We start from the raw sequence: 41,535 nt of genomic DNA, 5'->3' as shown, positions 1-41,535 counted from the left end.
TTCAGAATAAGAATATTACAGTGAATTCGACAGTTGAGAATATTGAGAAGGTGTTTATTTATGACATAACCGGAAAACAATTATACCAGAAAGAGGATGTAAATAATCTTCAGCTGTTGATTGAGAATCTTCCATTTGCTCATCAGGTTTTACTGGTAAAAGTAGTTTTGGACAATGGTTACCAGACAACCAAAAAAGTAATCTTTAAATAGCAACTAAAACAACATAGATTTAAAAATCCGATAGCGAAAGTTATCGGATTTTTTGTTTAAGGAATTATTAAAATCACTAAATATGGGTATTGCAACAAGCACGGTATAATTATAAATTGCATGTAAATTCTTATTAATACATTCTTTGATAAAATTACAATTCTAACTTAACCTTTTTATTTTGACATTGAAACTACAATTTTTACTCGTAATTTTTTTCTCGCTAATAACGAATATAAATGCCCAACAGGGGAAATTAGATACCACTTTTAATACTTATGATAATGGTCTAAGCGGTGATGGTTTTAATAATACCGTCAGGACTCTGGCAATGCAAACAGATGGAAATTTAATTGTAGGAGGGGATTTTTTGAGCTTTAACGGAAAACCTCTTTCATATTTAACAAGATTAAAGACAGATGGGACTATAGATGAAGATTTTAATACAGGTTCTGGTTTTAATGGAAAGGTATATTCATCCCATATCCAGGAAGATGGTAAAATTATTGTTGGGGGTAATTTTACGAGTTATAACGGAGTCGTCTCAGGAAGATTAATTCGCTTAAATACTGATGGTTCGCAGGATATTACTTTTAATACATCAATAGCTGCAGGGACAGGAATTGTAAATCAAATTACGCAGCAACCAGATGGGAAAATAATACTTGTTGGAAGCTTTACAAAGTATAATGGGATTACAGTAAACAGGATTGCCAGAATTTTGCCTGATGGAAATTTAGATCCTGATTTTTTAACAGGTTCAGGAGCTCTTACAAATATAAACTGTGTTCAAATTCAGTCCGATGGAAAAATTATTGTTGCAGGTAGTTTTATAAAATTTAACGGTGTCGATATCAATCGAATCATTCGATTAAATCCTGATGGGAGTTTAGATCTGACTTTTCATGTTGGGTCAGCTTTTAATGAGGAAATCCATACAATGGTTTTACAGCCAGATGGCAAAATTATACTGGGTGGGGAATTTACAGATTATAATGGAAGTGTTGCAAACAGAATTATTCGGTTAAATCCAGACGGGACAATGGATTCCGGGTTTTTATCGGGAACAGGTTTTAATAATGGTAGTGTATATATCTTAAAAATAGATGCCTTTGGCAATATTATGGTAGGGGGTTCATTTACAGATTTGTATAATGAAATGGAGGTCAACAGATTAATACTTTTAAATTCAGACGGAACAGTTAAACCGGACTTTGATACGGGTGCGGGACCAGGTTCTGCATCGGTATACAGTTTAGAAAATTCAACAGATGGCGCTTGGTATATTGGCGGTTCATTTTCAGTTTTTGATTCCCAAAATCAGGGAAAACTAGCGAAAACTGATGCCAATGGAATTCATGATATGAGTTATTTATCAGCAGGAGTTGGGTTTGATAATTCAGTTTTAAAAATAGTACCATTATCTGATGATAAAATAATGGTTTTTGGTAATTTTTCAAAATTTAACGGGATGCCTTCAGCAAAGATTGCCCGTATTTTGCCAAATGGAGATTTAGATAATACTTTCAATTCAGCACAGTCAGGAGCTAATAATGCTATAAAAACGGCAACCCAACAATTAGATGGAAAAATGATTATAGCAGGGAGTTTTACCAGTTATAACAATACAATTTGTAATCGCATTGCCCGAATTTTAGCTGATGGAAGTATAGACAACAGTTTTATTTCCGGAAGTGGCTTTAATGGTCAGGTTTTTTCAGTAGCGATTCAATCGGATCAAAAGATATTGGCTGTAGGTAACTTTACGAAATATAATAGTATTACGTCAGGTCGTATTGTACGACTAATGCCAGACGGAACAATTGATTTGAGTTTTAACACGGCTACAGGTGCAAACGGAATTATTGATGCAATTGTAGTTCAGTCTGACGGTAAAATCATCTTAGGAGGACGATTTGATACATTTAACGGAATACCATATTCCAGATTAATACGCTTAAATGCTGACGGTAGCGTAGATAATAGTTTTTCTGTAGGTATTGGATTTGATAAAAACGTATATGCACTTGATCTGCAATCTGACGGAAAAATTATTGTGGGCGGTTCTTTTTTAAATTATAATGGAGTTTCTAAAAAACGAATCTTACGACTTAATTCAGATGGGTCATTAGACGAAACTTTTAATTCAGGGACTGGTTTTAGTAATGGTGATGTCCGAAATGTTTTGGTTCAGCCAGACGACAGGATTTTAATTGGGGGTTCGTTTTCAGGAAATTATAATGGTATAGCTTCTTTACGCCTATTGCGTTTGTCCTCTGGTGGGGTTTTAGATTCTTCATTTTCGGTTAATTTAAACAGCACTTTATATACAATGGCGTTTATGGCTGATGATAAACTGATCATTGGTGGTAATTTTAATTCGGTTTCAGGGATAACTAAGCACAGGATTGCACGTTTAAAATTATGCAATAATAGTTCAAAATGGAATGGTTCAGATTGGTCTAATGGACTTCCTTCCGCTGGAAAAGAGTTAACTTTTGAAGAAGATTATGTGTTTTCAAACTCAGTAAATGCATGTAGTTGTAGCATCAATTCAGCAAAGACAGTAACAATTTCAAGCGGGAAAACCCTGGGATTGAGTTTTAATTATTCAGGATCCGGAATTTTGGTTTTAGAAGATACAGCCTCTTTGTATCAATCAGATGATGAAATGGTCAATACAGGCATTATTTATCTTAAACGAAAAACAACCCCTATTCGAAAATTTGATTACACCTATTGGTCTTCTCCTGTTGAAAATCAAAAACTGATAGATGTTTCTCCAACAACTTTGCCGGATAAGTTTTTTTCTTTTAATCCTGATGTAAATTATTGGGCAGAAGAAATTTCAGCAGCACCAATGACAATTGCAAGGGGATATATTATTCGCGGACCACAGGAGTTTTCGACTACTGCTCCTGAAAAGTATGAAGCGGTTTTTAAAGGAATTCCGAATAACGGAAAAATTAAAACCCCTATTGGTATTGCAGATAGTTTCAATTTAATAGGCAATCCCTATCCTTCAGCTCTTGATGCAGATGTTTTTTTAGAAGCCAATTCGGATAGTATCAAAGGGACTCTTTATTTCTGGACCCATAATACGCCATTGACTAACAATAAATATGCCTCGGCCGATTATGCCGTTTATAATCTTTTAGGAGGCGTAGGAACAACGCAGGCTCAGGCTTCGGGTGAAAATAAAACGTTACCTGACGGTAAAATTGCTTCGGCACAATCTTTTTTTATTCAGAGTGCAATTGCCGGGGAGGTAAAGTTTGAAAACAGTATGCGCATTATAGAACAAAATTCATCTTTCTTTAAACCGGCTAAGTCTACGAAAAAAAATAAAACAGTAGAAAAAAGCAGAATATGGCTTAATCTTACAAATGAGGAAAATGCGTTCAAACAGCTTTTAATAGGTTATATTGAAGGGGCAACCAATGGTTACGACTTGGCTTTTGACGGAGAGTCATTCAATGGAAATAAGTATATTGATTTTTATAGTTTTAATGAAGAAAAAAATTGGGCTATACAAGGCAGAGAATTTCCTTTTAAAGACTCAGACGAAGTTGCACTTGGATACAAAACAGAAATTAATGGAAAGTTCACAATAAGTATTGATCATTTAGATAAAATTTTAGCAGGCCAATCTGTTTATATTGAAGATAAAGACAAAATGATTCTACATGATTTAAAAAAAGAGCCCTATATTTTTTCAACTGAAAAAGGAATTTTTAATAATCGTTTTGTTTTAAAATTCAGCCATAAAACGCTGAACACTATTGAGGTTTTTAAAAACAGTAAAGATATCATGATTTATCAGGAGAAAGGGAATCTTATTATTGAATCTGATGATTCAACTATACAAAAAATTCAGGTTTATGATAGTTCGGGTAAATTGATTCTAGAACAAAATACCAATCAAAATTCAATAACAATTTCTAATCTGAAACAAAAAAATCAACTTCTCATACTTAAAATTAAAACTGAAAATGCCCTGAACACAGAAAAAATAATATATTAACAGGTTTCTTTTAGTAAAGTTTCATGCGTATTCGGAATTGCCTTTTCATTTTGATCATCAATCCATTTCTGATCTCTAAATTTTCGCATCAAAATATCAAATGGGCGATGATTAAAACAGTATAAACCGCTTTGGATAAGTTGGTAATGTTTTGAGTAAAAGAGCGTAAACTCATAGAAAAATTCGGGTGTTAAATATTTTATATAATGCCAGTAACCTTCGGGCATATACAGCATTTCGCCAAGTTTTAAATTGGTTATATAACCTTTGGCATTTTTAAGGCAGGAAATTTTTCATAATGAAGGATTGTCAAAATCAATGTCTTCTCTCGAAATTAAGGCTTGAGGTACCTTATACATGTATTTTGACTGATCAGAAGCGAAAATCATGCATTGTTTTTCTTCGTGAAAATGAAGAATATTTGAGTAGTCAATTTCATAATGTATAAACACTTTTGAATTTTCCCCGCCAAAAAAAGCATGCGGTAATTAGTTGGTTTTCTTCACGTAAATTAATGTAATCACTCATTTTCATTGGAGTATGGATTCATTAAAACGATCTTCAAAAACATCTTTATGATTTACAGGCCTGCTATTGTATAAAGGAACTGTTTAATCACCCGCTATTTCTTTGATATGGGATAATTTCCATTTTTGATAGGCAGGCCGGTTCTCAGTCAGATCTTCTACAATAACCGGAATTTGATTTTTTAGATATTGGGAAATAAACTCAGACTTTGATGTTTTTTACCCGATTCGTTTTTTTTAACTTCATCTTTAAATAAAAAAAATGCTTATAGTGTTTTATATAAGCATTTTATAAATATTTAGTAACTCTATTGATTAATTTTTTGATTTAATCGAAGCTTCAAGATTTCTTTCAATAGTGTGTCCAGGTCTTGACCATTTTGGTTTTTCGCCTAATGGGGCAAATTGAGAATCTGCCGCTTCTACTGTTTGTGGCTGTGAAATTTTTGTAAATGGTTTTTGCGGATTTAAGCCCAATAATTCAAACATTTTCATGTCTTCATGTACATCGGGATTAGGAGTAGTCAGTAATTTATCACCGGCAAAAATAGAATTGGCACCTGCAAAGAAACACATCGCCTGACCTTCTCGGCTCATATTGGTTCTTCCTGCTGACAGACGTACCTGTGTGTCCGGCATCACAATTCTGGTAGTGGCTACCATACGGATCATTTCCCAGATTTCTACCGGTTTTTCATCTTCCATTGGAGTTCCTTCCACGGCTACCAGGGCATTAATGGGCACAGATTCCGGTTGCGGGTTCAATGTAGAAAGAGCAACAAGCATTCCTGCCCTGTCTTCGATACTTTCCCCCATGCCGATAATGCCACCGCTACAAACTGTAACATTGGTTTTACGAACATTTTCAATGGTCTCTAAACGGTCTTCAAAAGCACGTGTCGAAATAACATCTTTATAATAATCTTCAGAAGTATCTAAATTGTGGTTGTAGGCGTATAATCCTGCTTCAGCCAGACGTTGTGCCTGATTTTCGGTAATCATCCCCAGAGTACAGCAAACCTCCATATCCAGTTTGTTGATGGTACGTACCATCTCTAATACCTGATCAAATTCGTCACCGTCTTTTACGTTTCTCCAGGCAGCTCCCATGCAGACACGGGATGATCCGCTGGATTTGGCACGCAAGGCCTGAGCTTTTACCTGACTTACACTCATTAAGTCATTTCCTTCTACTCCTGTGTTGTAACGAGCCGCCTGTGGACAGTAACCGCAATCTTCAGGACATCCACCGGTTTTTATAGAAAGTAAGGTAGATACCTGTACTACGTTCGGATCGTGTTTTTGTCTGTGGATTGTTGCTGCTTCATACAGCAGATCCATCATAGGTTTATTATATATGGCGATTATTTCGTCTTTTGTCCAGTTGTGTTTTGTAATGCTCATTGATACATTGTTTTTGAAGTTTCAAAAGTAGTTAAATTGTTCTAATCAACCAATGATGTATCTCGTAAATGAATATTTGATAGTTTTTTTCAAAAAAGAAACACTCTAAAATCATAGAATTGTATTTTTTTATGATTTTAGAGTGCTAAAATGTTTGAATTATTTTGAAAAATTAATCGGCGATATATTTATTGTTCCAATACAGCATCATCATTAAAGTCACGATTACCGAGGAAGCAAGTCCTTCAAACAGTAAACAGATGCAATATGTTGGTACTGATGGGTTTCCTCCAAACATAAAAGTCCTGGATAAAGTTTCGACATAAGCATCTCCGCCTTGTACATAACTGTAAACCAATAATCCGAAAACGCTCATAGATACACCCACAACTGAGGTCGCCATGGCAGAAACAGCGTTTGATACAAAATTGGTCTCTCCTTCATGCAGGTTCATCTGCATAGTCCTGTTTACGCCATAAAAAATGAAAAAGACATTTAGGGTTCGTAAATAGAATAAATCGGCTAAACCTAATGCATTCATCAATAAAAAATAAATGCCTATGCCAAGGAATATTAGGGATCCGTTGACAATTTCTTTTGGTAATTTCATGATGGTTATTTTTAAATAGGTTAATAGTAAATATTTGATAAACAGTAAAGTGTATTAAATTTACTAAAAAAACAAATACGATGATTTAAAAATAACGAAAAGGATATTGTTGGGATTTTTCAGGGTTTACTTAAAAAATCCAATGCAGTTTTTTTGTCCAGATTTAATTGTTCTTTCAACAAATCTACTGAACCAAATTTTTGCTCTTCACGAAGGTATTTTAGAAGGGAAATTTCAAGTTTTTGTCCATAAATGTTAGCATCAAAATCGAAAAGATTTACTTCGATAGTTTGTTTTTGCCCATCTACAGTTGGATTGAAACCAATGTTCATCATTCCAAAAACCTCTATTTGTTCAATAAAAGTCTTTATAATGTAAACACCATTTTTAGGAATTAATTTATATTCTTCTTCGATATGGATATTTGCTGTTGGAAAACCAATGGTTCTACCCAGTTGTTTTCCTTTTACGACTTCACCCTTTAGAAAAAAGGCATAGCCCAAATATTGATTTGCCAGAGCCATATTGCCTTCCTGCAAAGCTTTTCTGATTTTGGTAGAACTTACTGAAACATCCTGGATTTCCTGAGCTGAAATTTGCTCGACTTCAAAACCGTATTCAGCACCAAAGGCAATTAAATTATCAATATTGGCAGTTCTGTTTCTTCCAAAACGATGGTCGTGACCAATAATTATTTTATGGATATGAAACTGATCTACTAAAATATTGTGAACAAATTCTTCGGCCGTTAATCTTGAAAAACTTTCGTTAAACGGATGGATAACAAGGTTTTCGATGCCTGTTGCTTCCAGAAGTTTGGATTTTTCCTGAATGGTATTGAGAAGTTTTATTTCTGATTTTTCCTGTAATACCATTCTGGGATGTGGAAAAAAAGTTAGAACCAGACTTTCATATTTGCCATTTTCAGTATTTTGATTAAGCCTTTCAAGAATTTTTTTATGACCAATATGAACGCCATCAAAGGTTCCAAGAGTCAGAATAGTTTTCTTGTTGGAATGAAATTCATTAATAGATTCGAAAAGCTTCAAAGCAAATAGTTTAAGATGCTGCAAATTTATACTATCTATTTTAAATCTGATACTAACCTGAATTGATTTTTTAAATGGATTCGTTTAGTTTTTGTGAAAATGGAGTAATTTGTCGATGAGAAATAAATATCTGTCGATAATAGAAAAGAATTCAACTTAATTAATTTATTTTTGATTTTCTAAATAACCTCTTGATTATGAAAAAACAGCTAATTGTCCTGCTTTTTATTTTTTGTTGTATTTCGGTTCATGCTCAAACAAATGTACTTTGGGAGAAAGTTAATTCGGTTACGGCAAAAAAAAGCGGAAACGTTAATGATCAGAATACGTTATATTACAAGCTGAATGAAAATCTTTTAATTCAGAAAATTGCAGTTTCAGGTAAAACATCAAAAAGTGCTGTATCAGAAATCACAATTCCAAATGCAGCTGGTGTTTTAGAACGTTTTATGGTTTGGGAGTCATCTAATTTTGATCCTGAATTACAAGCTAAATATCCTGAAATCAGAGCTTATGAAGGAACAGGGTTAGATGATAAAACAGCAAAAATCCATTTTAGCGTAGCACCAATTGGAGTACAGACTATGGTACTTCGTTCTGATAAGCCAACTGAGTTTATCGAACAGAATCTGGAGAATAAAGCGGAGTATGTATTGTTTACATCGAAAAACAAGGATGCTTCAAAATCAATGATTTGCAAAACAAAAGATGCTAATGTCAGCAACTATTCCGCAAAAACAGCAAAAACAGCATCTAATAATAAAGTATTTAAAACCCTTCGACTGGCGTTGTCGTGTACATGGGAGTATGCCGCATTTTTTGGAGGGACCAAAGCAGGAGCGTTAGCCGGTATGAATGCTACAATGGCAAGGGTTAATGGTATATTTAACAGAGATTTGGCCTTAAAATTAATTATAATTGCAAACAATGAAGATGTTATTTACATAGATGCAGCGGATCCCTATTCTGATGCAGGACAAGGTGTTGATGGAGCCTGGAATCTTGAGGTTCAAAAAACATTAACTAACGTGATTGGAAATGGTAATTATGATATTGGGCATTTATTTGGGCGTTCGGGAGGAGGAGGAGACGCAGGCTGCATAGGTTGTGTATGCGATAATCCTGTTTCTGCATCAGATGATCAGGCAAAAGGAAGTGCTTTCACATCTCCTTCAAACAGAATTCCTCAAGGAGATACATTTGATATTGATTACGTAGCACACGAAATGGGGCATCAGTTAGGAGGAACACATACTTTTTCGTATGAAATTGAAGGAACCGGTACAAACGTAGAGCCAGGCAGTGGTTCTACAATCATGGCGTATGCAGGAGTAACAGGGGATTATGATGTTCAAAGCAATTCTGATGATTATTTTGCTTATGCCAGTATTTTACAAATCCAGAATAATCTGGCTACCAAAACATGCCCTGTAAGTACATCTGTAATTGATAATAATCCTCCGGTTATAAGTGCAGGTTCAAATTATATTATTCCGATTAATACTCCGTTTATTTTAACAGGAACGGGATCTGATCCGGATGGTGATACTGTTACATACTGCTGGGAGCAAAATGATACTGCCACTACAGCATCGGGTGATAATAGTATTGCTAAACCTTCAAAACCTGATGGACCATTGTTTCGTTCTCTTCTGCCGGGTAGTTCACCTGTTCGATATATGCCAAGTTTGAGTACTGTAGTGCAAAATAGATTAACGACAACGTGGGAGTCGGTTCCTTCAGTAGCAAGAAGTTTACATTTTTCGCTTACAGCAAGGGATAATGCTGTTTTAGGAACTCCTCAGACCAATACTGCTAATATGACTGTTACAGTAGATGCTGCGGCTGGTCCTTTTGCAGTAACTTCGCAAAAGGCGAATGATATAGGGTGGCAAAAAGGTTCTTTTCAGGCCATAACCTGGAATGTAAATAAAACCAATACTTTGCCTGGTTCTGATAATGTAAATATCAAATTATCTACAGATGGAGGCTTGACTTTTCCTGTTATCCTGATATCAAATACACCAAACGATGGTTCTCAGACTATAACTGTTCCTTCTGATATAACGGCTAAAAATTGCAGAATTTTAATTGAGCCTACCGCTAATATTTATTACGCCTTAAACTCAAATCCTTTTGCTGTAGGATACACCTCGGCAACGACTTGTGATACTTATAGTTTTGACAGTGCATTTAACATACCATTTGGATCTTCTTTTACAACAAAATCAGTAACTGTGCCAGCTTCAACAGGAATCGTATCTGATGTAAATGTGACTTTAAGTGTAACACATGCCAGGTTCTCAGATTTAGAAATTCAAATCGTAAATCCTCAGGGAACAGTTGTGAAATTGTTTGATAAAAACTGCGACAGTACTAATTCAACTTTAATGTTGGAGTATGATGATTCAGGAGTTGCTTTAGATTGTTCTAAAACAACAAGCCAACTTGTTGTACCGGCAGAATTTTTAAGCGTTTTTAATGGTCAAAATCCTCAGGGAACCTGGGGCTTTATGGTGCGTGATGCGGTTTCAGGAAGTTTTGGGACCATAAATTCGGCATCTGTAACTATTTGCAGCCAAACTTTTACTTTAGATGAATCTGAATTTGAAGAAATAGATTTTGCAGTATATAGTAATCCGAATCAGGGAAATTTTACAATTCAGTTCACTTGTGATGCTACTAAAGATGTACAAGTAACTATTCACGACCTATCTGGTAAAAAAGTGTATGACAAAACATTTGACAAAGCCCCTTATTTCTATCAGGATATACAAATGCAAAATCCGATTGCCGGATTATACTTGGTAACAGTAACAAATGGAGATAAAAAGATTGTTAAAAAGATAATCGTAAATTAAAATTTACGAGTTTGCCATCGCCATACAAACAATACTAATTTTTGCTCCCGGAATTTTGAGTAAGGCGCGGGAGCAGGCTTCTAACGTAGCTCCAGTTGTGAGAACATCGTCAACAAGTAAAAAATGCCTGTGATGATTTTCTTTTGAAATATGTACATCAAATACATTTTCTATACCTTCTAATCTGCCCAAAAGATTCTTTTTGGATTGGGTTTTAGAATATTTTTTCCGAAATAAAATCGCATCATTGTAGCCAATGTTCAGCCCTTTTGCTAAAGCGTTTCCAAAAGTGGTGATCTGATTATAGCCACGTTCCTTGAGTTTCTTTTGATGCAGCGGAACAGGAATTATAACATCAAAAGGAGTCTCAGGCTTTATACTTTTTAAATCCTCAACATACCAGTTTCCCAACAATGTTCCAATTTCTTCGTATCCTTTGTATTTCAAATTATGAATCAGTTCCTGAACGATTCCTTTTTTATTAAAATACAAAAACGCAGAAGCATGATCAATTTCAATTTTACCATAAAACTTTTTGACCGCTTCATTGTTAGGGTCTAAATGGTATTGGGTAAGTGGCATTTCATGGCGACAATTGGTACATAGAACGCTTTCATTCGTCATTAAAAGAGAATGACATCCTGCACAAACTTTGGGGAAAAAGAGATTAATAAGGTAATTAAGCACAGTTGGATGATTTAGTTAAAAAATAGGAATAATATCATTTAAAGAGAGCGTATTATTATGGCGATAAAATACTATTGCCTTTTGAATAAATATAATTAAAATATTAATTTTAATCAAAATATTTTTACAAAAAAAAATAACTTTTTAGTTTTTAAACTTAACTAATAACTTTTCAAGCCACTGAATCAATCTTTTTTATATGAAAAATAGCTACCATAGGATCTGTGTAATTTTAGCAGTAATCATTTTTTTAGTTTTTGAAAATCAAATAACCGCTCAAAAGGGTGGAAGCGTAAATAGATCGTTTTTTAAAAATGGACTCGTTGCCAGAGAATTTTATTTGGGAGCTGATCAAAAGTTAGATAGTATTAAAACTTATCATATTGTTGGAGGATTGGATGAAAGATTTTATTTTGATGAAAATACTTTGATAAACGGTCTTTGTCAAAAGTTTTCAAGCGATGGAAAGCTAAAAACGACCTGGCTTTTTAAAAAGGGCGTTTTGATTAAAAGAAAAGATTTCCTGAAAGAGGATAATCTTAAAAATAAAGCAAAAACTGAAGAAAACTACGCTATTATAGTCAAAAACAATGAATTGTTAAAATCGGATCCCTACAATTATGGACTACGCTATGGCAGAGCAGCAAGCCGGATCTATCTTGAGGACAATGTACTAGCAGAATTTGATTTTTTAGGATTTAAATCACAGTTAGAAAATATTAAAGCAGATCCAAATGCACTAACAAAATTTCCCAGACTGAACCAGGATTTAGCTGAAATTTACAGCAGACTTTCTACTATTTATTCCAGATTTGAAAATGATAATCTGAGTATTGATTACAAATTAAAGGCAATTCAAATTGATCCGGAAGAAACAAGACATTACTTTAATCTGGGTGCTTATCTGGCTACAGAAACTCAGGATTATCGATTAGCAATTTACTATTTGGACGAAGTAGAGCGTAGATTTCCAAATCATAATTTTGCGCACTGGGTTTTAGGGTATACATATTTAGAATTGGAACAGTATGATAAAGCGGTAGAAAATATTGATATTGCTTTTCAAAATGAAGCGAATCTATATGAAAACGGATACGGAAACGCAGAAAGTGATTTAAGAACAATAAGAGGACTTGCGTATCATAAATTAGGAAAAACAGACTTAGGTATTGCAGATTTAAATGAAGCTTTGCGGATAAATGATAAAAATTCGGTTGCAAATAAATACCTCGGAATAATTTATGATGATTTAGGGCAATCTCAAAAAGCGTGTGATTATTTTCAAAAGGCAAGAACTTTGGGTTACGAGAAAAAATATTATAATAAAGAACTGGAAAGTTTTATTCAAAAAACATGCAATGCAACTCACATGAAAGTTGTAAATAATGCTCACAAAGACCGGCCTTATATTTTGCCAAATCCTGCAGAAAGTACAGTTGAGGTTTTTAATTTTCCATTTTCTAATTTTAATTACGAAATATTGGATCCACAATATCAAAAATTGCGTCAGGGAATTTCTAATGATAAAATAATAGAAATTTCGGGATTACCATCAGGTTTTTATATTCTAGTGGTGGGTAATGGTGATAAGAAAGAAATTTTTAAACTGATAAGAAAGTAAAGGTTTGAAATAGTAATTCTATGTACTTACTGATATAAATTAATTTAAAAAAATATAAATTTCTATTCTGAAACATAAAAATCAGGATTTATGTATAAAAATTTAAAAATCAGAGGTCAATCTTCAACTATTTTTCTTTTTTTTAAACTCACTTTTTATATTTTTGCATCACTATGGCAAAACAAGAAGATTTATTTAAGAATGTGGTTTCGCACGCAAAAGAGTACGGATTTATTTTTCCGTCAAGCGAAGTTTACGACGGATTAAGTGCTGTCTATGATTATGCACAAAATGGTGTCGAGTTAAAAAAGAATATACGTGAATATTGGTGGAAATCAATGGTTCAGATGAATGATAATATTGTGGGCCTTGATGCTGCAATATTGATGCATCCAACCACCTGGAAAGCTTCAGGCCACGTTGATGCTTTTAATGATCCTTTGATTGATAACAAAGATTCAAAAAAAAGATATAGAGCAGATGTTTTGGTTGAAGATTTTGCTGAAAAAATTCACCAGAAAGCTCAAAAAGAAATTGATAAAGCAAAAGCACGTTTTGGAGATGCTTTTAATGAACAGGAATTTATTACAACCAATGCGCGTGTAGTAGAATATCTTGCAAAAGAAAAAGAAATTCGCGAAAGATTAGGTCGTTCTTTGGGCGCCGGAGATTTAGAAGACGTAAAAGCATTAATCGAAGAATTAGAAATTGCTGATCCTGAAACCGGTTCAAGAAACTGGACAGATGTTAAGCAATTCAACTTAATGTTTGGTACTAAACTTGGAGCTTCTGCAGAAAATGCGATGGATCTTTATTTACGTCCGGAAACAGCTCAGGGTATCTTTGTAAACTTTTTAAATGTCCAGAAATCAGGTCGTATGAAAGTTCCTTTTGGAATTGCCCAAACTGGAAAAGCATTTAGAAACGAAATCGTTGCCAGACAATTCATCTTCCGTATGCGTGAATTTGAACAAATGGAAATGCAGTTTTTTGTGCGTCCGGGTGAAGAAATGCAATGGTACGAACACTGGAAGACTACCCGTTTAAACTGGCACTTATCTTTGGGATTAGGAAAAGAAAACTACCGTTTTCATGATCACGAAAAATTAGCACACTACGCAAATGCAGCTGCCGATATTGAGTTTAATTTCCCTTTCGGATTTAAGGAATTAGAAGGAATTCATTCCCGTACAGATTTCGATTTAAAAGCACATGAGCAATATTCAGGACGAAAATTGCAATATTTTGATCCGGAACTAAATGAAAACTATGTTCCGTATGTTGTAGAGACATCTGTAGGTCTTGATCGTATGTTTTTAGCAGTTTTTGCAACATCATTGCAGGAAGAAACTTTAGAAGATGGATCGACAAGAACAGTACTAAAATTGCCGGCAGTTCTGGCACCAACCAAGGCTACCGTTTTACCATTAGTTAAAAAAGACGGATTGCCGGAAGTTGCAAAGAAAATCATCGAAGATTTAAAATGGGATTTTAATGTAGCTTATGATGAAAAAGATGCAGTTGGACGTCGTTACAGAAGAGCAGATGCTTTAGGGACGCCGTTCTGTATTACTGTAGATCATCAGACATTAGAAGATCAAACTGTAACCATTCGTCATAGAGATACCATGAAACAAGATCGTGTTGCTATAGCCGATTTAAAAGCAATTATCGAAAATGAGGTTTCAATGAAAAACTGGTTAATGAAAATGTAATTTTTTGATTATTAAGATATTAATCCCAAATTTCTATTAGGAATTTGGGATTTTTTTATACGATTCTTTCCGTTATTTTTTTAAATCAAGGATTTGTTTTGGATATTTTTTATAACTTTAAATGTTTTCTTTTACAGAAAACCAATCCCAAAATAATAGATTAACCCCCAATTTAATCCCAAAACAATGAATTACACCTACATCATTTTAGACGATGATCCAGAATCTGTTGAAAAAACAAAGGCAATTGCAAAGGAATTTGCAGAGCTTAATTTTATAGCTTCTGCAAATAATCATACCGATGGACTGAACCTGATTTTAAAACATACACCGGATTTGATTTTTTTAGAAATAGCCCCTAAAGACAAAGCCAGTGGGCTATCTTTAAATTTAATTAATGGATTATTGATGTACCTGAAAGAGCTCCCTAAAATTATTGTAACAACAAAAAGCAAGGATTTAGCATTTGATTGTATCCAGTATGAAGTAAGTGATTATTTTCTTAAGCCAGTGACCGCAATAGATTTTGTAAAACTGATTCATAAATTAAATAAATTATCCAGTGAAGATGAAGTGCTTTTGGTGCAGAAACTGAAACCGAAAGAAAAAAAAGATGCAGATGGCGCTCTGAATAAAAATCGAAAATCCTTTATTTTATGTGTAAAATCATATGGAGATCATCGTTATATTGATTCAAATGAAATCTGTTATTTCCAGGCAGATAATAATTCTACAGATATCCATCTGAAAAACGGAGAAATGATTACGGCTTTTAAAACTTTAAAACACTTTGAAACCGTTTTGTCAAATCCATTCATAAGGATACATAACAGTTACATTGTAAACAGAAATTATATTTCACGGATACATACCGGAAACGCTCTGTGTTATATAAAAAAAACCACTATAAAACTGCCATTTTCCAAGTCTTACAAAGCTAATGTTGATTTCATAATTAGTGAGTTTGCCAATGAAAATTATATAGAAACTTAAAATAAACCATCTGCCCTAATTTGCTATGCATTCACTCACGAACGAGTGGCATTGACCATAAACGCCTTTTTTTTAAGCAATTATTGAGCTTTACTGTTTAGTTTTACAAAAGAATTCCGAACGAAACGGGATTAAAAAAGTAAAAAAGTATAACAACATAAACTCAACAATCATGAAAAAATTAGCTTTAACAACAGGATTATTCTCTTTAGCAATGGTATTAACTTCTTTAAATACTTCTGCAACTACAAATGATACTATAATGAACAATACCAGAGTTAGTATTGATGGAAATCAATCAGTTGGACAAAGTAGAAAAGTAGATGTGATAGGGTCAGATTTATCAAAACAAACTACATTATTGTCTATTGATGGAAATCAGTCAGTTGGTCAAAGCAGAAAAGTAGATTAATTATTTGTAATCATCATAATGTAAGAAAGGCTGTCTAAAAATTAGATAGCCTTTTTCTGTATGTATAATAGATGTTTTGTATTTTTGATTAAATCTAAAAGACAAAGTTGAAAAAGCACTGCCTTATATTATTTATTTTTTTTCTTGGCTGTTCCAGGCAAAATGAAATTAGCAGTGTTTCCAGCCAATCTAAGGACAGTCTGGATTTGTATTTATCACTTGCTAATGAATATAAGTTACCAGTTAATATAAAACAAAAATACAACCGGAAAGCTTTTGAAGTTATTATGAGCCAACCCGATGATTCAATCAAAAGGGTAAATCTGTTTAAAGTTGCCAACCGTTATTTTAATATGCGGGACTGGAATGAATACAATAAGACGGTTAAAATAGTATTAGAAAATGCTCAAAATGCAAAGGACTCCGTTTCTATGTCTAAGGCTTATACTTATCTCGGAGATTATTATAGCTCTCAATCTGTTTCAGATAGTGCTTTTTTTTACTATTATAAAGCTGAAAAACTTTATTCACAATCTAATTCGTTTTATAATCTAGCTAAAACAAGACTTAGTAAGGCATTGTTACAGTTTAATGAAGGCGATTTCTATGGTAGCGAAAAAGCTGTCTTTAATGCACTTCGGGTTGTTAAGGGGAGCAATAATAATGATATTTTGTATGACTCTTATAATCTACTGGGTGTAATTTATAATGAATTGGGGGAATATGAAAAAGCTATTGAATTTCACAATAAGGCCATTGCAAGTATTGATGATAAAGTAATTCCTGTTGAGTTTCAGCCAAAAGCAACTTCATTAAATAATATAGGATTTGTTTATCAAAACCTTAATGATTACAAAAAAGCTAATTTTTATTTTCAGGAAGGATTAAAAGAAAAAAACCTCTTTAATCAAAAACCCGAATTATATGCTATTCTAATGGACAATTTAGCATATTCTAAGTTGAAATTAAATCAAACCAAAGAGCTTCCTGATTTATTTTATAAAGCACTTAAAATAAGGGACAGTTTACAGTTGGCATCAGGTATAACAGCAAATAAAATGCATTTGTCAGAGTATTTCGCTTCAATAAAAGACACAGCTAAGGCTTTGCATTATTCTCATCAGGCACTTATAGTTTCAAAACGTACCAAAAACTTTCGCAATGTTCTGGTTGCTTTGAAACAGCTGTCTTTGATTCAACCCAAAAAAGCTTCAAAATTTTCAGAGGAGTATATTCGCATAAACGACAGTTTGCAAAAGGCCGAACGAAAAATGGGTGATAAATTTACCCGGATAGAATATGAAACGAATGAAATAAAAAGCGAAAATTCGAGTTTAGAAATACAGAACAGAACTTTAGTGTATGTTTTTAGTATTCTCTCACTTATAGGGTTGTTTTTTTATATTTATAAAACGCAACAGGCAAGAAACAGGGAATTGCTTTTTAAGCAGCAGCAGCAAATTGCAAACGAGGACATTTACAATTTGATGATTTCGCAGCAAAACGCAATTGAAACAATGCGAATAAACGAAAAGAAAAAAGTTGCACAGGAGTTGCATGATGGTGTTTTAGGAAGGATGTTTGGGGTCAGGATCAGTTTAGACAGCCTGGATAAATTAGATGAAGAAGCAGCTTCAGACAAAAGGAAAAAATATTTACTGGAATTAAAAGAAATTGAACAGGATATTCGGGAAATTTCGCATGATCTAAACAAAGAAAAATCCGGATTGATTAATAATTTTGTTGCAATTTTAGAAAAATTGTTTCAAAGCCAGACAAATACATTCAATACAAAATTGGTTTATAATATTGACTCTAATATCAAATGGGATCTGGTAAGCAATGTTGTAAAAATTAATTCGTACAGGATAATTCAGGAGGCACTTCAGAATTGTAATAAATATGCCAGAGCTAAAACAATTACAGTCGGGTTTAAAAGTGAGATCAATTATTTGGTTTTATCAATATCAGATGATGGAACAGGATTTAATACTCATAAAACAAAAAAAGGGATCGGACTGCAAAATATTGTGTACAGAACCGCAGAATGCAATGGAAATGTCACAATAAACTCAGCAAAGGGTGAAGGGACTACTATTTTAGTAAAGATACCAATAGATCAAAAAATAAATAAAATTCATAATGAAAGCTGATTTACCACCATCGCTTAAACAAACAAGCAGGATATTAATTGTAGACGACCATCCGTTTATCATTGAGGGTTATAAAAATGCTATAACACGTTATAATCCTGAAAGCCATGAGTTTTTGATTTCGCAGGCAAAAGATTGTAAATCAGCTTATGAAATCATCACGAATCCTGAAACCGTTCCTTTTGATATTGCTTTTTTAGATATCAGCATGCCGGCTTATGATGAAAAAGAAATTTTTTCAGGAGAAGATATAGCAAAATTAATTTTGGATTATATGCCTAACTGCAAAATTATTTTGCTTACAATGTATACCGAATTACTAAAAATTAAAACCATTATCAGAACCATACAGCCTAATGGACTGATTATTAAAAATGATCTGACATTTGATGAATTGCTTTTTGCTTTTGATAAAGTCATGAAAAGCGATAAATATTACAGTCAGTCGGTTCAGAAAATGCTGAATCAGTCTCCCCACAACTCCATTGAGATTGATGAATTTGATAAACAGATTTTATTTCATTTGTCCAAAGGAACATCTGAGGAAGAAATGCCACATTATATTCCTATTTCCATAAACGCAATAAGAAGGCGAAAAAAAGGACTGAAAGAACTGCTCAAAATAAAATCAGGTTCTGATGAGGATTTAGTAAAAGAAGCCAAAAGCAAAGGACTTTTGTAGATAAAATTCCAAATTCCAATAAGCATGTAGCTGGAATTTGGAATTTTTATTTGATTTTCTAAAAATATTACTCACTCAAAGCATCCCAGCCTCTCGCTTTTAGGGCAATTTTGGTATTCGCACGGGTTACCAGATGTATGCCTTCACTTTCATCAGCCATATGACCAATAATCGAGAAGTTTGGATTTCCTTTTATCTTATCAAAATCATTAATGTCGATTGTAAAAAGCAGTTCATAATCTTCGCCGCCATTAATAGCAACTGTTGTGCTGTCAATATTAAACTCCTCGCAAGTCGAAATAAACTGAGGATCCAGTGGCAATTTATCTTCGTATAAATTACAGCCCACTTTTGACTGTTTACACAAATGAATAATCTCAGAAGATAATCCGTCTGAAATATCAATCATCGAAGTAGGTTTGATTTCAAGAGCGTGCAAAAGCGTTCGGACATCTTTTCGGGCTTCAGGTTTCAGCTGACGTTCAATTAAATAAGTGTAAAGATCTAAGTCAGGTTGATTATTTGGATTAACCTGAAATACTTGTTTTTCCCTTTCTAAAACCTGTAACCCCATATAAGCAGCTCCAATATCACCGGTTACGACCAATAAATCAGTTTGTTTGGCACCGTTTCTGTACACGATTTCATCTGCATCAGCTTCCCCAATTGCGGTAATACTGATAATCAAACCTTTTTGAGATGAGGTCGTGTCCCCACCAATAACATCTACTTTATATTCATTTGCAGCGTGTGTAATTCCTTCAAACAATTCCTCTAAGGCTTCCAGAGGAAAACGATTAGAAACAGCCACAGAAACCGTTATTTGTGTGGGTTTGGCGTTCATAGCACAAATGTCGGATACATTTACAACCACAGCTTTATAGCCTAAATGTTTCAAGGGCATATAAGCCAAATCAAAATGCACGCCTTCAATTAATAAATCGGTCGAAACGACTACTTTTTTATCCTTAAAATCAAGAACTGCAGCATCATCGCCAATACTTTTTAAAGTCGATTCCTGTTTAACATCGAAATTTTTGGTTAAATGTTCTATTAAACCAAATTCGCCTAATTGCGCTATACTCGTACGTTGTGGGTTTTTATCTTCGATCATTTTGTCTCTTTATTGCTTTTTGGTTTTTACCAAGTTTGCAAAGGTACGAAGTTGAAGGTTTAATAACTATAAACGGAGTTCGATTATTATTTTGTAGCACCAGCATTTGGTTTTTTGGCAACATTGGTCCCACTTTCCGTTGCAAAAAAAGTTTTTTTTGAACTCGATTAAAATCAAAAGGATTTTTACTTCAATCCGGGCTAATGCAAAACCATTTTTTATTTTGTCTTAAAATTGTTACAAGGTAAAACATTATGCTTGGTTTAATAAATTGACATACTTAATGTTTCTGGCCAGTAATTTATTAAAATAATCGTTTACACTATCTTTAAATTCTCTTTTAGGCTTATCTTTTTTATAGGCTTCTAAAAGTCCCTTCTCTTTTAATCTTTTAGTCAATACCTTACTTTTAAACTTTTTAACAGGACCCGAGATAGTTTCTGAATAATATTCAGGAGAGCTTGAAAATCCGGGAGTAACATAGAAACAAAATTCGCCATGTGCTAAAATTATGTAGCTTTTATTTTTATATCTTCTCCATAATTGATCCTCTTCAGGAGAGTAAAAATCAGCACAAAAATGAGAAATTCCAACTCTTTCTGTTCCATTGTCAGTTTTTATCAAGAGGCTTTCTCCTGCAAAAATGACATAAAGAAAAGAATTTTGAGCTATTTTATATCCTGGTATAAATTTATCGTTGTAATAATCTTCAATGGTTTTGTAAAATCTAAAATTTGTCTGACTAAAGGAAAGATTGCTAATGAAAAGTAATAAAAATACAAATTGAATTTTCTTCATTTTTTTGGATGGTTAATTAAGTTTAATAATTAGGGGTAGTTTTTTATTTTAGAGTCTCTTTAAATTTATTATCATAAAATAAGGCATTTTTTTAGAATAGTAGTCCTTATTCTAAAAAAAACACGAATTTATAGTCGAAAATCATCATAAAGCCAATAAATTTAAAAAAGACACTCTTTGCAAACAAGCCCCACAGTTGATTTTATTGTTCGATATAGAGAATCTTCTCATCGGAATTGTAGTTTGTTTTCAGATTAAAGTATCGGCCAATTTTAGACAAATTAACGACAATGAAATCTTTGGAGGAAAAAACCGTTTTGCCAGGATATGGATTCGATTTAACAGAAAAGGCATGTTTCTCACAATTTTTCACGGCTGTTTTTTCTCCGGTACTTGAATTGATTGACCAAACAATTGGAAATTTTTTCTTTCCGTTTTCCAAAATCAATGAGTTTTCAGTTAGTTGAATCCCAATTTGTTTTGTTGATCTAATCCGTGTTTTTAAGTTGTTGGTGTTCATTGAATCTTGCGTAACGTATCCATCGACGCTAATGTCTTTGTAATCGTAGTATTTACAATTACCTGATAGCACACTACTGAAATTGCTGAGGTTCATTGGATCAAGAAAAATTTCGTCTCCATCTTTGTAGATCAATGTTGTTGCGATTACTGCCGGACTTTGTTTGTTTTTAATTGCATTTTCAACGATAAATTTACCCATGTTGGAATAGATGTATGATTTTCCATTCTTTTTCACAACAATATTTGCCATTTGTGGTGATGAATCGCTTAGTAGACTTTTTGCCAATAAAAAGATTCCAAAACCAAGGGGAATAATGGCGAAAAAAGGAATCCAGCCAACGATTTTACTTCTTTTCTTAATTTGTTTTTGACTTGTAGTAGCGTTTTGCATGCGAGTAATAATTAAAAACTTAGTGTAAATCTATAAAAGTTTATAGAATAATTAAGGAAATATTGCCTATGAACAATAAATTTAAGTGTTTAAAAAAATATTTAGTTTTCAGCAGACGTGTACCAAGTTGAAGGTTTTGTTCTCGTTACTTATGTGTTTTTCTCTCTGTTATTCTTTGATTTTTATTGTTCCGTTTCTGTATAAGTCTAACGCTTTTTGCAAAATGGTTTCTATTGTTTTTAACGGTAAGTCTTTGTTTGGATTAATTCTGAAAATCTTCATTCGGGAACGCGTACCTTCTTCCAGTTCAGGATAATCAAGATATTTGCCTTCTACCATGAGGATATAAGGTTCGTTTGTTTTTTTATCTGTCCACAAATAGCAAAACATTTTCTTCTTATAACAAAAACAGGGCATTCCCCACTTTTTCGTTTCGGTAATATTTGTGTCCTGATCAAGAATAATGCTTCGCAATGCAAGCAGACAACTCCTGTTTGGTTCTTCCTTTTTCAGTTAGTAATTATAAAGTTCGTCTAACATTGGTTACCTGTTTTACGGCAATTAAAAAGTCAATTTTTGCATCTTCTGTATTTTGAGTTTTTGCTTTAAAAACTTCAAAGTGTCTTGTAAGTGTTTATAAATGAGTTATTTGATTTTAGTTGAAGTAATTTAGTCACTATTATTCCACGTAATAACTCCGTTTAAAGAAGTTTTGTCGAAATTTTTTAAAAGTGAATTATTTTGTGAATCTACATTTATTTTTACCCATATCCAAGCTTCATGTGATTCACATAGTTTTGTATTATCAATACTTATAAAATCTTTTAAATTATACTTTTCGAGTATTGATTCAATTGCGTATACATCTTCAGGATCAATTCCATTCGTTGCACCAGTTCCTTGATATTTTGAAGAGAGAAAATATTTTGTTAGTTCGGTTTCTGGGCTATGAAGGATATTCGATTCAATAATAACTTCATTCCCAACAGGAATATAAATACCTTCCAGTTCTGCTTGTAAACATTTATTTCCTCCTGTTTGATTAGAGAAAGTTATACCAGTTGGTAAGTTAACTATCATCCCAAATCCAAGGCTATCATAAAGAGATATTCGCTTCATTATTTTTGTTGTTTTTAGCAGTTAGTTTTTTGTGATAGTCAACAGGCCCAGTAAGTTATCCAAATACAAAACATTTTGCATTAAGCTAATTGCACAAATCGATTGTAGCTGTTAGAAGGTTTTTTTTTATTCAAGAAAAACAATTTATTTTTTGTAGTCATAAATTTCTAACGAACTAATACTGGTTCTCGGTTTTACTTTTATGCTTTTCAAAGTTGAATTTGGTATAAGGTTATTGTCCACATTTACATATCCATCTCCATTTTTTGAACGTTTTTTATTTTGATTGGTAGCCATAATCTTTAATCCGTCCATAAAATATTTTGTCAATTTGGTGTTCAAGTTATCTGTTCCAATATAGAAAGCGTGTTCGCCTTCTTTTCCTAAACCGTGTTCTACAAAGATTTCAAATGGCTTCAATTTGTTTTTCTTTTCAAAATTTTTGACATAATCCATTATCGGTTTTTCTGATGGTGTTCCGCAACAAATGCTGGAATAACCAACAATAATATAATTTTTGTCCTTTTGAGAAAAAGCAAAAACTGGAATAATTACTAAAGCAATAGTTATAAGTTTGAGTACTTGTTTCACTTTTTATGGTTTTCTTTTGTGGTGGTAGGTTCAGTAAAATTACCGTCAACATTCTTCTTTTTGGTACTACAGTGAGCTTGCGACTAAAAGTACATTATTGTGCTTGGCCAGCGATAGCGAACAGGCTAAGCAATCATAAGAAATACAAAACCCAACTTTCCATAAGCCAATTACCTAAATTCGTTCTGGCTGTTATAAGGATTTTTCTATTGTCAGTCATCATTTTTTATAAACTTTCTTATACTTCCTTTTTTTAATTTATGACTTAAATTTCCGCATTCTATCTTAATCATTTCGTCATTGTATTTAGTTTTTCCAAATTCAATGAGAAAACAACCTGTTTCGTCTGAAACTACTAAAGAATCGTTATTCCAATAAGCTTCTGTAACGTTACTAACAAAACCTTGGTGTTCATTATGCAAAGAAACTGAAGAATACATTTCCAAGTATTCAATTTTAAATTCATCATTGATTATCACTGAGTTCGTACACGATACCAATGTCATTAAAGTAAATAGTACTGAATATTTAAAAATTTTCATTTTAGACACTGTGTTTTAAAATTGCTTATAACGTTCTGTTGTTACAGAGAATTTGAAACTAAATTGAGTCCTGTTTTTGGATCTGCAAAATGATTTCGAAATTGAAAACCATTTTTTTATTAAGCTAATTTTCTAAATTCTTAGTAGTGGCTGTATGCGATGTTTTTTTATTTAAATACAGAGGAAATTTCTTTTTTCTCATTTAACTTAAACATATAAAGTATTTCAATATCATTTTTTTTATTTCACTTAAAAAAGAATCTTGTGCACCTTCTTTAGTTATTTCCATATATTTCATTTCTTCGGTTGAATAATCAAAATTCTTTGATAATATTAACGAATTGTTTGTTTTTGAAATGCACTCAATTTCGTTACTAATTGTGTTTTCTTTGTTTTTTTGAACGAAATCAGAAAAAGACATAAAAGAGTTTTGCATCGATACACATTTGAAAATCAATACAGTTTTGTCATTTTCAATTTTTAGACTAACATTTTTTGCGTAAATAGTTGATTCTGTTTTGAAATCTGCTTCACAGTCGCAGGAGTTGTTGCTTTCAGAAGTTTTACCTTCCTTACAGCTTAAGAAACAGATAAAAAATATTAAAGAATAAAGTGTTTTCATTTTGTCTTTGCAAAATATTTCATAACGTCTCTCCTGTAACCGTCAGTAGCGGATCAAAGCGGTCTGAGTTTTCTCTGCCAAGATAAACTTTCTTCGCGAAACTGCAACTTCCCGTTACCGAAATCTCGCGATTACGGTTACCAGCCGTTTATTCGTTTTTTTTCTAATGTTTTAAAGAAATCAATGTATTCCCCTGATGGTACAAATGTTACTTCTTGAACAGTTGGAATGTTATACTCTTTTTTTGCTTTTTCACAATAATTGAAACCAAGATCACTAATGAAATGTACAGCGGTATTAAAATTTGAGGAATTTGCTGTTTTAAAAATTACTTCCCCATTATCTAGTTTACCAAAGTTGTAAAATATTCCCGCAAGAAAGGATAATTTTTGATAGTTATAAATAAATTTATGCTCATCCAAAATAAGTTTGTGTACTTTGTAGGATTGCTGTGTCTTTTCATTATAATAATCCATTCCCTCGTCTAAATATTTCAAATAAAAATTATTGATTTGAGTTGCAATTTTTTCATTGAAGAATGAATTTTGCTTTTCTGTAATTTCTGATTTAGAAATTTTATAAACTTTACAAATCGAGTCTGAAAACATTCTGCTTAGTTCTGGTTTTGTACTTCCAATGTAACTTGCAGACTCTTTGCTTTCAAAAGCTACAGTTCGGCCATTATAATCGTCCATTAAGCCTAATATAAAACTGTTTGTGTCAAATCTAAAATTAATCTGGGAATTTGCTTTTTCAAAGAGAATGAATGTCGCTATTAGAATGATTTTCTTCATAAATGTTGGTAACGTTCTGGCGCTACACGAGGTTTGGGATTAAAAAAGCGTAATCTTTTCGGATTTGCCAAATCTTTCAAGTACAAAACTATCTTTAAATTCAGCCAAATGCCCAAATGTCGTGTAACGGCTGTTGGTGGCTGTGTTTATTGCTTAATGATTACATAAAATGATTTTTCACTTTTATAAGGATTAATTTTTAGTAGTTTCCCATCTTCGCTTTTTTCAAAAAACGCACTATTTTCTTTTCGCTTTATTGCCTCAAATTGATTAGACTTGAGTTTAGTGACTTTAGAAACATAAAATTCGTTGTCAACATAGAATTCAGTTGTGAAATTTTCATTGTATGACATTGTTATAAAATTTCTAAAAACTAGGGGACTTTCATTTTTCGAGAAGTTTTTCTTAAGAGCATTTTCCATCTTTTCTTTATTGTTTAGATTAGGAATTACGATGGAATTATAATTTTTTACTTTAAGTTCCTTGATTGGTAATAATTTAAATTGCGTTCTAAAATAATTTGAATTCGGCGGAATGAATGTTATTTTTTCTGGTTTTGAAGATACGGACTAACTTACGCCAATTGAATTTGCTAAATAATATTTTCTAATATTAAATCCAGTATTAAATTTTTTATTGTCAATAATCGTTTGTCTTGCTTCAACGCTATTAGTTGTAGTTATGTCTTCCCAATAATTAATTTTGACAGTATTACTTATATAAGATGATTTTTTCCAATCAATATATAATGGCTTTTTAAGCTTATTATAAACTATAAAACTCATCTTTCCATTGTCTTCCCAAAAGTTGTAAGTAATTTTAATACTGTCATTTTCATAGATATAACTATCTTCATTTATTATGTTTTTATTTTCTGTATTTGTTTCAAATACTTGAACAAAACTCGAACTACAACCACAAAATATTGTTAGAATCGTAATAAGAAGTAAAGATTTAATTTTCATTTTAGTATTGTTTTTCGGTTCTCTTCGGGCAACATTGCCACCAACTTGTATATATGCGAAAGTTTTTTTCCTTTCCAAATATAAAAAAATAATAATCTCAAACTTACAAAAATGTTCTTATGTGACCGCGTGAAGGATGGGAGCAGGTTACCGAAGTAACGCAGACAGCCTGACAGCATCCCGGTAAGAGGGCGAATAACCGTAAAGTAGTTTGGCCCTTTTACCGGGATGGTGGCACGCCCAAATGATTATCGTTTCATGCTAAAGTGTGCTTTGAAAACCTGTGATGTCCCGTTTAGGGTAAAAAAAACCTCAAACCAATAATCGGTAGCGGGAAGCGGATCGCCGTTGTAAGTGCCATCCCAGCCGACACCGGAAGGTTTTATCTGTTTTATTTTTTTCCCGTATCGGTCGAAGATAGTAATGAGCGCATTGGGCTGGTAAGCAAGATCGGGAATGTTCCAGGTGTCATTGTAGCCGTCGTTGTTTGGAGTGAAAAATTTAGGATATTGGAGTACATTGATTATTACAATCTGGTCGTCGCAATGTGCTTTAACATCTCGCACCGTGATAACATGTTCTCCTGAAGCAACATCATAAAAAGTATTGCTGGTTTGAAAACTGCCGTCATCGAGCTGATATTCATAGCTTCCAAAGCCATTGTGAAGTGTAACGGTAACTTCGGTATTTTCCTGAAAAGAGTCGGTCATGTTGATGCTTGCCACTGCAGGACTCGATTTGTCGACAACAACTGTAGCCGGATTGTAACCGCAATCATTACCAACATCGGGTGTGTTTTTGGTGATTTGCAGGGTATAAGTTCCTTCTTTTGACGCTGTATAATTTGGACCCGTACTTATTTTGTTACCGTCTAAATACCAGTCAACCGTATAGATTGACGGATTAAGTCCTGAACTCAATTGTGCTGAACGCAGCGTGGTTCCTGTTTGAAAATCAACACAGATGATTTCGTTTTTCAGTACCAGATTTTTTAAGGGATAAACCGTAATGTTAAAATCATCCTGAGCAGTACAATTTGGGTTTGTAGCTGCTGCAGCGTAAATATACATTTGCTGGCTGGCGGTTATTTGCTGTCCGGCCAAATAGCGTGTACCGGTGGCGTTTGGTCCGCTGAAATAATTTCCAAGTGGTAATGTCGGTAGTGTATAGCTTCCACAAATGCTAACATCCGGAACTGAGGGTAATACCGGAGTTTTAGAAATGTTGACTAAAAAGTCTTTTTCGCTGGAACAGGTCAGTCGTTTACCGGAAATAGCATAAACATAAATCCTTTGCGAAGCAGTTAAAATGGTCCCAACCGGAATAACGGGACCTTTCCCTCCGGGCTGTGCATAATAATTTCCTAATTGTAAAGGAGGCAGTGTATAGCTGTCACAAACATTAATATCAGTAAAGGTACCAACGTCTATTCCGTTATAATTAACCTTAAAAAAAGTTTCATTACTGCAGTCTGTAAAATCTGCCCATTCGTTATAGATGTAAATAGTCTGGGAGGTGTTTATGAGTGTTCCTTCCGTAATTTGGGTTCCCTGACCATGGGAGCCTCCTGTTGCGGTGTAGTATTTTCCGTTTTTCAATACAGGAAGTTTAAAAGCTGTACAGGTGACCACATCTGTGAAACTATCTGCCAATGGACGTTTCCTGATTTCGACAACAAAGCTATGCTCGTTGGTACACTCGGATCCAACTGCATATGCATAAATAGTCTGAGTTGTTGTGATAACGTCTCCGGCTTTTAATGGTGTCCCTCCACCATTGGTTTTGGTAAAATACTTGCCATTGACCAAAGGAGGCAGGACATAACGCTCACATTCCAGTGTGTTGGGCGGTGTATCTACCGGTGGTAGTGTTTTTATAGTTATTTCATATTTTAAACGATCAGTACAATTAGGCGAAGTTGTCGTATTTGCGTAATAATAAATGGTCTGTGAAGTGGTAATGTTGGTCCCGGCAGGAATTTCTTTACCCTGTCCGCCCGGACTATCATAATAACCGCCAATAGCAACCGGAGGTAAAATATAGTTTCCGCATCTGGTAATGGGAACAAAAATTGAAGAATTGATAATGTTAATTTTAAAGGAATATTCATTTGTACATCTTCCGTCATCTGCAAAAACATATAGTGTTCGGCTGGTAGTGATAGTTGTTCCCGGATTCATTCGCGTACCTCCGCTTCCGGTTGCTGTATAATAATTTCCATTTGTCAAAGGAGGCAAAACATAGGAGTTACAAGTCACCACATTACCGGGTTTATCTACTAAAGGCAATGGATGAACCACAAAAGTTAATGCTTCGTCACGACAAACCGTTCCGTTGATTCTGGCATAATAATAAACAGTCTGACCAGTGGTAAAAATTGTTCCTGCGGGAATAGGATTTCCCTGTCCTCCAGCAGCAGTAAAGAAACCACCTGCAGGTACCCGCGGAATTGTATATTGACCACAGGCTTCTTTTTTAAAAGTAATCTCGTATATCAGGACTAGATTAAAGAAGGTCTCGTTGGTGCAACTATTCGTACCCGACCTGTTGAAAATGTAATAAACCCCGCTTTTGGTAATGATATCCCCGGGATTCAGTTTGATCCCTGTTCCGTTTGGTTTTGTATTATATTCGCCATTTTCAATTGGGGGTAATGTGTAACTGTTGCAGGCGACAACATCCGGAATATCATCTACTGCCGGAAGTGGGTAAAAAATCATATTAAAATTGACTGTAGCAAAACAAACTGAACTCGAAATGTTTTCGACCCGCACCCAGATGGTTTGAGGTGTCTGAGCTGTGGATGTGTTAAAGGCCTTTGGATCTGTAATGTTGTTCGTTGCACTGTTTGCGTCTGTCAGACTTCTAAAATACCTGATTTTGTACTCTGCAGGATTTAATCCATTTAATAGAGCAGTTTCCTGTACGGTCAAATCAATAATTACTCTTCCGGAAATATTGTCACAAACGCTGATGTCGGGAGGTTTTACAATGTTGACCGGTTCGGTTACCAGCAAATGAAATGAAATTAGGTTATTGCAAAAGGCAGTAGTATTGTTAAGGGGAACAGTTTTTATGTAAATAGTCTGGTTTCCTGAACTGGCATAAGAGTTTAATTGATTTTGCGGTATCGCAGGACCGTTTGCATTGGCTGATATTAAAGAATCAAAATAGTAGATTGTATATTTTGAAGCATCAATCCCTAAGGCAGTCAAATTATTCTGGGTTAAGTCATATTGATAGCTGCCATTTGTATTGTAACAGGCAATCAGGTCTTTGGGCGTTTTAATGACCAAATCTTTAATGACTACTTCGTCTTTGATAATACAGCCGGAAAGTGTTGCTGTAAGTCCATACGTCCCGGCTTGATTAAGGGTTAAAGAGCTGTTTGTTTCTCCGGGAATTTCATTTCCATTGCGGGTCCATACATAATTGTAATTCCCTACAAGTCCGGATTGCAAGGTGAGACTTTCTCCCTGACAGATAATGCTGTCGGGGCCTAAATTCATAGTGGTTATAAAACTGCCCCCTTTTATAAAAACTGCCGAATCATAATTACTGTCGTTATAATCTCCTATGGCGAGTTTTATGCTATAAGTCCTGTTTGGGATTACGGTCGAAGATGCTGTCAAAACTTTGGTCTCTCCTCTCATATTGATGGCCGATCCTGAGGTATTGTTTACATTATAACGATCAAATAAATTGGCATTGGCAGACAAACAGGAAGAATTGTACTGCTGATTCCGGATATTCTTAACAGAAACAGCAGTTGTTGTCCCTGGAACCACAGCAAGGTTTTTGGAAATCCCCGTTGTCAAATCGGTCAGGATAAAGGCAAAAACATCACTGAAACCACACTGGAATTCTCCATATTCATTGGAAGCAAAAAGAAAATCAAAACTAAAATTACTTGACAAAGGAGTAAAATCAAACTGAAGATAACTCACATCGGTAATGGGGACAATTTGGCCGTTTTCATTACTGATATTCTGCAAATCGCTATCATCGTTGGTATTTAGCCGACTGCTTTCATTGAGTCCTGTGTAGGCGCCTTCAGTATATTTGGCAATACCATTCCGAATAATGATTCCGTGGGAAATGGGGAAATTAGGATTGGTATTTGTAAATTTTCCAATACTTCTATGTGAAGAAAATTTGAAATTGCTTTCATTAGCACAGGCATTCTGCATCAATTCTTCTCGAATTAGTTGAGGAACAGCCAAAGTTGTAGTGTCGACGATGATTCCTTGCGATGAAGATATAGTCGAAAAAAATAATAAAACCAGAAGCAGAGTCGATCTCATAATTCATATTTTATTAGTTGTACCACTTAAAGTTACGAAATTATATTTTTAAAAATATGATTTTCAGTATTTTATGATTCTTATTTGTGTTTTATAAAAAACGTTTTGCAGTTTTAATTTTGTTAAATGGTATAGAAGCTTTAATTTAAACCATTATTCTAAATATTTATAAACATGAAATCATTTGATATAGTTACTCTCACGATAAATCCTTCAGTAGATAAAAGCACCCATTTTTCAGGTTTGGTTGCAGAACAAAAAATAAGGTGCAAACAACCTCAGTTTGATGCCGGTGGTGGCGGAATAAATGTTGCCAAAGCCATTTCCCGTCTCCGCGGAAGTTCTCTGGCCGTTTTTACATCAGGGGGAGCAGTTGGAGAGATGCTAAAGGATTTAGTAGCCAAAGAAAAAATTGATTTTGAAACAGTTGAAACGGAAACCGTAACAAGAGAAAACTTCATTGCAGTTGATGATAATACCAATTCGCAATACCGCTTTGGGTTTACAGGCGATGTTTTATCCGATTCTGAAGTTCAAAATTTTTTAGAAACGATTTCGAAGTTAAAACCAAAATATCTGGTAGCAAGCGGAAGCCTTAATGAAGGTCTGTCATCAGATTTTTATCAGAAAGTAGCCAAAATTGCTAAACAATCTAACTCAAAATTGATTGTTGATACTTCCGGGGAGGCATTAAAGAAAGTATTAGAAACAGGCGCTTATCTTATTAAGCCAAACGTTGGCGAATTAGCAAAATTAGTTGGGGCTGAACGTTTAGAAATGGAAGAAGTTAATGAAGCGGCTAAAAAAATAATCGCTCAGGGCGGAGCAGAAATCGTGGTGGTTTCGCTTGGACCCCAGGGTGCTGTTTTGGTAACCAAAGACGATTATGAGTTTGTTCCGGCACCAAATGTCGCCAAAAAAAGTACTGTTGGAGCAGGAGACAGTATGGTAGGCGGAATTGTATGGGCATTATCACAAAACAAACCTCTGAACGAAGTCATTCGTTGGGGTGTCGCCTGCGGATCTGCAGCAACAATGAACGAAGGAACACAATTGTTTAAAATTGAAGATGCTAACCGTTTGTTTGAATGGCTGAAAAATAAATGATTACAAAATAAAATAAAATTTATTTTCGCTGCTGACAAACTGTTGTCACCGGCCCTCCATAATTTTGAAGTATTAAACAAATTAAAACTTTAAAATTATGAAAACAGTAGCTGCACAAGTAATTACCCCTGAAGATTTATTGAAACACTGGCAGGGTCACCGTGCTCTTACAAGACGTGTAATTGAACTTTTTCCTGAAAAAGATTTTTTCGAGTTTTCAATAGGTGGCATGAGACCCTTTGCAAAATTAGCAGATGAACTTCTGGCAATTGGTGTTCCTGCACTAAAGGGAATTGTAAACCGTGAAATTCAGCCGTACAAAGAAGAAGCGGATGAAAAATTGATTTTTAAGGCTCAGTATCTTGAAAAATGGGACGAGGCAACAGAAGAAATCAATAAATACTGGCAAGAATTATCAGTTGAAGATTTCAGTGAAACTTTTAATCTTTTTGGACAATATGAGTTTCCTGTCATTCAGAATGTTTTATATTTTATTGATAATGAAGTACACCACCGCGGACAAGGATATGTTTATCTAAGAGCTTTAAACATCCAGCCTCCATTTTTCTGGGAAAGATAATTTTTTTTGAAGCATGTACATAAAAAACGCCTAAAAGTTGAAATTACAATTCTTCTTTTAGGCGTTTTTTATAAAAGCCTTTTTTTGTTGATCTCCAGTAATTCTAATGTTTTTGTCTTTAAAATTTCCGGCTCCAGAATTGTTGCATAATCGCCAAACATCAAAAACCAACGCGGAAAACCATTATCAATATCCCGGCACATAAAGGTCATTTCTATTTTTCCATCGACTTCTTTTTCTGAGATAAACCCATGATATCTTCGTTCTCCTGCTAAATAGCGCGCTATTTTTTTATCAATTAAGATTCGGACTTTTGTAGTCGGACAGGTTTCTGTTTTAGTCAAATAGCTTTCCAGCGAATCATGTTCGATGATAAAATCAGAATCAGTTTTTTTGATGCACTGAATTCGGTCTGTTCTAAACTGCCGATAATCTTTTCGTAAATGACAATATCCCAGAAAATACCAATTGTTATTGTCGTGAAAGACACCTACAGGTTCTAAATTTCGTTGCGTAGTTTCGTCTTTTGCAAAAGTTTTGTATGTCAGCAGTATTTGCTTTTTTTCTGCAATACTTTCAAAAAGAACCGCTAATGTATTTGGAGAATTGTCGTTAAACAGGGGTTCAGCAGTCTGCATCATTACCCTCGATTCAATATTCGAAAGATAATCTTTATCGGTACTTCTTAAAACCGATTTCAATTTATACATTGCCGATGCATAATGGGTGCCAAGGGAGGGATCGGTAAATTTCTGCATCAGTTTTTCAGCTGCAATAAAACTGCTTACTTCCTCGCGCGTAAACATCACCGGTGGCAATCTGTAACCGTCCATCAGGGCATAACCAACACCGGCTTCGCTGTAAATAGGTACTCCGGAAGCTTCAAGAGTTCTGATGTCCCGATAAATAGTGCGTAAACTCACTTCAAAACGATCCGCCAATTCCTGTGCTTTTACAATTTTTTTAGATTGTAATTGAATCAGGATGGCAACAATCCGGTCAAATCGTTTTGGGGTTTCGTCCATTTTAAGCTTTTTTCAAAGATAGTATTTATCGCAAAGAGTTAAAAACAATAAATTTTTGCATCTTTACAGAATTATAGTATTAAATCAAAACCCCGAATAGTAATTGTAAATGAAGATTCCGTTTGAGCCCGTATGGTTTGGTTATGAAATTAATATTCATTTAGTTTTAGAATATTTAGCCTTTTTTATCGGGTATCGGTATTATGCTTTTTTAAGAAAAAGAACTGCCGACAGGATCATCACAATCAATCGGTTATCGATAATTTTAGGTGCCGCTATTGGCGCTTTTTTGGGTTCCAGAATAGTTGGTTTTTTAGAGCATCCTGTTATTATTTCTGATAGTAAATCCTTTCTAGGTCTTTTCAATACCAAAACCATTATGGGTGGATTGTTTGGCGGACTTTTAGGGGTTGAAACAGCTAAAAAAATTATCGGCGAAAAAGAATCTTCCGGTGATTTGTTTACGTTTCCCATAATTCTGGGAATTTTTATTGGCAGAATCGGTTGTTTTTTATCCGGAACAAATGAATTTACGTATGGAAAAGCCACTTCTTTTTTTCTCGGTATGAATTTGGGTGATGGAATAAAACGCCATCCAATTGCTTTGTATGAATTGGTTTTTTTGGGATTATTATTTGTTTTATTGAAAAAACTAAAAAGCAAAAATCTACCAAACGGCTTGTTATTTCAGTATTTTATGATTGCTTATTTTACATTTCGGTTTTTTATAGAATTTATAAAACCCAATCATTTTTTCGTGGCAGGAATAAGTTCCATCCAGATTTTATGCTTAATTTGTCTGCTCTATTATCACCAAACAATTTTAAATTTATTCGTAAAAAATGCCAGTTAGAAAATACACTTATTATGATTTTACCTTAAGCCTTTGTCCTGAATGCTTAAAGCGAATTGATGCTAAAATTGTTTTTGAAAATGATAATGTCTACATGCTCAAAAGATGTCCGGAACACGGAAACTCAAAAGTGCTGATTGCCGATGATATTCAATATTACAAAAACATCCGAAACTATAACAAACCTTCTGAAACGCCTTATACTTTTAATACCAAAACACATTACGGCTGTCCATACGATTGTGGTCTTTGTCCGGATCATGAACAGCATTCCTGTCTGACGGTTGTTGAGGTTACAGACCGATGCAATTTGACTTGTCCGACCTGTTACGCCGGTTCATCGCCTTCATACGGAAGACACAGAACGCTGGAAGAAATAAAAACCATGCTGGATACCATCGTTGCAAATGAAAAGGAACCTGATGTTGTCCAGATTAGCGGAGGCGAACCTACCATTCATCCGCAGTTTTTTGAAATTCTGGATTATGCAAAATCACTTCCGATCAGGCATTTAATGCTTAACACTAACGGAATCAAAATTGCAAAAGACAAAGCATTTGCCCATAGGCTAAAAAGCTATGCACCTGATTTTGAAATTTACCTGCAGTTTGATTCTTTTGAAGATAGCGTATTGCAGGAACTCCGCGGTGCCGATTTGAGCGAAATTCGGAAACAGGCATTAGAAAACCTCAATGAACTTAATTTGTCCACAACATTGGTGGTTACGCTTCAAAAAGGTTTGAATGATAATGAAATTGGTAAAATAGTCGAATTTGCATTAAAACAAAAATGCATCAGAGGCGTTACATTTCAACCCACACAAATTGCCGGAAGACTGGAAAACTTCAACCCCGAAAAGGACCGGATGACACTAACCGAAGTGAGAAGAAAAATTTTGGAACAAACATCCATTTTTAATTCAGATGATTTGCTCCCTGTTCCCTGCAATCCGGATGCTTTAGTGATGGGCTATGCCTTGAAGCTGGGAGACGAAGTTTTTCCGTTAACACGCTATATTAATCCAAATGATTTATTGGACAATAGCAAAAACACCATTATTTACGAACAGGACGAAGTGCTTCACGGAAAAATGATCGAATTGTTCAGTACAGGAAATTCAGTAGAAGTAGCCGAAGAAAACCTGAAATCAATTCTCTGCTGCCTGCCTAATATCGATGCTCCTGAGTTAGGCTACGATAACTTGTTCAGAATTATCATCATGCAGTTTATTGATGCTTATAATTTTGATGTCAGGGCGATTAAAAAATCATGTGTGCATATTGTCAACAAAGACAATAAAATCATCCCGTTTGAAACCATGAATTTGTTTTACAGGGACGACAAAATAGAAAGATTAGAAGAACTAAGAAGTAAAATTTAAGATTATGACAGCATTAGAAGTAGGCAATTTAGGCGGAATAGTAGCATTTTTCGTTGCTATTATGGTAGGACCTCCGATTTTATTAACTATTGGTGGGTTTGCAGTCAAAAAGAACCATCCGAAGACAGCAAAAGTGCTTTTTATTTTGGGAGCGGTTTATTTATTAATTGGATTGGGAATTTGTGGCGGGCTTCTTTAGTGAAAAAGGAAAACCCAATAACTTTCGTCATTGGGTTAGTCTATATTCTTGACTCTTTATTCTTTCTTCTAAAAATACTAGTCGTTCAATTTCAAAACAGCCATAAACGCCTCTTGCGGAATCTCAACGTTTCCAACCTGTCTCATACGTTTTTTACCTTTTTTCTGTTTCTCCAAAAGTTTACGCTTACGCGAAATATCTCCACCGTAACATTTTGCGGTAACGTCTTTACGAAGGGCTTTAATGGTTTCACGAGCAATAATCTTTGCACCAATTGCCGCCTGAATCGGAATGTCGAATTGTTGTCTTGGAATCAATTCACGCAGTTTTTCGGTCATTTTTTTACCGATGTTGTATGCGTTGTCTTCGTGAATCAGGGCAGAAAGTGCATCAACCGTCTGAGCATTCAAAAGAACGTCCAGTTTCACCAGTTTTGAAGTTCTCATTCCGATTGGAGAATAGTCAAAAGAAGCATAACCTTTAGAAACGGTTTTTAAACGATCGTAAAAATCGAATACAATTTCGGCAAGCGGCATGTCAAAATTCAACTCAACACGTTCTGTTGTCAAATACGTTTGATTGGTAATTAAACCACGTTTTTCGATACAAAGACTCATTACGTTTCCAACGAAATCAGCTTTTGTAATGATAGTCGCTTTGATATAAGGCTCTTCAACCCGGTCTAGACGTGATGGCTCAGGTAAGTCAGAAGGATTGTTTACAACTAATGCTGTTTCCGGATGTTTTTTGGTGTAAGCCAAATACGAAACGTTAGGAACGGTAGTAATAACCGTCATATCGAATTCGCGCTCTAAACGTTCCTGAATAATTTCCATATGAAGCATTCCTAAGAATCCGCAACGGAAACCAAAACCTAATGCGGCCGAGCTTTCAGGAGCAAATACGAGCGAAGCATCGTTAAGCTGTAATTTTTCCATTGAAGAACGCAAATCTTCGTAATCTTCAGTATCAACAGGATAAATTCCGGCAAATACCATTGGTTTTACATCCTCAAAACCGGTAATCATATTGGTAGTCGGCACTTTTGCATCTGTTATCGTGTCACCCACTTTTACCTCACGGGCTTCTTTAATTCCGGAAATCAAATAACCAACATCTCCGGCTGAAACAACAGTTTTAGGAACCTGATTTAATTTTAAAGTTCCAATTTCGTCAGCAAAATATTCATTGTCGGTAGCCATGAATTTAATTTTCTGCCCTTTTTTGATTTCACCATTCACCACTCTGAAAATAACCTCGATTCCACGAAACGGATTATAAACGGAGTCAAAAATCAAAGCTTGTAACGGTTCTTCAGGATTTCCTTTCGGCGCCGGGATTTTTTCAATAATGGCTGCCAGAATATTTTCAACGCCAAAACCTGTTTTTCCAGAAGCATGAATAATATCTTCTAATTTACATCCTAATAAATCAATAATATCGTCGCTAACTTCTTCAGGATTAGCACTTGGTAAATCGACTTTATTCAAAACCGGAATAATTTCCAGATCGTTTTCTAAAGCAAGATATAAGTTAGAAATTGTTTGTGCCTGAATACTTTGTGCAGCATCAACAATCAAAAGAGCACCTTCGCAGGCCGCAATAGATCGTGAAACTTCGTATGAAAAGTCAACGTGACCCGGAGTGTCAATCAGATTCAGGATGTATTCTTCACCTTTGTAAGTGTATTCCATTTGAATGGCGTGACTTTTTATGGTAATTCCACGTTCACGTTCCAGATCCATGTTGTCAAGCAATTGTGCTTTCTCTTCACGGGCTGTAACGGTTTGTGTAGCGCCAAGTAATCGGTCTGCCAGTGTACTTTTACCGTGGTCAATGTGTGCAATAATGCAAAAGTTACGTATCTTCTTCATTTTATATTCAGTTCTCTAAACGAGTTTTAGTAATTTTTGGGTATGAATTTGCCCTGCTGTAAATACTTTAGAGCGTGTTATTAAGGCGCAAATATAGCGCAAAGTTTTGGATTCTGGAATGAAGATGAATGATTGTTGAATACTGTGATTTAAAAGAAGTTCTAAAACTCAAAATTAAACCCTTTTTCGGTCAGTTTTTCGTAGATTTCTGAATCAAATTTGTAGAGTTTTGCAGCTCTATGGGAAACATCCTGCTGTTTTTCATCCAGAGCGACCAGTAATTTCATGTGCAGGATTTTTCTTCGGAAATTAGATTTGTCCAGTTCAATTCCTAATATTTCTTCATAAAGGTGCATTAGCTGCAATAAAGTGAATTTTTCCGGCAAAAGATTGAAGCCGATTGGTGCCTGACGTACTCTGTTACGAAGTTGCATTAAGCTGAATTGCAGGATTTCTTTGTGGTCAAAAATCAAATCAGGCAGTTCATTAATCTTGTACCAGGTGGCTTCCATTAAGGTTAATCCCGCTTTTACATTATAATCCTCGCGGTTCACCAGCGTGTAGTAACCAATTGTTACAACTCTTCTTCCAGGTACACGATTTGGATTTGTAAATGCCTTTAACTGTTCCAGATAGATATTATCAAGACTGGTTAGTTCATGTAAAATTCGTTGAGCTGCAGCATCAGAACTCTCTTCTTTTTTGAGCCAGCCTCCAAGAAGCCCCCATTTTCCGATACTTTCGCCCTCTGCATGATGCGCCAGAAGAACTTCGAGATTTCCTTTGTTGAACCCAAATATGACACAATCGATGGTGATTCCGTCGATAACCGGATTTTGAATTCCAGAGGGTGCTCCACTGTAAGTCTTAGAAGTTTTTTTAGAATGTAAAAATGCCATTTTTTTGCTTTTTATAAGCTGGTTTAAAATTCAAAATTAAATCCTTTTTCAGTAAGTTTTGTATAAATTTCTGAATCGAATTTGTATAACTGAGCTGCCCGGTGTGAAACATCCTGTTGTTTTTCATCCAATGCAACAAGTAATTTCATGTGCAGAATTTTTCGCCTGAAATTTGATTTGTCCATTTCGATTCCTAATATTTCTTCATACAAATGCATCAATTGCAGCAGTGTGAACTTTTCCGGCAAAAGGTTGAATCCAATTGGTGCCTGACGAACCCTGTCGCGTAAGTGTTGGAGGCTGTATGACAGGATTTCATTGTGGTCATAAATTAAATCCGGGATTTCGTTAATCTTATACCATTTGGCATCAGAAGCTGTAAAACCTGCCTGAATGTTATAGTCCTCTCTTTTGATTAGGGCATAATACCCAATTGTGATGACGCGTCTGAGAGGAAAACGATCCGGATTTCCAAATGCTTTTAATTGCTCTAAGTAGATATGATCTAATGAAGTCAGTTCATTCAGTAATCGATGAGCGGCAGCATCTATACTTTCTCTTTTATTAATCCAGCCTCCCGGAAGTCCCCACTTTCCTTTACTTATTCCTTCTCCGTGCTGAATTAAAAGAACTTCAAGGCTTCCTTTATCAAAACCAAATATAACACAGTCAATCGTAATGGCATTCATTACTGGAGAGTCATTTTTTACGATAATGTTAACATCTAAATTATCAACCATGTTGTTAAAATTTTGACAAATTAAATAAATAAAAATAACAGTATTGTCTTAAAAAGACACATATTTTGCAATTTGCCATTATGATATTAGAATTTTTAAAAAAAATGCGAATAAAATTGAATAAGTGTTTTAAATCATTATCAATTTAATTAATAAATGGCTGATTTATTAATAGTTTTTAATTGTTAATAGCTGTTTAATTTGATTAATGTATAAAAAATAACCTCGTATTATTTGAATTGAAAAAAATTAAAGCTAATTTTTTGTTAATATAGAAAAATTACACTACACTTGTAGTCAAATTAACCATAAGATAAATGTATTTTGACTATAAGTTGATTTGAGAAGAAAATGGAGTATAGTAAAAACACAAAAACTTCTTTTTGTAGGATTTAATTCAGAAAGATTATGAAGTTGTTTTTGGAGATTAAAAACACATCCAGAAAAGTTTTTATAAAAAAAATAATTGGTGTAATTCAGATTGAAAAAACTGATTATAAAAATAAGTACTCAACATTTTATGGACTATTTGACGTATGAAATGGTGTTTAGATTTTAAAAGGAGGATTCTTCGTTGAGATTTGCTAAAATACGTTAAAGCCTGGAAATTCAGCAACTTGTGGCAAAGAACAGATTATTTAGAAGGTGCATTAATTGAATTACAAAAATACTAACAATAAATTTAACCAAATTATTAATTATTATGAAAAGCAAATATTGTATTAAAACAACAAGGCTTCCGTTTTTTATGGCGCTGCTGTTCAATGTTTTTATAATGCAGTCCGGATTTGCCCAAGACCAATCCAAAACTGTTAGTGGAAAAGTGACATCGTCAGAGGACGGGATGGGAGTTCCCGGTGCTAGCGTTACTGTTCAAGGAATAAAATCAGGAACTTCAACTGATTTTGACGGATTATTTAAAGTAGAAGCAAAAACTGGTGATGTAATTGTAATCAGTTTTATGGGTTTTAAAACTCAGCGTATAACCGTAGGCAGTCAAAAAACGATTAATGTTGTATTACAAACAGAATCAAATGAACTTAAAGAAATTGTAGTAATTGGATACGGAATACAAAAGAAAAAGGTAAATACCGCAGCTACCTCATTAGTATCAGGTAAAGATATTCAACAAGTTTCGAGTCTTGATGTTGTAAATGCTTTGCAGGGTCAGGCATCCGGGGTTAGTGTTACATCAACTTCAGGTCAACCGGGAGCTGGAATGGCAGTAAACATTCGTGGGGTTGGAACAGCCGGAAACAGTACTCCTCTTTATGTAGTAGACGGAGTAGTTGTTGATAACGGAATCGGATATCTTGACCCATCTTCTATAGAAAGAATGGACGTATTAAAAGATGCTTCTGCAGGATCTATATATGGTGCAAGAGCCGCAAATGGAGTTATTTTAGTAACTACAAAAAAAGGAAAAGATGGAAAAATGAATGTGTCATTAAATAGTTATGCAGGCTTTCAAAGAGTTGCTAAAAAATTAGATTTATTAAATACACAGGAATATACTACCATTATGAATGAGGCTCGTATAAATTCCGGATTTACTCCATTATATACACAAGCACAAGTTGCTGCATTGCCAAATCATGACTGGCAGGATGATTTGTTTAAAGAAGGTGCTATAAAACAAAATCACTCACTTACAATTACAGGTGGTGATAAAAAATCAACAATCGCTACCGGATTGTCATATTATGGACAAGAAGGGATGATTGGCGGCGCAACAAGCCAATCGCAATATGATCGTATTACATTTAATGTAAATTCAACTTCAGAAGTTATTGAAGGACATTTGAAAATTGGAGAAAATTTTTCGTTTGCTAATATTAAAAGCTCAGGAGTAGCGGATCAGGGAATTTACAGTAACGCTATCAGAAGTTTCTTAAATGCTGCACCAATTGATCCTGCTTATGACGCCAATGGAGATTTTGCACATTCGTCTATCTCAGCAGATATCAGTAACCCTTTAGGATCATTATATTACAATAATTTTAATGAAACTAAAGTAAATCGTTACGTTGGAAACATTTTTGCGGAATTAAAATTCTTAAAAAGCTTTACTTACAGAACTAGTTTTGGTGTTGATATGTCAGATAGTAACTATCGTTCTTTCAGACCGGTTTATTCTCTTTCTTCAAACGATAACAATACAGTTT

37 protein-coding genes (1 of these 37 cut by a window edge) are annotated in these 41,535 nt (G+C 34.3%); 15 read left to right on the top strand and 22 right to left on the bottom strand.

Annotated elements, in window-relative coordinates:
* Positions 1-212: T9SS sorting signal type C domain-containing protein (locus DMB65_RS13615; protein ID WP_123955349.1), on the top strand; the 212-nt coding region annotated here is incomplete at its 5' end.
* 181 nt (positions 213-393) lie between these two features.
* A complete protein-coding gene (locus DMB65_RS13610) occupies positions 394-4,236 on the top strand; it encodes a calcium-binding protein (protein ID WP_110307179.1) in 3,843 nt (1,280 codons plus the stop codon).
* On the opposite strand, the gene DMB65_RS22760 is transcribed toward DMB65_RS13610, so the two are convergent.
* The 5 genes from DMB65_RS22760 to DMB65_RS13590 form a co-directional block, all read right to left on the bottom strand.
* Positions 4,233-4,472, bottom strand: a complete 240-nt coding sequence (locus tag DMB65_RS22760) for a hypothetical protein (RefSeq protein ID WP_230470680.1) — start codon at positions 4,470-4,472, stop codon at positions 4,233-4,235. The genes DMB65_RS13610 and DMB65_RS22760 overlap by 4 nt on opposite strands.
* A 57-nt stretch (positions 4,473-4,529) precedes the next feature.
* Entirely contained in the window at positions 4,530-4,688 is a 159-nt protein-coding gene (locus tag DMB65_RS22755; protein WP_230470679.1) for a hypothetical protein, read from the bottom strand.
* Between the two features lie 390 nt (positions 4,689-5,078).
* On the bottom strand, positions 5,079-6,167 hold the full coding sequence (gene bioB / locus DMB65_RS13600; protein ID WP_110307178.1) for a biotin synthase BioB: 1,089 nt from the start codon (positions 6,165-6,167) through the stop codon (positions 5,079-5,081).
* Positions 6,168-6,339: 172 nt separating this feature from the next.
* Entirely contained in the window at positions 6,340-6,777 is a 438-nt protein-coding gene (locus DMB65_RS13595; RefSeq protein WP_110307177.1) for a hypothetical protein, read from the bottom strand.
* 119 nt (positions 6,778-6,896) lie between these two features.
* On the bottom strand, positions 6,897-7,826 hold the full coding sequence (locus DMB65_RS13590; protein ID WP_110307176.1) for a bifunctional riboflavin kinase/FAD synthetase: 930 nt from the start codon (positions 7,824-7,826) through the stop codon (positions 6,897-6,899).
* Between the two features lie 197 nt (positions 7,827-8,023).
* On the opposite strand from DMB65_RS13590, the gene DMB65_RS13585 reads away from it, so the two are divergent.
* Entirely contained in the window at positions 8,024-10,687 is a 2,664-nt protein-coding gene (locus DMB65_RS13585; protein ID WP_110307175.1) for a zinc-dependent metalloprotease, read from the top strand.
* A gap of 3 nt (positions 10,688-10,690) precedes the next feature.
* Here the strand turns inward: DMB65_RS13585 and DMB65_RS13580 are convergent, their stop codons facing one another.
* Positions 10,691-11,269: a ComF family protein gene (locus tag DMB65_RS13580; protein WP_230470678.1), complete on the bottom strand. Its 579-nt coding sequence runs from the start codon at positions 11,267-11,269 to the stop codon at positions 10,691-10,693.
* Positions 11,270-11,573: 304 nt separating this feature from the next.
* Here DMB65_RS13580 and DMB65_RS13575 point away from each other — a divergent pair, with 304 nt between their 5' ends.
* From DMB65_RS13575 to DMB65_RS13550, 6 genes are all read left to right on the top strand, one after another.
* The gene (locus DMB65_RS13575; protein ID WP_110307173.1) at positions 11,574-12,995 is read left to right on the top strand and encodes a T9SS type A sorting domain-containing protein; all 1,422 of its coding nucleotides are present in this window, start codon (positions 11,574-11,576) and stop codon (positions 12,993-12,995) included.
* Positions 12,996-13,168: 173 nt separating this feature from the next.
* The gene (locus tag DMB65_RS13570) at positions 13,169-14,710 is read left to right on the top strand and encodes a glycine--tRNA ligase (RefSeq protein ID WP_110307172.1); all 1,542 of its coding nucleotides are present in this window, start codon (positions 13,169-13,171) and stop codon (positions 14,708-14,710) included.
* A gap of 186 nt (positions 14,711-14,896) precedes the next feature.
* Entirely contained in the window at positions 14,897-15,703 is an 807-nt protein-coding gene (locus DMB65_RS13565; RefSeq protein WP_110307171.1) for a LytR/AlgR family response regulator transcription factor, read from the top strand.
* A 172-nt stretch (positions 15,704-15,875) separates the two neighbouring features.
* A complete protein-coding gene (locus tag DMB65_RS13560) occupies positions 15,876-16,115 on the top strand; it encodes a hypothetical protein (protein WP_110307170.1) in 240 nt (79 codons plus the stop codon).
* Positions 16,116-16,222: 107 nt separating this feature from the next.
* Complete coding sequence (locus tag DMB65_RS13555) at positions 16,223-18,268, top strand: ATP-binding protein (protein ID WP_110307169.1); 2,046 nt, start codon at positions 16,223-16,225, stop codon at positions 18,266-18,268.
* A complete protein-coding gene (locus DMB65_RS13550) occupies positions 18,258-18,950 on the top strand; it encodes a response regulator (RefSeq protein ID WP_110307168.1) in 693 nt (230 codons plus the stop codon). The genes DMB65_RS13555 and DMB65_RS13550 overlap by 11 nt, the downstream gene beginning before the upstream one ends.
* Positions 18,951-19,017: 67 nt before the next feature.
* On the opposite strand, the gene thiL is transcribed toward DMB65_RS13550, so the two are convergent.
* The 12 genes from thiL to DMB65_RS13490 all read right to left on the bottom strand — a co-directional run bounded on the left by thiL (position 19,018) and on the right by DMB65_RS13490 (position 30,712).
* Positions 19,018-20,064, bottom strand: coding sequence for a thiamine-phosphate kinase (gene thiL, locus DMB65_RS13545; RefSeq protein WP_110307167.1), 1,047 nt, complete (start codon positions 20,062-20,064; stop codon positions 19,018-19,020).
* A gap of 252 nt (positions 20,065-20,316) precedes the next feature.
* Positions 20,317-20,862: a hypothetical protein gene (locus DMB65_RS13540; protein ID WP_110307166.1), complete on the bottom strand. Its 546-nt coding sequence runs from the start codon at positions 20,860-20,862 to the stop codon at positions 20,317-20,319.
* A 202-nt stretch (positions 20,863-21,064) separates the two neighbouring features.
* Positions 21,065-21,775, bottom strand: coding sequence for a hypothetical protein (locus DMB65_RS13535; RefSeq protein WP_110307165.1), 711 nt, complete (start codon positions 21,773-21,775; stop codon positions 21,065-21,067).
* A 168-nt stretch (positions 21,776-21,943) separates the two neighbouring features.
* Entirely contained in the window at positions 21,944-22,258 is a 315-nt protein-coding gene (locus DMB65_RS13530; protein WP_317048141.1) for a DUF1801 domain-containing protein, read from the bottom strand.
* A gap of 186 nt (positions 22,259-22,444) precedes the next feature.
* Complete coding sequence (locus tag DMB65_RS13525; RefSeq protein ID WP_123955348.1) at positions 22,445-22,894, bottom strand: DUF6210 family protein; 450 nt, start codon at positions 22,892-22,894, stop codon at positions 22,445-22,447.
* A 144-nt stretch (positions 22,895-23,038) separates the two neighbouring features.
* Complete coding sequence (locus tag DMB65_RS13520) at positions 23,039-23,485, bottom strand: hypothetical protein (protein WP_110307163.1); 447 nt, start codon at positions 23,483-23,485, stop codon at positions 23,039-23,041.
* Between the two features lie 212 nt (positions 23,486-23,697).
* Complete coding sequence (locus DMB65_RS13515; RefSeq protein WP_123955347.1) at positions 23,698-23,925, bottom strand: hypothetical protein; 228 nt, start codon at positions 23,923-23,925, stop codon at positions 23,698-23,700.
* A 304-nt stretch (positions 23,926-24,229) separates the two neighbouring features.
* Positions 24,230-24,649: a hypothetical protein gene (locus tag DMB65_RS13510; RefSeq protein WP_110307161.1), complete on the bottom strand. Its 420-nt coding sequence runs from the start codon at positions 24,647-24,649 to the stop codon at positions 24,230-24,232.
* A gap of 137 nt (positions 24,650-24,786) precedes the next feature.
* The gene (locus DMB65_RS13505; protein ID WP_123955346.1) at positions 24,787-25,443 is read right to left on the bottom strand and encodes a hypothetical protein; all 657 of its coding nucleotides are present in this window, start codon (positions 25,441-25,443) and stop codon (positions 24,787-24,789) included.
* Between the two features lie 146 nt (positions 25,444-25,589).
* The gene (locus tag DMB65_RS13500; protein ID WP_123955345.1) at positions 25,590-25,796 is read right to left on the bottom strand and encodes a hypothetical protein; all 207 of its coding nucleotides are present in this window, start codon (positions 25,794-25,796) and stop codon (positions 25,590-25,592) included.
* Positions 25,797-26,012: 216 nt separating this feature from the next.
* Positions 26,013-26,408 (bottom strand): hypothetical protein, encoded by a 396-nt coding sequence (locus DMB65_RS13495; protein WP_123955344.1) that lies wholly within the window; start codon positions 26,406-26,408, stop codon positions 26,013-26,015.
* Between the two features lie 248 nt (positions 26,409-26,656).
* Positions 26,657-30,712 (bottom strand): T9SS type B sorting domain-containing protein, encoded by a 4,056-nt coding sequence (locus DMB65_RS13490; protein WP_110307157.1) that lies wholly within the window; start codon positions 30,710-30,712, stop codon positions 26,657-26,659.
* A gap of 174 nt (positions 30,713-30,886) precedes the next feature.
* Between DMB65_RS13490 and DMB65_RS13485 the strand changes: the two genes are divergently transcribed.
* Positions 30,887-31,819, top strand: coding sequence for a 1-phosphofructokinase family hexose kinase (locus tag DMB65_RS13485; RefSeq protein ID WP_110307156.1), 933 nt, complete (start codon positions 30,887-30,889; stop codon positions 31,817-31,819).
* A 97-nt stretch (positions 31,820-31,916) separates the two neighbouring features.
* Positions 31,917-32,399 carry a DinB family protein gene (locus DMB65_RS13480; RefSeq protein ID WP_110307155.1) on the top strand — a complete coding sequence of 161 codons (483 nt, stop codon included), beginning with the start codon at positions 31,917-31,919 and terminating at the stop codon, positions 32,397-32,399.
* Between the two features lie 68 nt (positions 32,400-32,467).
* Here the strand turns inward: DMB65_RS13480 and DMB65_RS13475 are convergent, their stop codons facing one another.
* The gene (locus DMB65_RS13475; RefSeq protein ID WP_110307154.1) at positions 32,468-33,424 is read right to left on the bottom strand and encodes a helix-turn-helix transcriptional regulator; all 957 of its coding nucleotides are present in this window, start codon (positions 33,422-33,424) and stop codon (positions 32,468-32,470) included.
* Positions 33,425-33,533: 109 nt separating this feature from the next.
* On the opposite strand from DMB65_RS13475, the gene DMB65_RS13470 reads away from it, so the two are divergent.
* The 3 genes from DMB65_RS13470 to DMB65_RS13460 are packed head-to-tail and all read left to right on the top strand — an operon-like array spanning position 33,534 to position 35,857.
* A complete protein-coding gene (locus DMB65_RS13470; RefSeq protein ID WP_110307153.1) occupies positions 33,534-34,277 on the top strand; it encodes a prolipoprotein diacylglyceryl transferase family protein in 744 nt (247 codons plus the stop codon).
* Positions 34,267-35,658, top strand: a complete 1,392-nt coding sequence (locus DMB65_RS13465; RefSeq protein ID WP_110307152.1) for a radical SAM protein — start codon at positions 34,267-34,269, stop codon at positions 35,656-35,658. Before DMB65_RS13470 ends, DMB65_RS13465 begins: the two co-directional genes overlap by 11 nt.
* Positions 35,659-35,662: 4 nt before the next feature.
* Complete coding sequence (locus DMB65_RS13460; protein ID WP_110307151.1) at positions 35,663-35,857, top strand: hypothetical protein; 195 nt, start codon at positions 35,663-35,665, stop codon at positions 35,855-35,857.
* A 77-nt stretch (positions 35,858-35,934) separates the two neighbouring features.
* On the opposite strand, the gene lepA is transcribed toward DMB65_RS13460, so the two are convergent.
* The 3 genes from lepA to DMB65_RS13445 all read right to left on the bottom strand — a co-directional run bounded on the left by lepA (position 35,935) and on the right by DMB65_RS13445 (position 39,370).
* The gene (lepA, locus tag DMB65_RS13455) at positions 35,935-37,731 is read right to left on the bottom strand and encodes a translation elongation factor 4 (RefSeq protein ID WP_110307150.1); all 1,797 of its coding nucleotides are present in this window, start codon (positions 37,729-37,731) and stop codon (positions 35,935-35,937) included.
* 161 nt (positions 37,732-37,892) lie between these two features.
* Positions 37,893-38,630, bottom strand: a complete 738-nt coding sequence (locus tag DMB65_RS13450) for an NUDIX hydrolase (protein ID WP_110307149.1) — start codon at positions 38,628-38,630, stop codon at positions 37,893-37,895.
* Positions 38,631-38,653: 23 nt separating this feature from the next.
* Positions 38,654-39,370 (bottom strand): NUDIX hydrolase, encoded by a 717-nt coding sequence (locus DMB65_RS13445; protein ID WP_110307148.1) that lies wholly within the window; start codon positions 39,368-39,370, stop codon positions 38,654-38,656.
* Between the two features lie 703 nt (positions 39,371-40,073).
* On the opposite strand from DMB65_RS13445, the gene DMB65_RS13440 reads away from it, so the two are divergent.
* Positions 40,074-41,535, top strand: the start of a protein-coding gene (locus DMB65_RS13440; protein WP_110307147.1) for a SusC/RagA family TonB-linked outer membrane protein. 1,625 nt of this gene lie beyond the right edge of the window; only the first 1,462 of its 3,087 coding nucleotides appear in the window; it begins with the start codon at positions 40,074-40,076; the stop codon falls past the right edge of the window.

The sequence above is a fragment of the Flavobacterium cheongpyeongense genome, assembly GCF_003202435.1.
Lineage (GTDB): Bacteria > Bacteroidota > Bacteroidia > Flavobacteriales > Flavobacteriaceae > Flavobacterium > Flavobacterium cheongpyeongense.
This window is presented reverse-complemented; position numbering and strand designations above follow the sequence as displayed.

Bases quoted from the DNA above. Each gene is read 5' to 3' on its own strand.
- DMB65_RS22760 (WP_230470680.1), bottom strand. From the start codon at position 4,472: ATGCTGTATATGCCCGAAGGTTACTGGCATTATATAAAATATTTAACA.
- bioB (WP_110307178.1), bottom strand. From the start codon at position 6,167: ATGAGCATTACAAAACACAACTGGACAAAAGACGAAATAATCGCCATA.
- DMB65_RS13595 (WP_110307177.1), bottom strand. From the start codon at position 6,777: ATGAAATTACCAAAAGAAATTGTCAACGGATCCCTAATATTCCTTGGC.
- DMB65_RS13585 (WP_110307175.1), top strand. From the start codon at position 8,024: ATGAAAAAACAGCTAATTGTCCTGCTTTTTATTTTTTGTTGTATTTCG.
- DMB65_RS13580 (WP_230470678.1), bottom strand. From the start codon at position 11,269: ATGCCACTTACCCAATACCATTTAGACCCTAACAATGAAGCGGTCAAA.
- DMB65_RS13575 (WP_110307173.1), top strand. From the start codon at position 11,574: ATGAAAAATAGCTACCATAGGATCTGTGTAATTTTAGCAGTAATCATT.
- DMB65_RS13570 (WP_110307172.1), top strand. From the start codon at position 13,169: ATGGCAAAACAAGAAGATTTATTTAAGAATGTGGTTTCGCACGCAAAA.
- DMB65_RS13565 (WP_110307171.1), top strand. From the start codon at position 14,897: ATGAATTACACCTACATCATTTTAGACGATGATCCAGAATCTGTTGAA.
- DMB65_RS13560 (WP_110307170.1), top strand. From the start codon at position 15,876: ATGAAAAAATTAGCTTTAACAACAGGATTATTCTCTTTAGCAATGGTA.
- DMB65_RS13550 (WP_110307168.1), top strand. From the start codon at position 18,258: ATGAAAGCTGATTTACCACCATCGCTTAAACAAACAAGCAGGATATTA.
- thiL (WP_110307167.1), bottom strand. From the start codon at position 20,064: ATGATCGAAGATAAAAACCCACAACGTACGAGTATAGCGCAATTAGGC.
- DMB65_RS13540 (WP_110307166.1), bottom strand. From the start codon at position 20,862: ATGAAGAAAATTCAATTTGTATTTTTATTACTTTTCATTAGCAATCTT.
- DMB65_RS13535 (WP_110307165.1), bottom strand. From the start codon at position 21,775: ATGCAAAACGCTACTACAAGTCAAAAACAAATTAAGAAAAGAAGTAAA.
- DMB65_RS13525 (WP_123955348.1), bottom strand. From the start codon at position 22,894: ATGAAGCGAATATCTCTTTATGATAGCCTTGGATTTGGGATGATAGTT.
- DMB65_RS13515 (WP_123955347.1), bottom strand. From the start codon at position 23,925: ATGTATTCTTCAGTTTCTTTGCATAATGAACACCAAGGTTTTGTTAGT.
- DMB65_RS13510 (WP_110307161.1), bottom strand. From the start codon at position 24,649: ATGAAAACACTTTATTCTTTAATATTTTTTATCTGTTTCTTAAGCTGT.
- DMB65_RS13505 (WP_123955346.1), bottom strand. From the start codon at position 25,443: ATGAAGAAAATCATTCTAATAGCGACATTCATTCTCTTTGAAAAAGCA.
- DMB65_RS13500 (WP_123955345.1), bottom strand. From the start codon at position 25,796: ATGTCATACAATGAAAATTTCACAACTGAATTCTATGTTGACAACGAA.
- DMB65_RS13495 (WP_123955344.1), bottom strand. From the start codon at position 26,408: ATGAAAATTAAATCTTTACTTCTTATTACGATTCTAACAATATTTTGT.
- DMB65_RS13490 (WP_110307157.1), bottom strand. From the start codon at position 30,712: ATGAGATCGACTCTGCTTCTGGTTTTATTATTTTTTTCGACTATATCT.
- DMB65_RS13485 (WP_110307156.1), top strand. From the start codon at position 30,887: ATGAAATCATTTGATATAGTTACTCTCACGATAAATCCTTCAGTAGAT.
- DMB65_RS13480 (WP_110307155.1), top strand. From the start codon at position 31,917: ATGAAAACAGTAGCTGCACAAGTAATTACCCCTGAAGATTTATTGAAA.
- DMB65_RS13475 (WP_110307154.1), bottom strand. From the start codon at position 33,424: ATGGACGAAACCCCAAAACGATTTGACCGGATTGTTGCCATCCTGATT.
- DMB65_RS13470 (WP_110307153.1), top strand. From the start codon at position 33,534: ATGAAGATTCCGTTTGAGCCCGTATGGTTTGGTTATGAAATTAATATT.
- DMB65_RS13465 (WP_110307152.1), top strand. From the start codon at position 34,267: ATGCCAGTTAGAAAATACACTTATTATGATTTTACCTTAAGCCTTTGT.
- DMB65_RS13460 (WP_110307151.1), top strand. From the start codon at position 35,663: ATGACAGCATTAGAAGTAGGCAATTTAGGCGGAATAGTAGCATTTTTC.
- lepA (WP_110307150.1), bottom strand. From the start codon at position 37,731: ATGAAGAAGATACGTAACTTTTGCATTATTGCACACATTGACCACGGT.
- DMB65_RS13450 (WP_110307149.1), bottom strand. From the start codon at position 38,630: ATGGCATTTTTACATTCTAAAAAAACTTCTAAGACTTACAGTGGAGCA.
- DMB65_RS13445 (WP_110307148.1), bottom strand. From the start codon at position 39,370: ATGGTTGATAATTTAGATGTTAACATTATCGTAAAAAATGACTCTCCA.